This is a genomic window from Bartonella sp. HY761, from assembly GCF_026743145.1.
In the GTDB taxonomy this organism is placed as follows: domain Bacteria; phylum Pseudomonadota; class Alphaproteobacteria; order Rhizobiales; family Rhizobiaceae; genus HY038.
The window spans coordinates 1672472-1730142 of sequence record NZ_CP104887.1 but is presented as its reverse complement, the minus strand read 5'-3'; the positions used below and the strand labels follow the sequence as shown (position 1 = coordinate 1730142).

The 57671-nt window shown below is 40.9% G+C and carries 62 protein-coding genes and 1 tRNA gene (2 of these 63 running past the window's edge); 44 read left to right on the top strand and 19 right to left on the bottom strand.

The window, feature by feature from the left end:
- From N6A79_RS07445 to N6A79_RS07410, 8 genes are all read left to right on the top strand, one after another.
- Window positions 1-871: the 3' portion of a glutamate synthase subunit beta gene (locus N6A79_RS07445; protein ID WP_268545447.1), read on the top strand. Its footprint begins 584 nt before the window's first position; 871 of the gene's 1455 nt are visible here — the last part of the coding sequence; its start codon lies beyond the left edge, outside the window; it ends in the stop codon at window positions 869-871.
- Between the two features lie 239 nt (window positions 872-1110).
- Window positions 1111-1254, top strand: a complete 144-nt coding sequence (locus N6A79_RS07440) for a DUF1127 domain-containing protein (protein ID WP_268545446.1) — start codon at window positions 1111-1113, stop codon at window positions 1252-1254.
- Window positions 1255-2201: 947 nt separating this feature from the next.
- Window positions 2202-3020, top strand: coding sequence for a TrmH family RNA methyltransferase (locus N6A79_RS07435; protein WP_442784223.1), 819 nt, complete (start codon window positions 2202-2204; stop codon window positions 3018-3020).
- A gap of 174 nt (window positions 3021-3194) precedes the next feature.
- Window positions 3195-3269, top strand: a tRNA-Glu gene (locus tag N6A79_RS07430).
- A 227-nt stretch (window positions 3270-3496) separates the two neighbouring features.
- Window positions 3497-4003: a DUF721 domain-containing protein gene (locus N6A79_RS07425; RefSeq protein ID WP_262078077.1), complete on the top strand. Its 507-nt coding sequence runs from the start codon at window positions 3497-3499 to the stop codon at window positions 4001-4003.
- A 263-nt stretch (window positions 4004-4266) separates the two neighbouring features.
- Window positions 4267-4986 carry a DsbA family protein gene (locus tag N6A79_RS07420; RefSeq protein WP_262078076.1) on the top strand — a complete coding sequence of 240 codons (720 nt, stop codon included), beginning with the start codon at window positions 4267-4269 and terminating at the stop codon, window positions 4984-4986.
- Between the two features lie 154 nt (window positions 4987-5140).
- Window positions 5141-6001 (top strand): VOC family protein, encoded by an 861-nt coding sequence (locus N6A79_RS07415; RefSeq protein WP_262078075.1) that lies wholly within the window; start codon window positions 5141-5143, stop codon window positions 5999-6001.
- Between the two features lie 143 nt (window positions 6002-6144).
- A complete protein-coding gene (locus tag N6A79_RS07410; RefSeq protein ID WP_268545445.1) occupies window positions 6145-9600 on the top strand; it encodes a chromosome segregation SMC family protein in 3456 nt (1151 codons plus the stop codon).
- A 14-nt stretch (window positions 9601-9614) separates the two neighbouring features.
- Here N6A79_RS07410 and N6A79_RS07405 read toward each other — a convergent pair whose 3' ends face one another.
- The 4 genes from N6A79_RS07405 to N6A79_RS07390 all read right to left on the bottom strand — a co-directional run bounded on the left by N6A79_RS07405 (window position 9615) and on the right by N6A79_RS07390 (window position 15007).
- Entirely contained in the window at window positions 9615-9893 is a 279-nt protein-coding gene (locus tag N6A79_RS07405; protein ID WP_268545444.1) for an HrgA protein, read from the bottom strand.
- An 18-nt stretch (window positions 9894-9911) separates the two neighbouring features.
- Window positions 9912-10565, bottom strand: coding sequence for a hypothetical protein (locus tag N6A79_RS07400; protein WP_268545443.1), 654 nt, complete (start codon window positions 10563-10565; stop codon window positions 9912-9914).
- A 125-nt stretch (window positions 10566-10690) separates the two neighbouring features.
- Window positions 10691-13177 (bottom strand): heavy metal translocating P-type ATPase, encoded by a 2487-nt coding sequence (locus tag N6A79_RS07395; protein ID WP_268545442.1) that lies wholly within the window; start codon window positions 13175-13177, stop codon window positions 10691-10693.
- Window positions 13178-13351: 174 nt separating this feature from the next.
- Window positions 13352-15007 (bottom strand): DUF882 domain-containing protein, encoded by a 1656-nt coding sequence (locus N6A79_RS07390; RefSeq protein WP_442784278.1) that lies wholly within the window; start codon window positions 15005-15007, stop codon window positions 13352-13354.
- A gap of 756 nt (window positions 15008-15763) precedes the next feature.
- Here N6A79_RS07390 and exaC point away from each other — a divergent pair.
- The 4 genes from exaC to N6A79_RS07370 all read left to right on the top strand — a co-directional run bounded on the left by exaC (window position 15764) and on the right by N6A79_RS07370 (window position 20232).
- On the top strand, window positions 15764-17272 hold the full coding sequence (exaC, locus tag N6A79_RS07385) for an acetaldehyde dehydrogenase ExaC (RefSeq protein ID WP_262078069.1): 1509 nt from the start codon (window positions 15764-15766) through the stop codon (window positions 17270-17272).
- A gap of 324 nt (window positions 17273-17596) precedes the next feature.
- Window positions 17597-18295, top strand: a complete 699-nt coding sequence (locus N6A79_RS07380) for a PadR family transcriptional regulator (protein WP_268545440.1) — start codon at window positions 17597-17599, stop codon at window positions 18293-18295.
- A gap of 109 nt (window positions 18296-18404) precedes the next feature.
- On the top strand, window positions 18405-18980 hold the full coding sequence (locus N6A79_RS07375) for an O-methyltransferase (RefSeq protein ID WP_210276157.1): 576 nt from the start codon (window positions 18405-18407) through the stop codon (window positions 18978-18980).
- Window positions 18981-19209: 229 nt separating this feature from the next.
- Complete coding sequence (locus N6A79_RS07370; protein ID WP_268545439.1) at window positions 19210-20232, top strand: LLM class flavin-dependent oxidoreductase; 1023 nt, start codon at window positions 19210-19212, stop codon at window positions 20230-20232.
- A 531-nt stretch (window positions 20233-20763) separates the two neighbouring features.
- On the opposite strand, the gene N6A79_RS07365 is transcribed toward N6A79_RS07370, so the two are convergent.
- The 8 genes from N6A79_RS07365 to xth all read right to left on the bottom strand — a co-directional run bounded on the left by N6A79_RS07365 (window position 20764) and on the right by xth (window position 28683).
- The gene (locus tag N6A79_RS07365) at window positions 20764-21420 is read right to left on the bottom strand and encodes a hypothetical protein (protein ID WP_268545438.1); all 657 of its coding nucleotides are present in this window, start codon (window positions 21418-21420) and stop codon (window positions 20764-20766) included.
- Between the two features lie 96 nt (window positions 21421-21516).
- Window positions 21517-22065: a hypothetical protein gene (locus N6A79_RS07360; RefSeq protein ID WP_268545437.1), complete on the bottom strand. Its 549-nt coding sequence runs from the start codon at window positions 22063-22065 to the stop codon at window positions 21517-21519.
- Between the two features lie 465 nt (window positions 22066-22530).
- Window positions 22531-23265, bottom strand: coding sequence for an amino acid ABC transporter ATP-binding protein (locus tag N6A79_RS07355; RefSeq protein WP_182419698.1), 735 nt, complete (start codon window positions 23263-23265; stop codon window positions 22531-22533).
- 36 nt (window positions 23266-23301) lie between these two features.
- Window positions 23302-24006 carry an amino acid ABC transporter permease gene (locus tag N6A79_RS07350; protein WP_210276147.1) on the bottom strand — a complete coding sequence of 235 codons (705 nt, stop codon included), beginning with the start codon at window positions 24004-24006 and terminating at the stop codon, window positions 23302-23304.
- Between the two features lie 4 nt (window positions 24007-24010).
- Entirely contained in the window at window positions 24011-24802 is a 792-nt protein-coding gene (locus tag N6A79_RS07345; protein ID WP_182419539.1) for an amino acid ABC transporter permease, read from the bottom strand.
- A gap of 930 nt (window positions 24803-25732) precedes the next feature.
- Entirely contained in the window at window positions 25733-26638 is a 906-nt protein-coding gene (locus tag N6A79_RS07340; protein WP_262078063.1) for a transporter substrate-binding domain-containing protein, read from the bottom strand.
- Window positions 26639-27120: 482 nt separating this feature from the next.
- Complete coding sequence (locus N6A79_RS07335) at window positions 27121-27843, bottom strand: DUF4279 domain-containing protein (RefSeq protein WP_268545436.1); 723 nt, start codon at window positions 27841-27843, stop codon at window positions 27121-27123.
- Window positions 27844-27903: 60 nt separating this feature from the next.
- Window positions 27904-28683, bottom strand: a complete 780-nt coding sequence (gene xth / locus N6A79_RS07330) for an exodeoxyribonuclease III (RefSeq protein WP_268545435.1) — start codon at window positions 28681-28683, stop codon at window positions 27904-27906.
- Window positions 28684-29269: 586 nt separating this feature from the next.
- On the opposite strand from xth, the gene rpsL reads away from it, so the two are divergent.
- The 27 genes from rpsL (at window position 29270) to N6A79_RS15895 (ending at window position 45619) form a co-directional block, all read left to right on the top strand.
- Window positions 29270-29641 carry a 30S ribosomal protein S12 gene (gene rpsL, locus N6A79_RS07325; RefSeq protein ID WP_182419535.1) on the top strand — a complete coding sequence of 124 codons (372 nt, stop codon included), beginning with the start codon at window positions 29270-29272 and terminating at the stop codon, window positions 29639-29641.
- Between the two features lie 18 nt (window positions 29642-29659).
- Window positions 29660-30130, top strand: a complete 471-nt coding sequence (gene rpsG / locus N6A79_RS07320) for a 30S ribosomal protein S7 (RefSeq protein ID WP_182419534.1) — start codon at window positions 29660-29662, stop codon at window positions 30128-30130.
- A gap of 29 nt (window positions 30131-30159) precedes the next feature.
- The gene (gene fusA, locus N6A79_RS07315) at window positions 30160-32247 is read left to right on the top strand and encodes an elongation factor G (RefSeq protein WP_182419533.1); all 2088 of its coding nucleotides are present in this window, start codon (window positions 30160-30162) and stop codon (window positions 32245-32247) included.
- Window positions 32248-32304: 57 nt separating this feature from the next.
- Window positions 32305-33480, top strand: a complete 1176-nt coding sequence (gene tuf / locus N6A79_RS07310) for an elongation factor Tu (RefSeq protein ID WP_182419000.1) — start codon at window positions 32305-32307, stop codon at window positions 33478-33480.
- A 64-nt stretch (window positions 33481-33544) separates the two neighbouring features.
- A complete protein-coding gene (rpsJ, locus tag N6A79_RS07305; RefSeq protein ID WP_002964363.1) occupies window positions 33545-33853 on the top strand; it encodes a 30S ribosomal protein S10 in 309 nt (102 codons plus the stop codon).
- A 25-nt stretch (window positions 33854-33878) separates the two neighbouring features.
- Window positions 33879-34604 carry a 50S ribosomal protein L3 gene (rplC, locus tag N6A79_RS07300; protein ID WP_182419532.1) on the top strand — a complete coding sequence of 242 codons (726 nt, stop codon included), beginning with the start codon at window positions 33879-33881 and terminating at the stop codon, window positions 34602-34604.
- Window positions 34604-35224: a 50S ribosomal protein L4 gene (gene rplD / locus N6A79_RS07295; RefSeq protein ID WP_182419531.1), complete on the top strand. Its 621-nt coding sequence runs from the start codon at window positions 34604-34606 to the stop codon at window positions 35222-35224. Before rplC ends, rplD begins: the two co-directional genes overlap by 1 nt.
- Window positions 35221-35514, top strand: coding sequence for a 50S ribosomal protein L23 (locus tag N6A79_RS07290; RefSeq protein ID WP_182419530.1), 294 nt, complete (start codon window positions 35221-35223; stop codon window positions 35512-35514). The genes rplD and N6A79_RS07290 overlap by 4 nt, the downstream gene beginning before the upstream one ends.
- Before the next feature lie 20 nt (window positions 35515-35534).
- Window positions 35535-36368, top strand: coding sequence for a 50S ribosomal protein L2 (gene rplB, locus N6A79_RS07285; protein ID WP_182419529.1), 834 nt, complete (start codon window positions 35535-35537; stop codon window positions 36366-36368).
- A gap of 15 nt (window positions 36369-36383) precedes the next feature.
- Entirely contained in the window at window positions 36384-36662 is a 279-nt protein-coding gene (gene rpsS / locus N6A79_RS07280) for a 30S ribosomal protein S19 (RefSeq protein WP_182419528.1), read from the top strand.
- 2 nt (window positions 36663-36664) lie between these two features.
- Complete coding sequence (gene rplV / locus N6A79_RS07275) at window positions 36665-37054, top strand: 50S ribosomal protein L22 (protein ID WP_182419527.1); 390 nt, start codon at window positions 36665-36667, stop codon at window positions 37052-37054.
- A complete protein-coding gene (rpsC, locus tag N6A79_RS07270) occupies window positions 37054-37764 on the top strand; it encodes a 30S ribosomal protein S3 (RefSeq protein WP_182419526.1) in 711 nt (236 codons plus the stop codon). Before rplV ends, rpsC begins: the two co-directional genes overlap by 1 nt.
- A 36-nt stretch (window positions 37765-37800) precedes the next feature.
- A complete protein-coding gene (rplP, locus tag N6A79_RS07265) occupies window positions 37801-38214 on the top strand; it encodes a 50S ribosomal protein L16 (RefSeq protein ID WP_182419525.1) in 414 nt (137 codons plus the stop codon).
- Window positions 38215-38225: 11 nt separating this feature from the next.
- On the top strand, window positions 38226-38426 hold the full coding sequence (gene rpmC, locus N6A79_RS07260; protein ID WP_182419524.1) for a 50S ribosomal protein L29: 201 nt from the start codon (window positions 38226-38228) through the stop codon (window positions 38424-38426).
- Window positions 38427-38436: 10 nt separating this feature from the next.
- Window positions 38437-38679: a 30S ribosomal protein S17 gene (gene rpsQ, locus N6A79_RS07255; RefSeq protein ID WP_262097374.1), complete on the top strand. Its 243-nt coding sequence runs from the start codon at window positions 38437-38439 to the stop codon at window positions 38677-38679.
- 150 nt (window positions 38680-38829) lie between these two features.
- Complete coding sequence (rplN, locus tag N6A79_RS07250) at window positions 38830-39198, top strand: 50S ribosomal protein L14 (protein ID WP_182419522.1); 369 nt, start codon at window positions 38830-38832, stop codon at window positions 39196-39198.
- Window positions 39199-39210: 12 nt separating this feature from the next.
- Window positions 39211-39525 (top strand): 50S ribosomal protein L24, encoded by a 315-nt coding sequence (gene rplX, locus N6A79_RS07245; RefSeq protein ID WP_182419521.1) that lies wholly within the window; start codon window positions 39211-39213, stop codon window positions 39523-39525.
- On the top strand, window positions 39518-40075 hold the full coding sequence (rplE, locus tag N6A79_RS07240; protein ID WP_262078059.1) for a 50S ribosomal protein L5: 558 nt from the start codon (window positions 39518-39520) through the stop codon (window positions 40073-40075). The genes rplX and rplE overlap by 8 nt, the downstream gene beginning before the upstream one ends.
- 24 nt (window positions 40076-40099) lie before the next feature.
- Entirely contained in the window at window positions 40100-40405 is a 306-nt protein-coding gene (rpsN, locus tag N6A79_RS07235; RefSeq protein ID WP_182419519.1) for a 30S ribosomal protein S14, read from the top strand.
- A gap of 14 nt (window positions 40406-40419) precedes the next feature.
- Window positions 40420-40818: a 30S ribosomal protein S8 gene (rpsH, locus tag N6A79_RS07230; RefSeq protein WP_182419518.1), complete on the top strand. Its 399-nt coding sequence runs from the start codon at window positions 40420-40422 to the stop codon at window positions 40816-40818.
- Between the two features lie 39 nt (window positions 40819-40857).
- Entirely contained in the window at window positions 40858-41391 is a 534-nt protein-coding gene (gene rplF / locus N6A79_RS07225) for a 50S ribosomal protein L6 (protein WP_182419517.1), read from the top strand.
- A 12-nt stretch (window positions 41392-41403) separates the two neighbouring features.
- The gene (rplR, locus tag N6A79_RS07220) at window positions 41404-41766 is read left to right on the top strand and encodes a 50S ribosomal protein L18 (RefSeq protein WP_182419516.1); all 363 of its coding nucleotides are present in this window, start codon (window positions 41404-41406) and stop codon (window positions 41764-41766) included.
- A 157-nt stretch (window positions 41767-41923) separates the two neighbouring features.
- Window positions 41924-42469, top strand: a complete 546-nt coding sequence (rpsE, locus tag N6A79_RS07215; protein ID WP_182419515.1) for a 30S ribosomal protein S5 — start codon at window positions 41924-41926, stop codon at window positions 42467-42469.
- Between the two features lie 33 nt (window positions 42470-42502).
- Entirely contained in the window at window positions 42503-42709 is a 207-nt protein-coding gene (gene rpmD / locus N6A79_RS07210) for a 50S ribosomal protein L30 (protein ID WP_182419514.1), read from the top strand.
- A 21-nt stretch (window positions 42710-42730) separates the two neighbouring features.
- Window positions 42731-43201, top strand: coding sequence for a 50S ribosomal protein L15 (gene rplO / locus N6A79_RS07205; RefSeq protein WP_182419513.1), 471 nt, complete (start codon window positions 42731-42733; stop codon window positions 43199-43201).
- A 699-nt stretch (window positions 43202-43900) separates the two neighbouring features.
- Window positions 43901-44671, top strand: coding sequence for a DUF4424 family protein (locus N6A79_RS07200; protein WP_268547520.1), 771 nt, complete (start codon window positions 43901-43903; stop codon window positions 44669-44671).
- Window positions 44672-45310: 639 nt separating this feature from the next.
- Entirely contained in the window at window positions 45311-45619 is a 309-nt protein-coding gene (locus N6A79_RS15895) for a DUF2645 family protein (RefSeq protein WP_442784262.1), read from the top strand.
- Between the two features lie 154 nt (window positions 45620-45773).
- Here N6A79_RS15895 and N6A79_RS07195 read toward each other — a convergent pair whose 3' ends face one another.
- Window positions 45774-46799 carry a YeiH family protein gene (locus N6A79_RS07195; protein ID WP_268547519.1) on the bottom strand — a complete coding sequence of 342 codons (1026 nt, stop codon included), beginning with the start codon at window positions 46797-46799 and terminating at the stop codon, window positions 45774-45776.
- 111 nt (window positions 46800-46910) lie between these two features.
- Here N6A79_RS07195 and N6A79_RS07190 point away from each other — a divergent pair, with 111 nt between their 5' ends.
- Both N6A79_RS07190 and N6A79_RS07185 read left to right on the top strand, forming a co-directional pair.
- Window positions 46911-47822, top strand: a complete 912-nt coding sequence (locus tag N6A79_RS07190) for a LysR substrate-binding domain-containing protein (protein ID WP_268547518.1) — start codon at window positions 46911-46913, stop codon at window positions 47820-47822.
- Between the two features lie 295 nt (window positions 47823-48117).
- Window positions 48118-48600, top strand: a complete 483-nt coding sequence (locus N6A79_RS07185) for a hypothetical protein (RefSeq protein WP_268547517.1) — start codon at window positions 48118-48120, stop codon at window positions 48598-48600.
- Between the two features lie 87 nt (window positions 48601-48687).
- Here N6A79_RS07185 and N6A79_RS07180 read toward each other — a convergent pair whose 3' ends face one another.
- The 6 genes from N6A79_RS07180 to N6A79_RS07155 all read right to left on the bottom strand — a co-directional run bounded on the left by N6A79_RS07180 (window position 48688) and on the right by N6A79_RS07155 (window position 55959).
- On the bottom strand, window positions 48688-49242 hold the full coding sequence (locus tag N6A79_RS07180) for an NADPH-dependent FMN reductase (RefSeq protein ID WP_268547516.1): 555 nt from the start codon (window positions 49240-49242) through the stop codon (window positions 48688-48690).
- A gap of 109 nt (window positions 49243-49351) precedes the next feature.
- Window positions 49352-51301: an excinuclease ABC subunit UvrC gene (gene uvrC, locus N6A79_RS07175; protein ID WP_268547563.1), complete on the bottom strand. Its 1950-nt coding sequence runs from the start codon at window positions 51299-51301 to the stop codon at window positions 49352-49354.
- 122 nt (window positions 51302-51423) lie between these two features.
- Entirely contained in the window at window positions 51424-52185 is a 762-nt protein-coding gene (locus N6A79_RS07170; RefSeq protein ID WP_268547515.1) for an SDR family oxidoreductase, read from the bottom strand.
- Between the two features lie 296 nt (window positions 52186-52481).
- Window positions 52482-53021, bottom strand: coding sequence for a DUF1254 domain-containing protein (locus tag N6A79_RS07165; RefSeq protein ID WP_268547514.1), 540 nt, complete (start codon window positions 53019-53021; stop codon window positions 52482-52484).
- Window positions 53014-53604, bottom strand: a complete 591-nt coding sequence (locus tag N6A79_RS07160; RefSeq protein ID WP_268547513.1) for a DUF1214 domain-containing protein — start codon at window positions 53602-53604, stop codon at window positions 53014-53016. The genes N6A79_RS07165 and N6A79_RS07160 overlap by 8 nt, the downstream gene beginning before the upstream one ends.
- A gap of 171 nt (window positions 53605-53775) precedes the next feature.
- Entirely contained in the window at window positions 53776-55959 is a 2184-nt protein-coding gene (locus tag N6A79_RS07155) for a transglycosylase domain-containing protein (protein ID WP_442784261.1), read from the bottom strand.
- A gap of 471 nt (window positions 55960-56430) precedes the next feature.
- Between N6A79_RS07155 and N6A79_RS07150 the strand changes: the two genes are divergently transcribed.
- The 3 genes from N6A79_RS07150 to N6A79_RS07140 all read left to right on the top strand — a co-directional run.
- The gene (locus N6A79_RS07150; protein WP_326848771.1) at window positions 56431-56670 is read left to right on the top strand and encodes a hypothetical protein; all 240 of its coding nucleotides are present in this window, start codon (window positions 56431-56433) and stop codon (window positions 56668-56670) included.
- A gap of 65 nt (window positions 56671-56735) precedes the next feature.
- Window positions 56736-57404 (top strand): response regulator transcription factor, encoded by a 669-nt coding sequence (locus N6A79_RS07145; protein WP_182419502.1) that lies wholly within the window; start codon window positions 56736-56738, stop codon window positions 57402-57404.
- 131 nt (window positions 57405-57535) lie between these two features.
- Window positions 57536-57671, top strand: partial view of an ATP-binding protein gene (locus tag N6A79_RS07140; RefSeq protein ID WP_268547562.1) — the beginning only. The gene runs 1187 nt beyond the window's last position; 136 of the gene's 1323 nt are visible here — the first part of the coding sequence; the start codon lies at window positions 57536-57538; the stop codon falls past the right edge of the window.

Below are 57671 nucleotides of genomic sequence, written 5' to 3'. Positions count from 1 at the left end.
ATTGTTAATTGATCGCCGTTTGGATCAATTAAAGGGCGAGGGGGTAACCTTTCATTGCGGTATCAATATTGGTGTCAATAAGCCCGCTAAGGAGTTGCTCGATGAATATGATGCGGTGCTTTATTGCGGTGGCTCAGAAACGCCGCGCCCTGCAGGTATTCCAGGTTCAGAATTTTATGGCGTTCATGATGCTATGAATTATCTAGTCCAACAAAATCGCCGTGTTGGTCGCGAAAATATCGATTCTGTTGGCTGGCCATCGCCTGCTATTGTCGCTGACGGTATGCATGTGGTTGTTGTTGGTGGTGGTGATACCGCATCAGATTGCGTTGGGACTGCATTTCGCCAAGGTGCAGTTAAGGTAACGCAGTTGGATATTCGTCCGCAACCACCTGAAAAAGAGGATAAGCTAGCTGTGTGGCCTTATTGGGCAACCAAAATGCGCACCTCAACTAGCCAGTCTGAAGGAGCTATTCGCGAGTTTCAGGTGGCAACGCTTGAATTTATTGGTGAAGAGGGAAATTTAACCCATGTTAAATGCTGCCATGTAGATGAAAAGCGCAAACCCATTGCTGGAACCGAGTTTTTTATCCGCGCTGACCTTGCTTTCATTGCTATTGGCTTTTCTGGTCCTTATCAAAAAGGCGTGCTTAACGAATTTGGTGATGCATTAAATATTAATGTTGACCGCCGTGGCAGTAGTTCGGTTAATGCGAATGACCGCGATTATCAAACCAGTATTGATAAGCTTTTTGCTGCAGGTGATGTACGCCGTGGTCAATCCTTGGTGGTTTGGGCTATTCGTGAAGGGCGCCAAGCTGCCCACGCAATTGATAAATACCTTATGGGGTCAACTTTATTGCCTCGTTAGGTGTCTAAAAAAGCGCATCTAACCATCTTTTTAGGTGCGCTTTGGAAAATGATAGATCGTTTTATGCGTTAAACCTCCACTTGTATTAAGGTGCTTGAGGTTTTTCTTGTTTGCTGCGTTATCTTTGCCAAATCGGTGGGGCAGCCATGCAAATTTAGCTCTACTCAAAATTGAACGATAGGCCTATATATTACCTAACAAAGCAATAAAGCATAATAAACAATATCTAGGTGATAAAAATGAATTTGGTACGCTCTTTCAATAACTGGCGTAGTTACCGTACAACGGTTAACGAGTTAAGCCGTCTTTCTAATCGTGAGCTTAATGATCTTGGCATTAATCGCGCTGAGATTCCATTAATTGCTCGTCGCGCAACACGTTAATTAAAGTTTAATTAAAGCGCTCGCTTATGAGTTGAGAGCTTGTTAAATGCAATACAAACATTAAATTGATGTTTTAGAGTTTTTTCAGGGCTTATCTCCTCCTCCCAAGCCCTGAAAATTTTGGAAGATCGACATCTCCTCCTCCTCCCAGTCGGTTTTCAATTCAAACACCTGCTGCACCTCCTCCCGCAGCAGGTGTTTTTTTATGCGCAAAATTTATTTTGACAGGAATCATAATAGCGGCAGATTTAAATTTTTGGCTTTTACCTCTGCATGGTGATGCTACATGCTTGTTTAATATACAAGTTGGTCTTAGTTTTTATCTAAATATGACCAAACTTAAAGTTTTTAGATTTTGTTATAAGAGGAAGCAATATGCAAATACCAAAATCACTTTTTGATCGTGATTTTGCCGCAATTCAAAATAGTTATCTATTGGGTATATACAGAGTGACGCGCATATAGATTAAGCTTCGTCTTATATAAATTTGAAGAGCAAAAAATTATACCAAATATCTTGCGATAATATAGATAAATAAGGATTTTTCGCTCTTACTATCCACCTCTATAATATTTCAATGCGGTCTTAACGATAAGAGCGATAAGGATGTAGGTCGTGTTTATCGACGTATTTTCACTAAGAGCATAATTAAATGCTTTTCAATTGCACAAAAGTTATTTGGTGCAAAATTCATAATATTGCTATACCAAAAGTAAATCGCCTGTTTTGGAAGAAGCTGGATTCCTACAACACAAAAATATGTTAAATATTTAATAAATGCAATTTTATCTATAGCTCATATATGGTTTATTTTTGTTAGCATTGATGTTTTACGTAGTGCTTCCTATTTCCAAGGACTCGCAATTTGCAGCAAAAAGGTGATAGATTTGCCGTAAAGATATCGTTACTTTCTTAGCTTTTAATTCGCAAAATAAAAGATTTAAATATGGCGCAAATAAATTATATCGCAATCGAAAGCTCTAGTGATGCTCGTATCGCCTCCTATACAAATATCAAAGAAAGGGATCTTGTTGGTCGCAATGATCTTTTTATTGCTGAGGGGCGTGTTGTCTTAAATGTTTTATTAAACTCACCGATTTTTGAGGCACAATCGATTCTTATTGCGCAAAATCGTTTAAACGGGCTTATATCTTTATTAGAAAGCAACACAGTTCAATGTCCAATTTATGTGGCAAGCCAAGATGTTATTGATGCAATTGCAGGCTTTCACCTTCATCGCGGTATTTTAGCTATAGGACAGAGAAAACGCCCCGCAATACTTGATGAATTTATGGAAAATTTACCAGAACAATCGTTGCTGGTGCTTTTATGTGGTATTTCTAACCATGATAATATTGGTGGTATTTTTAGAAATAGCGCGGCCTTTGGAGCTGATGGTGTTGTTTTAGATGAAACTTGTTGTGATCCGCTTTATCGCAAGGCCATCCGAGTGTCGGTTGGAGCTGCGCTTAAAGTGCCACATATTAAAAGCGGTAATATTTTTAATATCATTGATCGGGTGCAAAATGCTGGCTTTGAGGTTTTTGCTTTTAGCCCATCATCTCATCAAAAATTATTAAATAGTCAGCCGGCAAAGCGGACTGCTTTGCTATTTGGTACCGAGGGCGAGGGGCTTCCTAACCAAATATTGCAACGATTTAACACGTTAAGAATACCAATGGCCGCTGATTTCGATAGCCTAAATGTTGCAACGGCAGCAGCTATTGCCCTATCGCATTTTGCAATAGCTGAGCGCATTTTCTAGTAAAGTTATTTTAAATGCTGCTTATGGCAGATGCTGACTTGAAATCTGGCGCTTTAGCACAAAATTTTTGCAAATTTAAAAAAGATATCCACATTTTGTAAAAAAATTGAATTTTTTCTAAAATACGACTTGCGGTTTTTAAAATCTGTGTTTATAAGCGCAATCACTGCTTGGGCGCCCATCGTCTAGCGGTTAGGACGCCGCCCTTTCACGGCGGAAACAGGGGTTCGATTCCCCTTGGGCGTACCACTTAATTCTTTGTTTTACATTGGCTTATGTTATTTGCTTTTTTAAAAGCACAGCATTTGTTAACCGGCAATTGCTACTCTCCATAAAGAGTAATTTTAAATATCATTTGCACTAAAATTCGATGCTTATTTTTTTACTTATGATATGAAATATTGGCTTTAACAGATGTAAGTCGTGTTATGTCATTTGTTTTTAATTTATTATAATGCAGTAAGGTGGTTTTTAAAGTGCAGCCTGACAAACATAAAAAGTTTGGTTTTACACCTCTTGCTGATACTGCATCGCCTTTGATTGACCCATTATTACGTAAAAGGGCAGGAATTGGTATAGAACTGATTGAGGCCTGGTCGCAAATTGTTGGCGATGATATAGCAAATAACTGCTTGCCATTAAAAATTAATTGGCGGCGGCGTGTTTCCCAATATGATTCTTATGAGCCTGCAACGCTATTGGTAGCTTGTGAAGGCTTTTCTGCAATGTCCATTCAACACCAAAGCATGGAAATTATCCAAAAGGTCAATGCTTTCTTTGGCTTTCATGCGATAGATCGTTTGAAAATTGAACAAAAGCCGGTTTCGTCTTTTAAAAAGAGACAGCTTCCTCCTAAAATTATTGACAAGGCGTGTATTGCGAAAGTGGAAAAAAATACTGCGGATATTGGTTCGGACCGATTGCGCAAATGCCTCACAGAGCTTGGCTGCCACATATTATCAAAGAGTGCTAACGCAAAATAGTCACAATAAGCGCTTAATCGTACTTCAGTTTCTTTTTGCTAAATTTTTTTTAATAAAATAGCATGTGACACAATGAATAAAACTGCTAAGGTGGGTAATAGTTAGGGACACATATTAGGTTGATGGCTTTCTATTGTCCTGTTCTATTTGACAGTTAGTTTATCAACTAGTGCTTGACGCTATAGGCAAGCAAGTTAAATTGCGTTTTACAAGGCTTAGATTATTATTGGTACAAGCTTTGAATATATTTAAAGGGAAGTCATATGGCCATTATTAACACAAAAAAACATCTCCTTTCACTTGCTGCTGCAACAGCTATCTTTTTAGGTGGTGTAAGTGGTTTTGCTTTTGCACAAAGTGCAACAGAGCAGCAACATGCGCAAAAGCCATTAATCCATGTCGCTGCTGAAGAATTGCTAAAGCCAGGTGCGATGAAGGATATGGTTGAGGGTGATGAAAATGCGCCAATCACTATCGTTGAATATGCATCGTTGACTTGCAGCCATTGCGCGGATTTTGTTGTAAATACTTTGCCACAAATTCGCGAAAAATATATCAATACTGGTAAAGCACGTATCGTTTTTCGCGAATTTGCTTTTGACGAACGTGCTGCAGCAGGTTTCTTGTTAGCACGCTGCGTGCCTGAAGATCGTTATTTCCCATTCATTCAATTATTGTTTGAAAAGCAAGCCGAATGGGCATTTGTTAAAGACGCTGAAACACCACTTAAGCAGCTTGCTAAGCTTGCTGGTATTGATGATGAAAAATTCAAAGCCTGTTTAAGCGATCAGAAAGTGCTTGATGGTTTGCAGGCGAATTTAAAACGTGGCAATCAAGAATTTGGTGTCAAGGCAACGCCTACATTTTTTATCAATGGTGATCCAATTGAAGGAAGTTTGAGCTTTGACAAAATGTCAGCTATTTTAGATTCCAAACTTCAAGAACTCGGTGTGAATGACGCACCAAAGGGTGAAGCACAATAATATCTACGTAAAAAGTTAGCAGAAGCATAATTCTGCATAATATTTAAAATCCCGCTATAACACTGCTTATGGCGGGATTTTTATTTTACTAAAAATATCTATACGCTATATAATGGCGTTAGCTATTACAATCTTGTTTAAAGGGTTTTTGAGTATGACACATCCGGTTAAAGGTATTGATCATTGTTATCTTCTTGTAAATGATCTCGAAAAGGCTGCGCAAGATTACAAAAAACTTGGCTTTACGTTAAGCCCGCGTGGTTTACACTCTAGCCATATGGGAACTGCCAATTATACAATTATGCTAAGCCATGATTATTTTGAGCTGCTAGGTGTGGTGAGTGAAACACCATTAAGTGATTTGCAGCGCAGAAAGCTTTCTAGCCAAGGCGAAGGCTTACACGCTGTTGTTGGGCGTATTGACAATGCGCAACGCGCACATGACGCTTTAATAGCGCTTGGTATTGATGTTGGCGATGTACAAAGTTTTTCAAGACCAGTTGTTATGGCGAATGGCGAGAAAGATATTGCTGCCTTTGAAACCGTAACGGTCGATCCAAAACATGTCCCCAATGGTATTTTCTTTTTATGTGAGCAAAAAACTAAAAATACAGTTTGGCAACCTCATTTGATGCAGCATGAAAATGGCGCAAAGGCGCTAGGAAAAATTTATATTGCATCTAAAGATGCCTATCATACCGCACAGGCTTATGCTTCATTATTTGCAAATAGTAGTATTGTGCAAGAAGGTGATCTGTTTAAGCTTGCAACGGGGGAAAATTCAGCGCAGTTGGTTTTCTTCCCCCCTCATGAGCTAAGCCGTATTTTTGGCCATATTAATTTTGATGATTTACCGCAACAGGCCTATGCAGGTTTTGCTATTGTAGTTGATAATCTTGGCAAGGTAAAGCAGCTATTGGAAGCGCAAAATATTGTTTGGCATGAAACGCCATATCAAACAATATATATAGATCCACAATATGCCAATGGTGCAATTTTAGAATTTGTTGAGTAATATTTGTTTATAGCTGCTTGTTTAACGGTTAACAGCCAATAACCCACACTATTTAAGTTACATTTTACTATTAAATAGTGTAGCAGCTATAAAATAAACAAACAAGAAATATGTAAGCAGGATAAGCATGGTGGGTGCGCTATATGCAGTTTAGCAAGCTGCGACTGGTTGGATTTAAATCATTTGTCGAACCGATGGAGTTTTTCATCGAGGGCGGGCTAACAGGTGTCGTTGGCCCGAATGGCTGTGGCAAATCTAATCTTGTCGAGGCGCTGCGCTGGGTTATGGGTGAAAATTCCTATAAGAACATGCGTGCCTCAGGCATGGATGATGTTATTTTTTCTGGTAATAACACACGCCCACCAAGAAATTTTGCTGAAGTCACGTTATATCTTGATAATCGCGATCATAGCGCACCAAGCGGTTTTAATGATGCCGATGAGTTGCAGGTTTCGCGCCGTATTGAACGCGGTGCAGGCTCTACCTATCGGGTTAATGGCAAAGAAGTGCGTGCTAAAGATGTGCAATTGCTATTTGCGGACCAATCTACCGGTGCGCGTTCACCGTCCATGGTGGGACAAGGGCGCGTTGGCGAGCTTATCCAAGCAAAGCCACAAGCACGTCGTGCTTTGTTGGAAGAGGCTGCTGGCATTTCTGGGCTTCATAGCCGCCGCCATGAGGCTGAATTGCGTCTGCGTGCCGCAGAAACCAATCTTGAGCGGCTTGATGATGTGGTTGCGGATGTAAGCAGCCGCATTGAAAGCCTAAAGCGTCAAGCGCGGCAAGCCAATCGTTTTAAAACTTTGTCGGCTGAGATAAGGCAGTTAGAAGCCGGCCTATTCTATTTGCGCTGGTCGCAAGCCAAAAGCCAAGAAGCTGAAATGGAAGCGGCTTTAACTAAAGCCACTTTGAAAGTTGGCTCAGAAGCGGAAGCGCAAATGCGCTTTGCACGCGAGCAGGCGGAAAATAAAACTCTTCTAGCGCCATTGCGTGATAATATGGCCAAGGCGAGGGCAGGCCACCAACGCATTACTTTGGAAGTGCAAGCACTGGAAGATGAAAAATCAAGAAGCCTCCATCGACAATCGGAGTTAATGCGGCGTATAGAGCAATTACAACGCGATGTTATACGCGAAGAAGGGTTAATTGCTGAATATAAGCAGTTTATCAACCGCCTTGATAATGAAGAGCAAAAGCTAAAAGATATTCAAAGTGATGGCGGTGCAGAGGAAGAAGAACTGCGCATCCAATATGAAGATTTACAATCAGTTACCCAAAACAAAGAGGCGGATCTTGCCAAGCTTAATACGGAACGTGCCGAGTTAAATGCAGGCGAGCAGCAATTGCAACGTCTATTATCTGATCTTGGTCGTCGTCGTGATAAATTAAACCAAGACTTGCAAGCATTGGCAAGTTCGATTGCGGCTTTGGAAAAAGAGACTGAAAGTCAACAGCAAGCTGATGAGTTAAACGAGGCGTTAGAATCGATAGTTGAGCAATTAGATAGCCTTGAAGAGCAGTTGCCGCAAATTGAAGATGAAATAGGGGTAAAGAGAAATAATTATGATCAGTGCCGCAAAAATCATGATGAATTAAAGCGGCAATTAAGCGGGTTTGAAGCAGAAGCACGAACGCTTGAAAAAGTTATAGCCGCATCTTCATTAAATGGCGGAGATACTGTTGTTGAGCATTTAAGCGTTGAAAAAGGCTATGAATCAGCATTGGGCGCAGCGCTTGGTGATGATTTGCAAGCCGCCCTTGATGAAGATGCTTTGCTATTTTGGCGCGATTTAAAGTTTAGTGGTGCAGATCCACAATTGCCAATTGGCTGTGAACCCCTTGCAGATTATATTAAAGCACCAGATAATATGATGCGCCGCTTAAAGCAAATCGGCTTGGTGAAAGCAGATGATGGTGATAGCTTGCAAAAAGATTTGCAATTAGGGCAAGTTTTAGTAAGCCGTGAAGGAGCATGTTGGCGCTGGGATGGTTTGGTTGCTAAGGCAGATGCACCAACGGCTAGCGCGCAACGTTTGGCACAAAAAAATCGGCTTGCTGAAGTACAGGAATTTATTTTAAAGAGCCAACAGCAAGGAGAGCGTGCAAAAAGCGATGAAGCAATTGCTTATCAGCAATTGCAAGAATTATTAAGCCAAGAAAAAGAATGCCGTGCAGCTTTGCGCCAAATACGTGATAGCCATAGCCAAAAGCAGACAGCGCTAAAGGAACTTGAAATTAGCCTTAATGCGCGTCTTAGCCGCTTAAATCATTTACAGGAAAATTACCAACGCCTTGAACTGGAACTGGAAGAAAACGCTGTTTTAAATGAAGAGGTGGCAATTAAGCTAGAAGAACTAGCACCACTTGATGAATTAGATGCTAAAATTGCTGCACTTCATGTGCTGTTGCAAAACGAGCGCGCAATGCTTGCACAGTTGCGTTCTAGCCTTGAAACTTGGCAAAGGGATAATTTACAAAGACAACGGCGCTTGGAGGCTATTGCGCCAGAGCGTAAAACTTGGCAAGCGCGTTTAAGCGCTAGCAATCAGCAATTTGCAGATTTGCAAGAGCGGGTAAGTGAAGCCATGATGGAAATGGAGGATCTTGCCAGTGCACCAGATGATTTTGACGAGCGGCGCGATAGATTATTCCAACTTATCGCTAAGGCAGAAGATGAGGTCAAGTCGGTTAGTGATGCTTTAGCACTTGCTGAAAATACCCAAAATCGATTGGATCTTCAGGCAACCAATGCCATTCAAGCCCTTTCTCATGCGCGGGAGGAACGCGCCCGTAATGAAGAGCGTTTTAATGCCGCGATTGATAAGCGTAAAGATATTGAAACACGTATTTGGGAAACGCTAAATGTTGAGCCGATAGAAACGCTAAAAATGGCTGGTTTTAACCTGTCTGATACCATGCCAGATATTATTGATTTAGAGCGTGATCTTGATCGTGCCCGTATTGAGCGCGAGCGCTTGGGTGCTGTTAATCTACGGGCAGAAGAAGAAAGTAGCGAATTGCAAGAACGCTATGCTTCAATGACGGTAGAACGCGATGACGTGATTGAAGCGGTTAAAAAACTACGCCAAGCCATTCATGCTCTAAACCGCGAGGGGAGAGAACGCCTGCTTGCAGCTTTCACTAAGGTAAATAGCGAGTTTCAACGATTATTTACCCATTTGTTTGGCGGTGGTACAGCGGAATTGCAATTAATTGAGTCTGATGATCCATTGGATGCAGGGCTTGAGATTTTAGCACGTCCCCCTGGTAAAAAGCCGCAAACTATGACGCTGTTATCTGGCGGTGAACAGGCATTGACGGCAATGGCACTGATTTTTGCAGTGTTTTTAACCAATCCTGCGCCAATTTGTGTGCTTGATGAAATTGATGCGCCATTAGACGACCATAATGTCGAGCGTTACTGCAACCTCATGGATGAAATGACCAAATTAACCGATACACGCTTTGTTATCATTACCCATAACCCAATCACCATGGCGCGCATGGATCGGCTATTTGGTGTGACGATGGGCGAGCAGGGCGTATCGCAATTGGTATCGGTTGATTTGCGCACAGCTGAAGCATTGCGCGATGTTTAAGCGTTTATCAAGCGCTAGTCGTCTTCATAGACTGTTGGTTTAATCCAGTCGTTTTTATTAATATTGCCAGTTTGATAAAAATGCCTGACTTGCTTAACAAATTGACGGAAATCTTTATTTTCAATAACAAGCCTATTAACGCTATTCCAATCAACTTCGCTTTTTTCGCGCGCTGGTATTGAAATTTGGCTTTCGCTGATATTATCCTTATTCAAAATAATAAGTCCAATGCCGTGTAGGCTTGATAAAATTCTTATTTCATCAAGTGCATCAGGATTTATTCGTCCGGTCACAAGATAGGCAACGTTTGCCTAAGATGAATTGCTAACCGTTTGAAAAAACACTTCGCGAACGTTAGAGCTATTTATCAAAATTTTAACTTCAAAAGACCAAAGTCGTGTTTTCTTGTCAAAGTATTCTTTAACGCAATTTTTGATTTCTTGATTCCAGTCTTTGCTGAGATTTTCCATGGCAACCAAGTCGGGATAAAGCCATTTGTTACCATTGGGACTGCGTTTGTTAGAAGAACGCTTTTCATTTATGCGTTTGCTATAGATGCCAAATTCTTGGGTCAAATAATCAGCTAATAAAGGGTAAAGTGCATGTTCGCTTAAAATCGTTGCTAATTCATTTTCCAGATTAGGTGCTTTAATGGTTTCCGCCTTTATAACTTCCGTATGATCACTTTCATTGGTAAAATAAAATTTACGCGGGCGACCTTCGGTTAGCTTAATATTCTTTTTCTCAATTCGAGTGCGACTAGCATTAATCTCTCTTATGAGCTGCTGGATTAACGCTTCTGGTGAATCAAGCGGCATTTTGATTGCTTTAGAATTTTTCTGTTTTACCTTACATTCATCAGGATAAGTTTGGTAAATCCAATTGGCAATATCTGGCGCGGTAAATTTTTGATTTGGATTATTTGTTAAAAATTCTGCGATTTTATCAACTAAATGCAATGCCATGATATATCCCCTTAATATTGTTAATTTCGAATAATCTTGAGGCAATTGTCAATTACAGTGAGTTGGTTATAAACACATATAGTAAAATAGAGGCATTATGCCTCTATTTTAAAGATAAATAATGATTAAATGACTGGTTTGAAGTTTTTAAGCCGCAATGCATTGGTTAAAACAAATATGCTTGATAATGCCATCGCGCCTGCGGCTAGCATTGGCGATAATAAAATGCCCCATAATGGGTATAAAATACCAGCTGCAATTGGAATAAGGGCAATATTATAGATAAAGGCCCAAAATAGATTTTCCTTAATATTTTTAATTGTTGCGCGTGATAAAGCAATGGCATTAATGACGCCTGCTGGATCACCAGACATCAAAACTACATCCGCACTTTCAATTGCAACATCGGTGCCCGTGCCAATAGCAATACCCGTATCGGCTGTAGCAAGGGCAGGTGCATCATTAATGCCATCACCAACAAAAGCGACTTTTTTCGCTTTTTCTTGCAGGTGTTTGACGGCATCCAATTTGCCTTCAGGCAAAACTTCGGCTTCAATATGCTTAATACTAAGTTTTTGGCCAATTGCTTCTGCCGTGAGGCGGTTATCACCGGTTATCATTGCAACATCAATATCCATGTGGCTCAAGGCATTGATTGTTTCAACTGCGCGTGGTTTGATTGGGTCTGCTACACCAAATATAGCGGCAACCTTGCCCTCTATTGCGGCATAAAATGGGGTCATGCCTTCCTTGCCATAGCTTTGTGCAAGCTCTGTAAGTGGTATTATATCCATGGCCAATGTTTCCATATAGCGAGCATTACCAATAGTAATATTTTTAGCCTCAACCGTGCCACTTAATCCATAACCCGATTTGGAAGCAAATTCATCAACGTTTAAAAGTGACAATTGTTTTTGTTTTGCAGCTTCAATAACCGCTTTACCAAGTGGATGCTCGGATTTTGCTTCGATTGAGGCAACCATCGCAAGCACTTCGTCCTTATTAAATGGCTCTGCCGTTTCAAAGTGAATGAGTTCTGGCTTACCAAGGGTTAGTGTTCCAGTTTTATCAAAAGCTACCAATTTGGTTTCACTTAAAGACTGTAGCGCGTCGCCCTTGCGAAATAAAACACCAAGGCGTGCGCCGCGCCCTGTACCAACCATGATTGAGGTTGGTGTGGCCAAGCCCATAGCACAAGGGCAGGCAATAATAAGAACCGATACTGCCGCAACAATAGCTTGTCCTAAATGGCTGGTGCCGCCAACAAATAGCCAGATTAAAAAGGTACAAAAAGCCGCCGCAAAAACGGCTGGCACGAATATGGCTGTCACCTTATCAACCATGGCTTGAATAGGAAGCTTTGAGCTTTGCGCATCTTCAACCATTTTTTGAATTTGCGAAATAAGCATATCTGCGCCAACTTTTTCAGCGCGATAGGTAAAGGCACCTTGACCATTTACCGTGCCACCAAATACTTGGTCGCCAATATTTTTAGCAACGGCAATCGGCTCCCCAGTCATCATTGATTCATCAATATGCGTTGCGCCATCAACAATAACGCCATCAACGGCTAGCTTTTCACCAGGACGGATGATGACGAGATCGCCGATGGCCACATCCTCAAGTGCAATGTCTTTAGGTGTGCCGTTGACATCAATCCGTGCGGTTTTAGGTTTTAGTCCAGCTAAAGCGCGAATGGCTTGGCTAGTGCGTCCCCGTGCCCCTGCCTCAAGCCAACGGCCAAGAAGAATAAGGGTAACAATAACCGCTGCGGCTTCAAAATAAACGTGGTTTGCGCCTTCAGGCAAAATTTGTCCAGCAAAAGTTGCAAGGGTTGAATAGCCCCATGCGGTAAACGAGCCAACTGCAACCAATGAATTCATATTGGGGGCACCGCGTAAAAGCGCAGGAATACCAGCTTTAAAGAAACGTAAACCCGGACCAAAAACCACAAGGGTTGTTAATAGGAATTGAAATAGCCGAATTGGCATTTCGCCAAAAGTCATTAACAGCCAATGATGAAATGGCGGAACCATATGGCCACCCATCTCAACAATAAAAACTGGCAAGGTTAGAGCAATGGCAGTAATAAATGAGCGCCAAAGGCTTTTTGATTCAACTTCTTGTCTGTCTATTTGCGGTGTTTTGTCTGATATTGGGGTTGCCTTATAGCCTGCTTTTTCTACCGCCTTTTCCATAGATGCGATCGTATTGTCGTCACCAATATAGACAATATGGGCGCGGTTTGTTGCAAGGTTAACGCTCGCATCGCTCACGCCAGCGGTATTTTTAAAGGCTTTTTCAACATGGCGCACACAGCTTGCGCAGGTCATACCTTCAATATCAAAGTCCAGTGTTTTTTCATCTATGTTATAACCAGCCTTTTCGACGGCGTTCTTGATTGCAGCTATATCTGGCTTTTGGCGCGATTTGACTGTCGCCATATTAGTGGAAAGGTTTACACTCACTTCATCAATATCTGGCAATTTGCCAATTGCTTTTTCAACGTGGCGCACGCAACTTGCACAGGTCATGCCATCAATTGGCAAATTGGTGGTAAATTGATCTGATCTATTTTGCGGTTGTAAAGAGCCTGATTTTGTTTCGGACATGTTATATCCCTTTCATCTTAGTGATAAGATAGGGCTTACCATCATGGGAAGGTCAAGAAGAGTTTTAACAAATATCGCATTTTATCAGTAAATTGGGTCTTGCAAAAATAAAAACGGACCAGATAAAAATCTGATCCGCTAAGAATATTATTCTCTATACGTTATATATTCGTTTTAGTTGTTAATACGAGCTATAGCTTGAAAGTTGATAGCGCGTCCGGTTAATTTTGCATTTTGTGGCTGAGCTTTTTCTTTCTTTAGACCCGATGCAAAAACTAATGCAGGAATTTTGTGAAGCTCTTGCGTTGCGCCCTTGTCTTCATTGTTGTTGATTAATTGCTCGACACTTTGGGGCTGACTTGTAACCCTATTTGTTTTAGTGTTTTGTCGTGAAGGAACCGATGCTACAAACAGGCTATTATCAATCTCTGGGCTTTTTGTTGTGTTGCTGGCTTGTGATGTAGCGCCATTATTATCAATTAAATCTTCATCAGGTAGCGGGATTAGCTCACTGGTATTATTAATAATATTATGCACTTCATCAGCACGAATAGGGGCTTTATTTGGTGTAGATTCAGCCTTTGGCGGATTTACGCTCGTTCGTGCAATTGCTGCAGCAATTTCATCGCCTTTTTGGGCAATTTCAGGTTTTTGATGACGTAGTGTTGGAATAGGAATATTGTATGCTGTCGCCATATCAGTAGAAGGCGTTAAAGTTCCTGGTTGGTTTGTTTGGGCATTTATGGTGTCACCAATTACGTCATTTACCGCATTGATAGCATCATTGCTACCAGTTGCAGCAGGTTGCGCAGCTACTGCCAATACAGGAACATCGCCGGGCTTAAAGCCTGGTACTGGAATAGAATCTGCACTGGCAATTAAATTGCTTACGTTGTCTTGTGACACAGGATTATTATCCATCGGTGCATTTGGTGTTGGTAATTCAGGCGTGCGAGCAGGGGAGGCTAATGGAATTGGTGCTTCGCCACCATCTGGCAAATCAAACATATCATCAATTGCTTCTTGCTCAACTTCTTGCGGTAAAACTTGTGGTGTCTGTGGGCGTATATTTTGCGGACGAGAAGCTATAACTGTTTGTCTTTGTGGAACTGGTTCTTTCTTTTTGCCACCAAAAAGTCGTGCAAATAGACTGCCACCTGAGTTGCCTTCATCCTTTACTATAACAGTTTGGGCAGGGCGCCCCTTGCGCGCATTATATTCCGCCATGGCTTGCTGATAACGTGCAAGTGGCTTACCATCGCTTGGAACATGAATGGTCTTACCATCTGGAAATAGTGCCATCAGCTCACTGCGGCTCATACGTGGCCAGTGCCGCACATTGCCAACATCCATATGAACAAATGGCGAGCCTGATCTTGGGTAATATCCAACGCCGCCAACTTCTTGTTTTAAGCCGATCTGACGCAATTTTGATAAATTTGCATCAGGGATGTAAAAATCCATTGCGCGCCCTAAAGTATGTTGGCTATTTTTCGCAACGCCGCTAGAAGCAGAGCGTGAGCGTAGCATATTGTTAGTGGTAGGCGAACGATAGGCAGAAACAACATGGATGTAATCACGAGAACCGCTAAGCTTATAAACTTGCCAAATAAGGTCAAAAAGGCGTGGATCCATTTTGGTCGGCTCATTGCGGCGCCAATCGCGCAGAAATACGTTAAGTTGCTTTAAGCCGCTATCTACGTATTTACCGTTTTTCTTAAAAACAATTTCGGCTTTTTCACGAGTATGGATGTAATAAAGCTTCAGCGATCTGGTTTCACTGCTTGCAGCTTGAACTGATAATAAAAATCCACAAGAAGCAATAATCATTGCGAGGATATTTTTAAACATAAAAATCGCCTTATTATGTGTTTTTTTATGCGCTTTGTTAAACATTTATAACAGCCTTGTTGTCGTGTAGCATTAAATGCCAAACGTTGCCTTGCCCTAATTGCTAACCTATTATTGCAGTGAATGGTTAATAGGTACTTTCACTACAGGCAATAATTACTATAACATGATAAAAATAACACAGTGTTCAATATTTGTTACTTTTTATTAAATAGCGCTAGACTGTGGGAAAAATACACTAAAATTAGAATTTTTCAATGTTTTTTGATTCTTTGCATGGATATGGTTGGTTTTCGCTGTGTGCATAAGTCATTAATAAACTGATTTTAATGGCTAAAATTGAATGGTTTAGATGTGTCGGCTAAACTATTATTATCGCCAGTACTGGACTAAATAGATAAGTTATTATGCGCTAAAGCGGCATTTAGTCGCGTTTGCTTTTTACCAAAAGGCTCTGAGATTTAAGTCGAGTTGCTAACTTTAGTTGTTTTTTCAGGTATTATAAAAGTTGCGTTTTTAAAAGTCTTGACCGCTTCCACCGGCAGACCTATCATAAATTTTCGCATGACAAGATGGTTTTAATAGCAGTGAAATGCTTAGCCAATAAATGCCTTTCATGCGCGGGAGATGAGATTTTTGATATAACCGCCATAGTTTGATTGGACACTATCATATCACGAGTTAATTTGAACTATGGATGCTTATGTATTTTTTAGTCCTTTGGGAGGAGTTAATATGAATACTACCACACATCCTATGTCACCTTTTAAAAAGCGTTATGAAAATTTCATCGGTGGGCAATGGGTTGCGCCAAAAGATGGCCGATATTTTGATAATCATTCACCGGTAGATGGTAAATTATTATGTGAAGTGCCACGCTCACAGGCCGTAGATGTTGAGGCGGCGCTTGATGCGGCGCATTCAGCAAAAGAAAAATGGGGGACGACAAGCCCTACTGAACGCAGCATGGTGCTATTGCGCATAGCTGATCGCATTGAGCAAAATTTAGAAAAAATAGCAATTGCTGAAACTTTCGATAATGGCAAGCCCATACGCGAAACTATGGCTGCTGACATTCCGTTATCCGTTGACCATTTCCGCTATTTCGCTGGTCTATTGCGCGCCCAAGAAGGTGGCATATCGCAAATTGACGATGATACTGTTGCCTATCATTTTCATGAGCCGCTTGGTGTTGTGGGGCAAATTATTCCATGGAATTTCCCTATTCTTATGGCGGCATGGAAGCTAGCGCCAGCCTTGGCGGCAGGTAATTGCATTGTTTTAAAACCTGCAGAACAAACACCAGCGTCTATTTTATATGTGATGGAATTAATTGCTGACCTATTGCCTGCCGGGGTGATTAATATTGTCAACGGGTTTGGTGAAGAGGCCGGCGCGGCACTTTCAACCAGTCCACGTATTGCTAAAATTGCCTTTACGGGTGAAACAGGCACAGGGCGGAAGATTATGGAAGCTGCGGCTGCAAATATCATACCGGTAACTTTGGAGCTTGGTGGTAAATCGCCCAATATTTTCTTTGGCGATATCATGGATTTTGAAGATTCCTTTATCGATAAGGCGATCGAAGGATTGGTGATGTTTGCCTTAAACCAAGGTGAAGTTTGTACCTGTCCAAGCCGTGCCCTTATCCACGAAAGCATTTATGATCGCTTTATGGAACGGGCATTAAAACGGGTTGCTGATATAAAACGTGGTAATCCGCTTGATCCGCAAACTATGATTGGTGCCCAAGCCTCGCAAGAGCAAATGGATAAGATTTTGCGCTATATCGACATCGGCAAGCAAGAAGGTGCGCAATTGTTGATTGGTGGGCAAAAATCATCATTGGACGGCGATCTTGCCAATGGCTGCTATATTGAGCCAACGGTGTTTAAGGGCACCAATACGATGCGCATTTTCCAAGAGGAAATCTTTGGCCCTGTATTAGCGGTTGCAACTTTTAAAACCGATGAAGAAGCATTAGCGATAGCCAATGACTCTATGTATGGCTTGGGGTCGGGTATTTGGACACGTGATGTCAATAAAGCTTACCGTTTTGGTCGTAAAATACAAGCTGGTCGTGTATGGACAAATTGTTATCACGTCTATCCGGCCCATTCCGCCTTTGGCGGCTATAAAAAATCTGGTATTGGCCGTGAAATGTATAAGACGACCCTCGAAGCCTATCAGCAAACAAAAAATATTTTGGTAAGCTATTCGGTTAATCCGCAGGGTTTCTTTTAATGCTAGATAAGGTAGGATATTACATTGGTTTTATGAACCAATTTCAAATCTAGATATATCTCATATGCTAAAAATTTAATTTTTAATAAAGCGCGGCTTATTTTTATAGGTCGCGTTTTTTATTTTAAAACAATAGGTTGCGGTCGAGTTTTTATGTTTTTTTTAGGTTTTTATTAGCTTAATTATTTGTAATGAAATATTACGATATATATCTTGATTTTAGATATGTATCGTAATATATCTGCTTTGTGGAAAATAAAATCTGAACGAAAAACATAAGTCGTTCTATCCATAAAATAACAATCAAATAAAATCGAGGTAGTAATGAATAACGATCAATCTAATTTAGAATATGAACATAAATCTATTGAACAAGAGTTGAATGAGGAGAGTTATGGTCGCCGCGAGAGACGTGGCGGGCGAGGCGCGGAGCGCCGTGGGGAACGCGGACATCATAGAAGTGGTCATCATCCAGGTGATCACCATAAAGGTGGTCATCGGGGTGGCAGGCATCGTGGTGAAGGTCATCGTCGTAACCGTCTTTTTGATTATGGTGAATTGCGTATATTATTATTGGCGATGATAGGTGAAAAGCCGGCTCATGGTTATGAATTAATGCGCCAGATTGAGGAGCGTTTTGCTGGACAATATGTTCCAAGCCCGGGCGTTATGTATCCGACTTTAGCATGGACGGAAGACATGGGATATACTGAAATTGCTGTGGCGGAAAATGGTAAAAAGCAATATAGCTTAACCGGTGAAGGTAACGCATTTTTGCAAGCAAATCGCCAATTGGCTGATGAACTGCTCATTCGAACCTTTAACGAAGATGAAAGACCAAAGACAAGGCGCGGTAACCCGCAATTGCGCGAGGCTTTTGATCATTTGCGGCATGTGATTAAATCCAAAATTCGTCACCAAGGCGATGAAGACGTATCAGAAAAAATTTTGCAGATTGTCAACGAAACCATTACCCGTATTGAAATAGAATTTCCAATCACCGCAGGAGAGCAGGATGAATAATGAAAATTTAGCATCTGGCAAAGGCAATAAAGAGCAACCATTACAGGATTTTTCTGTGGTCAATCCTGATTTGCAATTATCTGCAGTGTTAGACCAATATCATGATCGCATGCGGCACGAGCGGCAGGAAATGAGACGCGAAATTGTTGGTGGCCGAGATGGTGGGCAAGATCAAAGAATGCGGGCAATTGGCCCACAAACTGGTCAATTACTTAATATTATGATCCGTAGTTTGCGCAACCCCAATATTTTAGAAATTGGTACATCTTTTGGCTATTCAACCCTTTGGCTTGCCGATGCGGCAAGGGCAACTGGGGGCAAGGTTACCACATTGGAATATCATGACTATAAATCGCAATATGCAAAAGAAATGGCTGTGAAGGCAGGACTTGATGCCTATGTCGATTATAGGGTGACTGATGCGCTTGATTTTTTAGAAAAGACAGATGGTAAATTTGATTTTGTTTTTTTAGACCTTTGGAAAGATCTGTACACACCGTGCCTTGATCTTTTTTATCCAAAATTAAACGACAGTGCCATCATTGTCGCTGATAATATGATTAAGCCGGGTGGGGAAGAAATTGCCCGTTATAGTGCCGCATTAAAACAGAAAGCTGATCTTACAAGCCTATTATTGCCCGTTGGTACTGGCATTGAGGTGAGTGTGTATAAATCGCTTTTGTAATTGATAGCTCGTCTTTAGTGCTTATAGTTAATGTTGATCCAGTAATAAACGGCGTAAATGCGGTTATTGCTGGATTTTTTATTTAGAGCTATGTTTTATAGTTTTAGTAATTGTTGCCGTTTTGTGAACAATCTGTCGGGAGTTTTCCGATGTTAACGCTCTTGTTTCTAAGTGTTAGCGCCATTATTCTATAGTCAATAAGAGCCTATGCTCTTTAGGAGTATATAATATGAAAAAGATCGGTTTTTTATCCTTTGGCCATTGGCGCGATGATCCACATTCGGGTACACGCAATGCTTCTGACGTTTTGTTACAAACCATAGACCTTGCCGTTGCGGCTGAGGAAATTGGGGCGGACGGTGCTTATTCACGCGTTCACCATTTTGCGCATCAATTAGGATCACCATTTCCACTCTTAAGTGCAATTGCTGCTAAAACATCACGTATCGAGATAGGTACAGCGGTTATTGATATGCGCTATGAAAATCCCCATTATATGGTGGAAGATGCCAGTGCAGCTGATCTTATTTCTGGTGGTCGTTTACAGCTTGGTCTTAGCCGTGGTTCACCAGAGCAAGTCATTGATGGTTGGCGTTATTTTGGCTATCAACCACGTGAAGGTGAAAGCGATGCCGATATGGGGCGCCGTCATGGTGTGGAGTTTTTCAATTTGCTTGATGGGGTTGGTTTTGCCAAGCCCAATCCGCAGCCAATGTTTCCAAATCCGCCAGGATTATTGCGGTTGGAGCCTCATTCAGAAGGGTTGAAACGCCGTATTTGGTGGGGAGCAGGTTCCAATTCAACCGCGGTTTGGGCGGCGAAAATGGGCTTTAATTTACAAAGTTCTACCTTGAAAGATGATGAAAATGGTAAGCCATTTCATGTTCAGCAGGCGGAGCAAATACGCACCTATAAGGCTGCATGGGCTGAGGCTGGGCATGGTTTTACACCGCGCGTGTCGGTAAGCCGCAGTATTTTCCCATTGGTAAGTGATGAAGATCGGCTTTATTTTGGTCGTACACGCGATGATAGTGATAGATTTGGCTATCTTGGTGAAAGCACGCGCGCTGTCTTTGGTAGAAGTTATGCTGATGAGCCAGAAGCACTTATTAAGCAATTGGCACAAGATGAAGCAATTAAGGAAGCCGATACCTTGTTGCTTACCATTCCTAACCAGTTGGGGGTTGCGTATAATACCCATGTGATTGAATCTATCTTGCGTTATATTGCACCAGAGCTTGGCTGGCGGTAATTTGTCAAAAAAACAGAGAGTGCTATTTTTTGTCATATCAACAAATAGCACTCTTGCTAAACTGTGTTTATAACAATGGCGCTTTCGTTAAGTTTGGTCTATGGCGTAGCTTGATATGAAATTAGACGTATTATTAAATATGCAGCGCAAAGCAACGAAAAATCAGTTGAATAAATTAGCGTAGTAAGACAAGAAAACCTATTGGCAATGTTTTAGAACTTGCTTGCAATTGCATTATAATATCGCTAGCAACGCTGATCTTTTTTGTAATAGGGTGTGCAATAGCTACAATTTTTCAAAAAAATTATCGTATTCCATCCGCGACTTTCTTTAAATTACTTAGATATGCCAATTATACTCATCGGCGATTTTTATGAGTGGCGAATAGGTAAGGGACATTTTTTAAAAATATTTCACCGCTTTTTGACCTTGCAATAGGTACCTTGGCAAGCTTTCTGCAGCCGCAGATTAAAACTTGGTCTTGGATATTAAAACATAATCGAAGTCAAAGTATTAATGGATCAATCGATTTTAATTTTTAGGTAAATTTTCGTTCATTTTTTTTTGCATTTCTAGCCTATATGCTTTTCGTGCTTCAAAAGTTTGTCGCATTGTTTCTGTTATAACTTGTGCTTTAAAAACAAGGCTATATTTTTTAGGGTCACTTAAACTATCACTTTCAAAAATTTGTAATTTATACCGGCATTCATCTTGCTTGCCAGCAATTTGCCATTGGGCATAGGTAAGCATAGCCAATGGTCGATCTTCTACAAAGCTTTCTTCAGTCATTTCTATTTGACTATATTTAAGATAGTAACCAGCTTGCTGAAATGAATTATAAATAGGTTCGACCATTGCTTTCACCTCGTCTAAAGGTAATTGAAAGCACATTTGTGATATAATTTCTGTAATGCACCCATCTTCTATGGTAAAAACTACGTGCTGGACTGTGGGCAAAGATATACAACCCAAATCTAGCAATTCAATTATATAATTAGGGCGCGGTTTTTCTCCCCAACCAAAATTATTATAGATAATAGAGCAGGGTCCATTATTAAAATCATTCTCGTTGCCCCTTAATAACAGATATCGATCGATTAAAAATCTATCAGGTAAATTGCTCGCCTTCAGGAATTCTTCAATCGGTTGCATCAAAGCAATTTTAAATGTAATAGTATTCTCTTCCATACTTATTCTTTCAACGTCCTAAAATGAATCATAAAAAGCCAGATCATTAATAATATACAATAGTTTCAACTTTATCGTTTCGTATTGCTTTTTATATTATTGATTTTGGCTTGCAGGTTGAGCTTCCATTCGTTCTGTGAGTTTGTGGCTCAATTGGATCAACGGATTTATTTTATTCTTTTTGTCATAATAGTATGAAAAGCATATTTGGTCTAAATCAATATAGATATCAGGGTCAAGCTCCTCAAAATATTCCAGATGTTCAGCATATCTATATGTGTCAGCATCTCTAGTTTGCATATATTCTTCTAATGTCCATAAATATAAATATATGAGCCAACCGCGTATATAGATATCTCGCGGGCAGTTTTTGGAATCTATAATTTTTTTTAATTCATTACGTTTTTCAGCTCTGATATCATCACTTACTTCTCCTAAACGATTTTTAATCGCTACATCGAGATATTCTAATAAGTTATTGGGAAACAAAGATGATAAATCTATAATCATAGCTACGAATATTATCTGAATATCTGTAAATGAATAGCTTGCTTCTTCATCAAACTTTCTAAGGTCATTTGCAACAGCATTTCTAAATACTGTTTCATCAAAATCATCGTCAATATTTGCTAATTTAAATTTCATGTTATATCCTTTATGGTTTATATCTTTGCCATAAATACTATTTTAAAATGACATTTTTTGATGTATTCAAAAGTTTGAAAATGAATAATTTTTGCGGCGGTTTAATATGGTCATGATTATAGTAATATTATGAAGACGTTGTGGTGATAGGCAAGCAATAATTAAAAGATTATTTGGAATAATAGCTATTTAATATGACGTTATCGGACAAACTTCAAATTGACTTTATGATATTATGTAACGTCAAAAATTAGTATTATAACTATTTGTTTAATAAGAGCGTATTGAATTGGATAATAATTAACGGCTCTAATATTTGCCTAAGTTATGATGGTGTTTCAATTGTTTTTTCGACGATTTGCAGCAAGTAAAAAAAGCTATTACGATTTCTATAGATAGAAAACGCCGTTTATGAAGTAAATCATAAACGGCGTTTTGTAGAAAATTGAACTATTGTTGTGGATGTTAATGATTAAGTATTTTTGATAAAAAGTCTTGGGCGCGCGGTGTTCTTGCGCTTGCATCATCAAAAAACTCTTGACTGCTGCAATCTTCTAAGATTTGACCCTTATCCATAAAAACGACGCGGTTTGATACTTTGCGGGCAAAACCCATTTCGTGGGTAACGCAAATCATGGTCATACCTTCTTTGGCAAGGCTAATCATAACATCAAGCACTTCACCAACCATTTCAGGGTCCAATGCAGATGTTGGTTCATCAAACAGCATAACAATTGGGTCCATGGTCAAAGCACGAGCGATAGCAACGCGCTGTTGTTGTCCACCTGAAAGTTGACCAGGAAACTTGTTTTTATGTTCGATTAAGCCAACACGATCAAGATAAATTAATGCTTTTTTTTCGGCCTCGGCCTTATTGCGCTTTAAAACCTTAATCTGCGCGATGGTAAGGTTATCTAAAACTGACAAATGCGGAAACAGCTCAAAATGCTGGAAGACCATGCCAACGCGGCTACGCAATTTGGGTAAGTCTGTTTGCTTACTGTGAACAGCAGTGCCGTTAATCCAAATTTCACCTTTTTGGAAGGGCTCAAGAGCGTTGATAGTCTTAATCAATGTTGATTTACCAGAGCCTGATGGACCGCAAACAACCACAACCTCGCCTTTGTCAATATTCATTGAGCAGTCTTTTAAGACGTTGAATGGCCCGTACCATTTAGAGACATTTTTCATCTCAATCATATGGGAATGAGTAGAGGACATTAGTTTTTCCTTCAATTAGCGAATAATTGCAATTCTTCTTTGTAGTTGCTTGACACAAAGTGAAAGTGTGAAGCAAATAACGAAATAGGTGAGGGCGGCTAAAATATAAGTTTCTGTTTGCCGATTATAGATTTGGCCAGCAATGGTAAAGCCTTTTAATAAATCATAGCCGCCTATGGCAAAAACAAGAGAAGTGTCTTGGAAAAGAATGATAACTTGCGTTAACAATACTGGCAGCATGTTACGGAATGCTTGAGGTAGGATAACAATTTTCATTCTTTGCCAATAGGTCATGCCAAGTGCTTCGCCAGCCTGAAACTGTCCCCGCGAAATGGATTGAATACCAGCTCTCATAATTTCAGCAAAATATGCAGCTTCAAACGCGGAAAAGGTTATGAGTGCCGACCAGTAGACATCGATACTCGTACCTATAATGGCCGGAATAATTAAGAAAAACCATAAAATAACCAAAACCAGCGGAATTGATCGCATTACAGTGATATAAAAGGTTGCTAACATAGATAATGGTGCAAAACGAGATAGGCGGGCTAGGGCAAGTAATGTGCCAAAAATTACGCCAAATAGTGTTGCAACAATTGTCATTGTAACACTAAATTGTAAGCCTCTTAAAAGATAATTGCTAAAAAAGTCCCAACTTACGAAAGAAAAATTAAAGCGTAAATTGATACCGTGATCATAAAGAAAATCGAGGAAAGTCATAATATTAAGCCTCCTCCGCTTTGGCAGAACTGTTATTGTCGGGAATACGGAGTGAGCGTTGTATTAAGGTCATAACAAAAAAGATAATGAGGGCTAACAACACGTAAAGGATTGTTACGATAATAAATACTTCATAGCTACGATTGGTTTGTTCTACGGTATTATTTAAAAAAGCCATTAACTCTGCGATTGAGACACCGATTGCCGCCGCCGAATTTTTGACGATACCCATAGATTCAGACGTAAGAGGTGGCATAATGGTACGTAGAGTGCGTGGCAGTAATATGTAGCGATATGTTTGAAATGTCGTAAAGCCCAAAGCTTGAGCTGCATAGCGTTGACCGGTGGAAATGGACATAATACCAGCCCTTACCTGCTCGGCAATACGTGCCGAGGTAAATAATCCAAGGGCGATCACTACCAAAAATAGGCCGAAATTATCGTGGGACTTGGCAAAATCTTTTAATGGCAAGATAATATCAGGCAAAACAAAATAACAAAGAAAAACCATGACAAGGATAGGAATATTTCTAAATATTTCTACCCAGCAAGTAGCTAAAAACTTCAATACGGGATTATTGGGAAGCGTTCGCATCGTGCCTATAACAAAGCCCAATGCGATAGCAACCAAGAGGGCGCTAACAGATAGAATGGCCGTATTAATAAAGCCAGTTACAAGCAGATCCATATAGGTCTGTGTGAAGTCATTAGGATTACCAAAGCATCCTGGTATGGTTGATGCAGAAGATATCGGATCGGCTGTATCCTTGCACAAAAAACTAAAATCAAGCGCCATTGAGCTGCTCCACTATGTTAAAAACGAAACTTCATTTTTAACTTTGATATTTCATAATGTTTTAAAGGAAAAAAACATTATATTTCTTTGATTTTATGGGGTTGATCAATTTTAGTTTAACTAAAATTGGAGTGACCACTGTCATAAAAGCAATTTCTAACTGCTTTAAAAGGTGAAATCAGCTACACAAAGCCATAAAATTCAACGACATATTTAAGCTAAAAAGTGCCAATAGGTTGCCAGTGGAGAATAAAATTCACCTATGGCTAGCACTTATAAATTCATTGTAGTATGGTCTATCAATATCCCTTATGCTATTTATCTGTTTCAACATTTAATGGTTGGCAGGATTAAAAAGTACAATTCAAAACATACTAATTACAATGTTAAAATGCTTTGATGCAGGGACTATTAATTGAAATAAAACTACACAATAAATTGCGGTACTACCTTAAGAGAACCAACAATGTAGGAAAACTTTTGCCCTGTTCAATTAGAAATAACTTAATAGCTTTGGAAATCATTATAAAATTATAGTGATGACCCTACAAAGACCAATTAAGTCAGATATTCTGAGCATCATTCTTGATGCAGCATCAGCTTTCACCGCGTTATTTTTATATCATTTCATTTGAAAGAACAGTTCCTTATCCTCATTAGAACATTGAACCTTATATAATATGAGTGCTAAATTTTCAAGTTTAATATTTCTAAGGTTAAGTTGGCTGATTAAGTCTATGTTATTAATTGATTTTATTAATTTTAATCATACAATAGTTAACTAATATAGCCCCTTTTAGCTTCGTATCAGCTTTAATAATTACTGGTAAGCTTTAGGTTAATATTGTTATATAATATCAGTTAGATATGGCTGTTTCTTAGTGTTTTGCTAAAAGGCAGCGTAAACTGCCTTTTAGCAAGGAATTAATTTTACTTATTTTCTGGATAATCTTCCATAGGCTTATCGTTAGGATGCTCCCACGCATTACGCGTGCTTGCAGAAAGTGGGAGATTCACAATAACATTTGCTGGTGGAATTGGCTCAAGAAACCACTTGTTGTAAAGCTTTTCAAGTGAACCATCTGTAATTTGGCGCACAATACTTTCATCAATTTCCTTTTTAAGATTATCGTCACCCTTGCGCAGCATACACGCTATTGGCTCAACTGACAAAACTTCATCTAGAATTTTAAAGTCGGCAGGATTTTTAGCTTTGGAGATATTGGCAGCTAGAATGGAGCCATCCATAACAAAGGCATCAGCTCTGTCGCTTTCTAACAAAAGGAAACTGTTGGCGTGATCTTTACCCTGCATTTCTTTGAAGCGAATATTTTCAGCTCGCTGGTTACGGCGCAAGGTTTGCACTGAGGTCGTTCCAGTAGTGGTAGCAACGGTTTTACCGTTAAGGTCGTTAATCGAGTTAATTCCAGAATCCTTCTTAACTGCAATTCTTACTTCTTCTACATAGGTGGTATAGGCAAATGAAGCTTCGTCTGCACGTGAACGATTATTGGTGGTTGAGCCACATTCAAAATCATAAGTACCATTTTGTACAAGCGGAATTCGATTGGCTGAAGTAATTGGTAAATAATTAATTTTCAAAGGCTTGCCAATTTTTTTTGAGATGTCGTCAATGATACGTTCTGCCATTTCGGTATGAAAGCCGACATATTTACCATTGCCTAATGTATAGGCAAGACCAGAAGATTCGCGCACACCTAAAGTGACTTCACCTGTTTGCTTAAGCTTTTCAAGAGTGTCAGCAGTTTGTGCCTGTGCCGCAGTGCTAAGACCTAACAGGGTTGTAGCAGCGAAGGCGATAAGTGCCTTTTTCATGAATTTCCTCCTAAATATGACGATCAAAGTGTTCATTTTGTTTAAAGACGTATAGCCTTTGAAAAATAGTGGCACATTTGTGAAAGAAAAATAAGCCCTTTAAAAAAAATAAATATGCCCTAGCGCTAAATATCAGGGATTAAATAAGATTAAATACATTATAACTTGTTGATATAAGTGCGGTGGATAGCCGCAATATAGCTATCTTTCTAATTATCAAATTTTTATGATTTAAACTGGTTATAACCAATAGGGGGATAAACAGTGAGCTGTAAGAGTGGTTGCTTTTTTGTTGTACTGTGTAAATTTTATCTAGCAAAGGTAATTGTCAGAAACGGGATTCGTAATAAACCTTTGTGGAAGTGGCAATAGGGCGCTTTTTTCTGTAAGGCTTCTTCCCGTGTCTTGCATTGGGTGTTTGGCTTGGCATTTGAATTTTATTATCGATATTGCTGCTAATCTTATAAATTTATGCAAAAGTTTTATTCATATAGATCAACATATTTTACCTCAATATCTAGATTTAAGTTAGCTAATTCATTGACAATTTCAATGGTGATGTAACCCGATGGTAATCTAAGTTTCTTATTTACATTTATTATAAGTTTGTTCTTATATGTGCTGGAGTTTAATCGTTCTAATTTTAATTTGTCCCACGCTTCGCCTATATCTTCAAGCCAACCCGAAGATATGGCTGAATTGAGATTTAATTGGGACGATTTTTGAATATCAATAAAATCCAGTTTTACTTTTGAAACTTCATCATCATTGATATCGTCATAAAATGCTATATCTATGCATGACCTAAATTCACTGGCTATTTGTATTAATGCTTTTGGTATTATTATGCTGGGATATTCATCCAATATATTTACAATTATCGATATCTCAACATTGCCACCTTCATTTGTAATTTCTTTCAATATCTGCCATTTACTTTTAAATATTGAAATAAATTCGATATACTCATCTTCAAGTGTGGGAAGGGCGCTTGTTTGATAAATCCATAAATTTGTTCTTGGAACAACATTTTTCGGATTTTTCGCGCCCTTTTCCATTTCTGTGTAAGGTTTTATGTCAAGAAGTTTCGATATGTCTTTGGGTGGTATTGGGTTATCAAGTAAGCCAAACGATAAAACTATCTTTGATCGGTGTACTGTAATTCCTTTGTGTTTTTTCGTATTTACGTTGCTACGGTAGTGCAATTTTTATGGAAGCCAGTTATTAAACCATGTTGTCGTCAAGTAAGGCATTGTCTGCTTTTATCAGTCTTTGATATCAACCCACACGGGAACGTGATCGGACGGCTTATCCCAGCCGCGAAGGCTTTTGCTTATTCCGCAGGCCGTTATTTTATCAATCGCTTCGGGTGATGCTAGGAAATGATCAATGCGGATACCTTCATTTTTTGGCCATGCACCAGCTTGGTAGTCCCAAAAACTATAAACCTTATCATTAGTTGCCATTCTAATAACGTCTTGCATGCCTAAATTGATAATTTTACGAAAGGCGGCCTTTGTTTGTGGTAGGTACAAGGCATCATCAGTCCATTTTTCAGGTGATTTTGCATCAATAGGGTTAGTTATAACATTGTAGTCACCAGCAAGGATGAAAGGTTCTTCAAACGTAAGCCGGTCTTTTGTAAAGTCGACAAGACGTTCCATCCAAGCTAATTTATAAGGATATTTCTCTGTATCAACAGGATTGCCATTGGGTAAATATAGGCTAGCAATACGAATAGAACCTGTAGAGGTCGAAAATACCCCCTCAATAAATCGTGCCTGCTCGTCGCTTTCATCGCCCGGTAGTCCGCGTAGCACTTCATCAGGAGATTTTTTAGATAATAAAGCCACGCCATTAAAGCTTTTTTGCCCATGAGTTTCGACATGGTAGCCAAGAGCCTCAATCTGGGAACGTGGAAAAGCCTCGTCAATGCTCTTTATTTCTTGTAAGCACACGATATCAGGTGCATCTTGCTTAAGCCAAACAAGTAAGTTTTCAATTCGTGCTTTTACGCCATTAATATTCCAAGTTGCGATTTTCATAGCGTCCTTACCATTTTGTGGGGCTGTACATTATTGTGCCTGCATTTTAAAGCGTATATTCAGAAAAGAGCAAGGCAAATCTATCACTTCAAGCCATTTATCGTTGACAATGTAAATCGTGTTTTGCCGTATATAGTCACGCCTATTGTCTTAATTATGCTGCTTACTTGTTTACCTGTTTTTGTAAAAATCGACTCGCTATTATGATATTCTATTCAAACAACATAAATAACCTTAACTCCCTGTTAACCATATTTCAGTTTTGTGATAAAAGCTGAAAAAAAACGAGAAAAACCGCAAAAAAAGCCGAGTTTTACACATATTGCACTTGACGCGATGCGATAATCCATGTATCAGAAGCCCATCTAAACCAATGTGAAGCGGCATTTTTCTAGGCGTCTCGCTAAGAAGTTAGCTTCAAACAGGGTTGGTTTTACATAATTTGTATATGTGCATGCATTGCATGAAGCTTTGGCTTCCTCTGTTTTTGTCGGGCAAGCTACTTTTGTGGTTCTGTCCGGTTTTTTTGCATGTGTGAAGCAGCCCTTTTGGGTTATTTGAAGAGTTTTTAGTAGAGGAAGGTTCAATGCCTACCGTAAACCAGTTGATCCGCAAGCCGCGTGTAGCGTCGGTGAAGCGTAATAAGGTTCCTGCTTTGCAGGCCAATCCGCAAAAGCGTGGCGTTTGTACACGTGTTTATACAACGACCCCAAAGAAGCCTAACTCGGCTCTTCGTAAGGTTGCTAAGGTGCGTCTAACGAATGGATTTGAGGTTATCGGTTATATCCCTGGTGAGGGGCATAATCTTCAGGAGCACTCTGTTGTGATGATTCGTGGGGGTCGTGTTAAGGATCTTCCGGGTGTGCGTTATCACATCATTCGTGGTGTTCTTGATACGCAGGGTGTTAAGAATCGTAAGCAGCGCCGTTCCAAGTATGGCGCGAAGCGTCCGAAGTAAGATTGAGAGACCGATAATATGTCCCGTCGTCATAAAGCTGAAAAGCGCGAAATTAATCCAGATCCAAAGTTTGGTGATTTGGTTATTACAAAATTCATGAATGCCGTTATGTTTGACGGTAAGAAATCTGTGGCAGAGCGTATCGTTTATGGCGCTTTGGATGCTATTGAAGCTAAGGCAAAATCAGAGCCTGTTGCTTTGTTTCATCAGGCGCTTGAAAATGTTTCTCCTCATGTTGAGGTTCGTTCACGCCGTGTTGGTGGTGCAACATATCAGGTTCCTGTTGATGTTCGTCCAGATCGTCGTCAGGCTTTGGCAATTCGTTGGCTTATCAATGCGGCACGCTCGCGTAATGAGACAACAATGATTGATCGTCTTTCGGGTGAATTGTTGGATGCTTCCAATAATCGTGGTTCGGCTGTTAAGAAGCGTGAAGATACGCATCGTATGGCTGAAGCTAACCGTGCATTCTCCCATTATCGCTGGTAATTCGGCATTTCTAATCAAAGGCAGAGAAAATGGCCCGCGAATTTAAAATTGAAGACTATCGTAATTTTGGTATTATGGCGCATATTGATGCTGGTAAGACAACTACCACTGAGCGCATTTTGTACTATACCGGTAAGTCGCACAAAATTGGTGAAGTGCACGATGGTGCCGCGACCATGGATTGGATGGAGCAGGAGCAAGAGCGTGGTATTACCATTACTTCTGCTGCTACAACTACTTTCTGGGAAGGTCGTGATGGTAAGAAGCGTCGCTTTAATATCATTGATACGCCAGGTCACGTTGACTTTACCATTGAAGTTGAGCGCTCATTGCGTGTTCTAGATGGTGCTATTGCTCTTCTTGATGCAAATGCTGGTGTTGAGCCGCAGACTGAAACTGTTTGGCGTCAGGCTGAAAAGTACAATGTTCCTCGCATGATCTTTGTTAATAAGATGGATAAGATCGGTGCAGATTTCTATCGTTCGGTAGATATGGTAAAGACTCGTCTTGGTGCAAAGGCTGTTGTTATGCAATTGCCTGTTGGTGCTGAGAGTGAATTTGCTGGTGTTGTTGATCTTATTGAAATGAAGGCTCTTATTTGGCAGAACGAACAGCTTGGTGCTGCTTGGGATGTGGTTGAGATTCCTGATGATCTTAAAGATCGTGCTGTTGAATATCGTGAAGCATTGATTGAAGCTGCTGTTGAAGTTGATGAAGCTGCAATGGAAGCCTATCTTGAAGGCAAGATGCCTACAAATGACGAGCTTCGTTCGCTCATTCGTCGTGGTACCTGTGCTGTTGAATTCCATCCTGTTTTCTGTGGTTCCGCCTTTAAAAATAAGGGTGTGCAACCACTTCTTGATGGTGTTGTTGATTTTCTTCCTTCACCGCTTGATGTTCCTGCGATTAAGGGTATTGATCCTAAGACTGAAACTGAAACAACTCGTGAATCTTCAGATGAAGCTCCGCTTTCTATGCTTGCTTTCAAAATCATGAATGATCCATTCGTTGGCTCTTTGACTTTCTGCCGCATTTATTCCGGTAAGTTGACTAAGGGTGTTTCTCTTGAGAATACCGTTAAAGGTAAGCGTGAGCGTATTGGCCGTATGTTGCAAATGCACTCCAATTCTCGTGAAGATATTGAAGAAGCCTATGCTGGTGATATCGTGTCTTTGGCTGGTCTTAAGGAAACAACAACTGGTGACACTCTTTGTGATCCATTGAAGCCTGTTATTCTTGAGCGTATGGAATTCCCAGAGCCAGTTATTGAAATTGCAATTGAGCCTAAAACTAAGGCTGACCAAGAAAAGATGGGTCTTGCACTTAATCGTCTTGCAGCTGAAGATCCATCATTCCGCGTTAAGTCGGATGAAGAATCGGGTCAAACAATCATCGCTGGTATGGGTGAACTTCATCTTGATATTCTTGTTGACCGTATGCGTCGCGAGTTTAAAGTTGAAGCAAATATTGGTCAACCGCAGGTTGCATATCGTGAAACAATCACTCGTGCAGCTGAAATTGATTATACTCATAAAAAGCAGTCTGGTGGTTCTGGTCAGTTTGCTCGCGTTAAGATTATTTTTGAACCTCATGATGGTGACGACTTCATCTTCGAATCAAAGATCGTTGGTGGTGCTGTTCCTAAGGAATATATTCCTGGTGTTCAAAAAGGTATTGATAGCGTCATGGGTGCAGGTCCGCTTGCTGGCTTCCCTATGCTTGGTGTTAAAGCAACACTCATTGATGGTGCTTATCACGATGTTGACTCTTCTGTTCTTGCCTTCGAAATTGCTGCTCGTGCAGCATTCCGTGAGGGTGCACAGAAGACAGGTGCTCAGCTTCTTGAACCAATCATGAAGGTTGAAGTTGTAACTCCTGAGGATTACGTTGGTGATGTTATCGGCGATCTGAATTCCCGTCGTGGTCAGATTTCAGGTACTGAAGCTCGTGGTATTGCAACAGTTGTTAATGCAAATGTACCATTGGCAAATATGTTCGGTTATGTTAATTCACTCCGTTCAATGAGTCAGGGTCGTGCACAATATACTATGCAGTTCGATCATTACGAGCCTGTTCCTGCAGCTGTCGCTCAGGAAATTCAAAAGAAATATGCGTAATCGCTGATTGCGTTACAGTTTTAAACATTGCCTCAGGGCATTATACGGAGAGCTCAAATGGCTAAGAGCAAATTTGAACGTAATAAGCCGCATGTTAATATCGGCACAATTGGTCACGTTGACCATGGTAAAACCAGTTTGACAGCTGCGATCACCAAGTATTTTGGTGAGTTTCGCGCTTATGACCAGATTGATGCTGCACCTGAAGAAAAGGCGCGCGGTATCACCATTTCAACTGCACACGTAGAGTATGAGACAGAAAACCGTCACTATGCTCACGTTGACTGCCCAGGCCACGCTGACTATGTTAAGAACATGATCACCGGTGCGGCTCAGATGGATGGTGCTATTCTTGTTGTTTCTGCAGCAGATGGTCCAATGCCACAGACCCGCGAGCACATTCTTCTTGCTCGTCAGGTTGGTGTTCCTGCAATCGTGGTTTTCCTTAATAAGGTTGATCAGGTTGATGATGAAGAGCTTCTTGAGCTTGTTGAATTGGAAGTTCGTGAGCTTCTTTCAAAATATGATTTCCCAGGCGATGAAATTCCTATCGTTAAGGGTTCAGCTCTTGCAGCACTTGAAGACAGCAACAAGACGATTGGTGAAGACGCAATCCGTCTTCTCATGAGCGAAGTTGATGCTTATATTCCAACTCCAGAGCGTCCAATTGATCAGCCTTTCTTGATGCCAATTGAAGACGTGTTCTCAATTTCAGGTCGTGGTACTGTTGTAACTGGCCGTGTTGAGCGTGGTATTGTTAAGGTTGGTGAAGAAGTTGAAATCATTGGTATTCGTCCAACTTCAAAAACCACTGTTACTGGCGTTGAAATGTTCCGCAAGCTTCTTGATCAAGGTTTGGCTGGCGATAACATTGGTGCGTTGCTTCGCGGTGTTGATCGTGAAGGTATCGAGCGTGGTCAGATCTTGGCAAAGCCAGGTTCAGTAACACCTCATACAAAATTCCAAGCTGAGGCTTACATCTTGACCAAGGAAGAAGGCGGTCGCCATACTCCATTCTTCACAAATTATCGTCCTCAGTTCTATTTCCGTACAACAGACGTGACAGGTATTGTTACGCTTCCTGAAGGTACAGAAATGGTTATGCCTGGTGATAATATTTCTGTGAATGTAGCTTTGATCGTTCCAATCGCAATGGAAGAGAAGCTCCGCTTCGCTATTCGTGAAGGTGGTCGTACCGTTGGTGCGGGCGTTGTAGCGAAAATCATTGAATAATTGGCAAAATTTCGTTGAGGAACACTTCCTTGTGAAGTGTTCCGCATAACAAGGAACTATAATAATGAACGGTCAGAACATCCGCATTCGCCTTAAGGCGTTTGATCATCGGATCCTTGACGCGTCGACACGAGAGATCGTCTCGACAGCCAAGCGTACCGGCGCCAATGTACGTGGACCTATTCCTCTTCCAACTCGGATCGAGAAATTCACGGTTAACCGGTCGCCACACATCGATAAGAAGAGCCGTGAGCAGTTTGAAATGCGCACCCATAAGCGTCTTCTTGATATTGTTGACCCAACTCCACAGACAGTTGATGCTCTTATGAAGCTCGATCTTTCTGCTGGTGTTGATGTCGAGATCAAGCTTTAAGCTTGGGACGGAAGGATTAAATCCAATGCGTTCAGGTGTAATTGCACAAAAGCTGGGCATGACCCGCATTTATAATGATGCAGGTGAGCATGTACCTGTTACTGTTCTTCGTATGGAGAATTGTCAGGTTATCGCACAGCGTACAGTCGATAAAAACGGCTATACCGCTGTCCAATTAGGTGTAGGCCTTGCTAAGGTTAAAAATACAACGCAGCCATTGCGTGGTCATTTTGCCAAAGCTTCGGTTGAACCTAAAGCAAAATTGGCAGAGTTCCGCGTAACTCCAGAAAACCTTCTGGATGTTGGTGCGGAAATTACTGCAGAACATTTCGTTCCGGGTCAAAAAGTTGACGTAACCGGTACCTCGATCGGTAAGGGTTTTGCTGGTGTTATGAAGCGCCACAATTTTGGTGGTCATCGTGCATCGCATGGTAACTCCATCACCCACCGTGCACATGGTTCTACTGGTCAGCGTCAAGATCCGGGTAAAGTTTTTAAGGGTAAGAAAATGGCTGGTCATATGGGCCAGACACGTATCACCACTCAGAATATTGAAGTTGTGTCTACAGATCTTGCTCGCGGACTTATTCTTGTTCGTGGTGCAGTTCCTGGTTCAAAGGGCGCATGGATTCTTGTTCGTGATGCCGTAAAGCATGCTCTTCCTGCTAATGCACCAAAGCCTGCAGCTCTACGCCAGTCAGGTAACGCAGCAGCTGAAGTTGCCGCACCCGCAGCTGAGGGAGCCGAATAATGGATCTCAATATTACTACACTTGAGGGCAGCGAAGCCGGCAAGCTCAATGTATCGGATTTAGTATTCGGTCTTGAGCCACGCGAAGATCTTCTTCAGCGTGTTGTTCGTTGGCAGCTTGCTCGTCGTCAACAAGGAACTCATCAAGCGCAAACCCGTGCTGATGTTTCCCGTACCGGCGCGAAAATGTACAAACAAAAAGGTACAGGTCGCGCTCGTCACCATTCCGCTCGTGCTCCACAGTTTCGTGGCGGTGGTAAAGCGCATGGCCCAGTTATGCGTTCTCATGCTCATGATCTTCCTAAAAAGGTTCGTGCGCTTGGTTTGAAACATGCTCTTTCGGCTAAGGCAAAAAATAATGATCTTATCATTATTGACGAGCTTGCAGTTAAAGATGCAAAGACTAAAGTTTTGACCGGCTTATTTGCAAATTTAGGTCTTCAAAACGCTTTGCTCATCGGTGGATCTGAAATCGATGTTAATTTCAGCCGCGCTGCATCTAACATTCCTAATGTTGATGTATTGCCGGTTCAGGGCATTAATGTTTATGACATTCTGCGTCGTGGTAAGCTTGTTCTTTCCAAGGCTGCAGTTGAAGCCCTTGAGGAGCGGTTTAAATGACGGATCTTAGACACTATGACGTGATCGTCAGTCCGGTTATTACCGAGAAGTCCAACCTGATTTCAGAAAATAATCAGGTTGTATTCAACGTTGCCCCTAAGGCTACGAAACCAGAAATTAAGGCTGCAATTGAAGCGCTATTTGGCGTTAAAGTAGTAGCTGTTAATACTCTTGTCCGTAAGGGTAAGGTTAAGCGGTTCCGTGGCATTGTCGGGCGCCAGAGCGATGTCAAAAAAGCGATTGTCACATTGGCTGAAGGTCAGACAATTGACGTATCGACCGGTCTATAAGAGGCCGTGGAGTAGGAATAATGGCACTTAAGCATTTCAATCCGACCACGCCAGGCCAGCGTCAGCTTGTTATTGTTGACCGGTCAGGTCTTTATAAGGGAAAGCCTGTGAAGGCTTTGACCCAAGGTCTTTCCTCTAAAGGCGGTCGTAATAATACTGGACGGGTAACCGTTCGTTTCCAAGGTGGTGGTCATAAGCGTACATATCGTTTTGTGGACTTTAAGCGTTTAAAGCGCGAAGTTCCAGCGACAGTTGAGCGTTTAGAATATGATCCTAATCGTACAGCCTTTATCGCACTTATCCGTTATCAGGACGGTGAGTTAAGCTACATCATTGCACCACAGCGTTTAGCTGTTGGAGATCAGGTTATTGCCGGCGCTAGCGTTGACGTAAAGCCTGGTAATGCAATGCCACTTAGCGCGATGCCAGTTGGTACGATTATCCACAATGTGGAAATGAAGCCAGGTAAGGGCGGTCAAATTGCCCGTTCTGCTGGTACTTACGCCCAGCTCGTTGGTCGCGATCAAGGCATGGCTATTTTGCGTTTGAATTCAGGTGAACAACGCTTGGTTTCAGGTAGCTGTTTTGCAACAGTTGGCGCAGTATCTAATGCCGATCATGGTAATATCAATGATGGTAAGGCCGGTCGTTCACGTTGGCGTGGTAAGCGCCCTCATGTACGCGGTGTTGCTATGAACCCTGTTGACCATCCACACGGTGGTGGTGAAGGTCGTACTTCTGGTGGCCGTCATCCTGTTTCACCTTGGGGTAAGCCAACAAAAGGTAAACGTACGCGTTCGAATAAAGCGACTGATAAGTTCATCATGCGCTCACGTCATCAGCGTAAGAAATAAGAGAGGTAGTCTAAAGTGGCTCGTTCAGTTTGGAAAGGACCGTTTGTCGATGGCTATCTTCTCAAGAAAGCTGAGAAGGTACGCGCGAGTGGTCGTAATGAAGTTATCAAAATGTGGAGCCGTCGCTCCACTATTTTGCCGCAATTTGTGGGCTTGACCTTTGGTGTATATAACGGTAACAAGCACGTTCCTGTTTCCGTATCCGAGGAAATGGTCGGACAAAAATTCGGCGAATTCGCTCCGACCCGGACCTATTATGGTCATGGTGCGGACAAAAAAGCGAAGAGGAAATAAGAATGGGCAAAGCCAAGGCTCCGCGCCAGCTCAAAGATAACGAGGCTAAAGCAGTTACTCGTACAATCCGTGTCAGTCCCCAAAAGTTAAATTTGGTTGCTGCCATGATCCGCGGAAAAAACGTCAATACGGCACTGGCGGATTTGACCTTCTCGCGTAAGCGTATCGCTGCAACTGTAAAAAAGACTCTTGAGTCTGCTATTGCAAATGCAGAAAACAATCATGATCTTGATGTAGATTCGTTGATTGTCGCTGAAGCACATGTGGGTAAGTCAATCGTAATGAAGCGCTTTCACGTTCGCGGTCGCGGTCGTGCAAGCCGTGTAGAAAAGCCATACTCGCATCTTACCATTGTGGTGCGTGAAGTCGCTGCAACAGGGGAGGCCGCATAATGGGTCAGAAGATTAACCCCATCGGGCTTCGTCTCGGTATCAATCGCACATGGAATTCACGTTGGTTTGCAAATACTGGTGAGTATGGTAAACTATTGCATGAAGATCTAGCCATCCGTAAGTATTTGATGAATGAGCTCAAAACAGCTGGTATTGCCAAGATTGTTATTGAACGTCCTCATAAAAAATGCCGCGTAACCATTCATGCTGCACGTCCTGGTTTAATTATCGGTAAAAAAGGCGCAGATATTGAGCGTTTTCGCCGCAAGTTAAGCGATATGACTAACGCTGATGCGTCATTGAATATCGTTGAAGTTCGTAAGCCAGAAGTTGATGCGACTTTGATCGCTCAATCAATTGCTCAGCAGTTAGAACGCCGCGTTGCATTTCGTCGTGCTATGAAACGTGCTGTTCAGTCAGCTATGCGTTTGGGTGCAGAAGGTATTCGTATCAACTGTTCCGGTCGTTTAGGTGGTGCTGAAATCGCTCGTATGGAATGGTATCGTGAAGGTCGTGTGCCTTTGCATACATTGCGTGCAGATATCGATTATGGTACAGCTGAAGCCGAAACCGCTTATGGTATTTGTGGTGTTAAAGTTTGGGTATTCAAGGGCGAAATTCTTGAACATGACCCAATGGCTTCTGAACGCCGCGCTCTTGAAAGCGATAGTCAAGGTGCTCCGTCGAACCGTCGTCGCGACAACGCTTGATTGACGGTAAAACAGAGATTTTTGGAGTAAAGAACAATGTTGCAGCCCAAGCGCACAAAGTTCCGTAAGCAGTTTAAAGGTCGTATTCACGGCAATTCAAAAGGCGGAACGGAATTGAATTTTGGTGCTTTCGGTCTGAAGGCAGTTGAGCCTGAGCGCGTAACTGCGCGTCAGATTGAAGCCGCCCGTCGTGCCATCACGCGTCATATGAAGCGTGCTGGTCGCGTATGGATCCGTATTTTCCCAGATCTTCCGGTTACTTCTAAGCCAACCGAAGTTCGTATGGGTAAAGGTAAAGGTAGTGTAGACTATTGGGCAGCTCGCGTTGCCCCTGGTCGTATCATGTTTGAGCTTGATGGCGTATCTGAAGAAATCGCACGTGAAGCTCTTCGTTTGGGAGCTGCAAAGCTTCCAATTAAGACACGTTTCATCCAGCGTATTGCTGAGTAAAGGGTTTTGCGATGACAGCCGCTGATTTTCGGGCCAAGACGCTCGACCAGCTTAATCAAGAATTGGCTTCGCTTAAGAAAGAGCAGTTTAACCTGCGCTTTCAAAAAGCAGTAGGCCAGTTAGAAAAGACCGCGCGCGTGAAAGAGGTTCGCCGTGACATCGCGCGTATTAAAACAATTGCCCGCCAGAAGGCGGCCGATAGCAAGGCATAAGGAATAGATCATGCCGAAACGCATTCTGCAGGGCGTTGTCGTTAGCGACAAGAGCGACAAGACTATTGTAGTCAAGGTCGAACGCCGTTATTCTCATCCGCTTCTTCAAAAGACTATTCGTCAGTCTAAGAAGTATAAAGCGCATGATGAAAACAATCAGTACAAAATTGGTGATTTTGTTTCAATTCAAGAATCAGCGCCAATTTCAAAAGATAAATGTTGGGTCGTTGTTAACAACAGCGCAACAAAATAATTAGCGCATTTATTGTGAGAAGTGTAAAAAGGGTGCGTTATACGCAACCTTTTTTCGCTTATTCATGAAAATGTTTAAATCGTGGTTTGACAGGCTAGTCAGGATGCTGTATGGCGTCCGGGACTACAACATAAAAGAAGGCGGCCAGTCATGATTCAGATGCAAACAAACCTCGACGTTGCGGACAATTCCGGTGCCCGTCGTGTCATGTGCATCAAGGTGCTGGGCGGTTCGAAGCGGAGATATGCTTCTGTGGGCGACATTATTGTCGTTTCTATTAAGGAAGCTATTCCGCGCGGCCGCGTTAAAAAAGGTGACGTGATGAAGGCAGTAGTGGTTCGTACCGCTAAGGATATTCGTCGCGCCGATGGCAGCGTTATTCGTTTTGATAAAAATGCTGCTGTTATCATTGATAACAAAAAAGAGCCAATCGGTACGCGTATTTTCGGACCGGTTCCACGCGAACTTCGCGCGAAGAACCATATGAAAATCATTTCGCTTGCTCCCGAAGTGCTTTAAGGAGCGGTACAAATGCAGAAAATTCGTAAAGGGGATAAAGTCGTAGTTTTGACCGGAAAAGATAAAGGTCAAAGTGGCGAAGTTATCAAAGTAAGCCCTAAGGAAAATACGGCGCTTGTTCGCGGTATTAATATGGTGAAGCGTCATCAGCGTCAGACGCAGACTCAGGAAGCCGGTATTGTTTCTAAGGAAGCGCCGATTAATTTGTCGAATATCGCTATTGCTGATCCAAGTGACGGTAAGCCTACTCGTGTTGGTTTCCGTGTGGAAGCTGATGGTCGTAAAGTCCGTGTTGCTAAGCGTTCTGGAGATCTGATCGATGGCTGATACTAAAATTGAACCGCGCTTGAAAAAGCAATATCGTGAAGAGATCCGTAAGGAGCTTCTCGAAAAATTCAAATATGCAAATGAAATGCAGATTCCACGCATAGACAAGGTTGTCTTGAATATGGGTGTCGGTGAGGCGACTGGCGATTCTAAAAAGCCTGGTATTGCTGCTGAAGATCTAACTCTCATTGCTGGTCAGCGCGCTGTTGTTACACGTGCTCGCAATTCTATTGCGACCTTTAAGGTTCGTGAAGATATGCCTTTAGGTACAAAGGTTACTTTGCGTAAAGATCGCATGTTTGAATTCCTAGATCGTCTTGTGACTATTGCATTGCCGCGTGTTCGCGACTTTCGTGGTCTCAATCCGAAAAGCTTTGATGGTCGTGGCAACTTCGCTATGGGTATCAAGGAGCACATTGTGTTCCCAGAGATCAACTACGATAAAGTAGATCAAATTTGGGGCATGGATATTATCGTTTGTACGACGGCTAATACGGATGATGAAGCACGTGAGTTGTTACGCGCATTCAACTTCCCGTTCCGGTCGTAACGGCAAGCGTAGCGAGGTATAGAAATGGCCAAAGTTAGTGCCGTAGAGAAAAATAAGCGTCGTCAGAAGATGGCTAAGCAATATGCTGATCGTCGTGCAAAGCTTAAAGCTGTTGTTATGGATCAGTCTGTTTCGCTTGATGAGCGTTTTAAAGCGACTATTCAGCTTGCAGAGCTTCCACGCAATTCAGCGAAAGTTCGTGTTCGCAATCGTTGTGAAGTGACAGGTCGTCCACGCGCTTATTATCGTAAATTGCAAATGTCACGTATCGCATTGCGTGAACTTGGCTCACTTGGTTTAGTGCCAGGTATTGTCAAGTCTAGCTGGTAAGAAGGAGATAAGATATGTCTGTATCAGATCCTCTCGGTGATATGTTGACACGCATTCGCAATGCGATCGGCCGCCGTAAAACGAAAGTTGTAACTCCTGCTTCAAGGCTTCGCGCTCGCGTTCTTGATGTTCTTCAGTCAGAAGGTTACATTCGTGGTTATACCCAAAGCGATTTTGATAACGGTAAATCTGAAATCGAAATCGAATTGAAGTATTACGAAGGTATGCCTGTGATTCGTGAGATTTCACGCGTATCAAGACCAGGTCGCCGCGTTTATGTTTCGGTTAAGTCTATTCCTCATGTGGCTAATGGATTGGGTATTAATATCCTTTCAACGCCAAAAGGTGTGATGGCCGATCATGAAGCCCGTGAACAGAATGTAGGTGGAGAGCTTCTTTGCCGCATCTTCTGATGTGGTATTAGCTTTAACCCAGGAAAGACAGGTTGAACAATGTCTCGTATTGGAAAAAAACCCGTTCAGGTTCCTGCTGGTGTAACCGCGACGGTCGATGGACAAGTTGTTAAGGCAAAAGGCGCTAAAGGCGAATTATCATTTGTTGTTAACGACGAAGTTCTAGTTAAGCTTGAAGATAATGCTTTAACTGTAACACCGCGTGATGCGTCCAAGGATGCCCGATCAAAATGGGGTATGTCCCGCACAATGCTTGTAAATATCTTGCAGGGTGTTAAGGACGGCTTCGAAAAGAAGCTAGAAATAAATGGTGTTGGTTATCGTGCTGCTATGCAGGGCAAAAACCTTCAGCTTTCTCTCGGCTTCAGCCATGAAGTTGTTTATGAAGTGCCCGCCGATATTACGGTGAGCGTTCCTAAGCCAACGGAAATTGTTGTTGTTGGTATAGATAAACAAAAGGTTGGACAAGTTGCTGCTGAGATCCGTGAATATCGCGGTCCAGAACCTTATAAAGGTAAAGGCATCAAATATGCTGGTGAGCGTATCGTCCGTAAAGAAGGCAAGAAGAAATAAGGAATCTGCGTTATGGCTTCGCGTAAAGAAGTTCTACAGCGTCGTGCTTATCGCATTCGCCGTCAGATTAAATTGGTCGCTAATGGCCGCTTACGGTTGAGTGTGCATCGCTCGAATCAGAATATTTATGCGCAGATCATTGATGATGTGCGCGGACATACAGTTGCTGCGGCATCTACACTTGATGGTGATTTAAAAGGCACTATCAAAGGTGGTGCAGATTGCAGCGCAGCGAGTGCAGTAGGCAAATTGATTGCTGAACGTGCTGCAAAAGCTGGTGTTAAGGAAGTTGTCTTTGATCGTGGTGCTTATATTTATCATGGTCGTATTAAGGCTCTTGCTGAAGCTGCCCGTGAAGGCGGTTTAAGCTTCTAATAATTCGAGGCGCCTTGCTTTTTGCTGGGCGCCTTAGATTTGTTCATATTGTTAGCTTATTGGGATTTCCCACTTATAAAGCTTACAGTGTGATTTTAGTTCCTTGTTAAATTACAAGGTTTGTATAGTGCTTCCGGAAAAGAAAAAGGAATTAGGAATGGCACAGAAAGAACGTAATCGCGAAGAACGTGATAGCGAGTTTGTTGATAAGCTCGTTCACATTAATCGTGTTGCTAAAGTTGTTAAAGGTGGTCGTCGTTTTGGTTTTGCCGCGCTTGTTGTTGTTGGCGATCAAAAGGGCCGCGTAGGCTTTGGCCATGGTAAAGCTCGCGAAGTACCTGAAGCAATTCGCAAAGCAACAGAAGCTGCAAAGCGTGAAATGATTTTTGTTCCACTTCGCTCAGGTCGTACCCTTCATCACGATGTTGAAGGTCGTCATGGCGCAGGTAAAGTATTGTTGCGCAGTGCATCAGCTGGTACTGGTATCATTGCAGGTGGTCCAATGCGTGCAGTGTTTGAAACACTTGGCATGCAAGACGTTGTTGCTAAGTCGCTTGGTTCTTCAAATCCATACAACATGGTTCGTGCGACATTTGATGCTTTGAAGCGCCAGATGCATCCTAAGGATGTAGCTGCGCAGCGCGGCGTTAAGTATTCGACTTTGCAAGCACGTCGCCAAAGTCTTGTTGGTACAGAAGAATAATAGCCTTACGGCTTGATAAAAAGGAATAGTACAATGGCTGAGAAAAAATCTCAGAACGGCAAGACGGTAACGGTTGAACAAACTGGTAGCCCAATCCGCCGTCCGGCTGAACAACGTGCAACGTTGATTGGTCTTGGTCTTAATAAAATGCACCGTCGTCGTACATTGCAGGATACCCCTGCAGTACGTGGTATGATTGCCAAGGTTCAACATCTCGTCCGCGTAGTGGATGAGGCTTGATAACAAGGGCAGGAGATAGTTATGAAACTTAATGAATTACGCGACGTAGATGGCGCGACTAAAGCCCGTAAGCGCCTTGGCCGTGGTATCGGTTCTGGTTCTGGTAAAACAGCTGGACGCGGTGTTAAAGGTCAAAAGTCGCGCTCAGGTGTAGCGATCAATGGTTTTGAAGGCGGTCAGATGCCTATTTACCGTCGTTTACCAAAGCGCGGTTTTAATAATATTTTTGCTAAAGACTTCAATGTTGTTTCACTTGGTCGCGTTCAAACTGCGATTGATGCAGGCAAACTTGATGGCAAGCAAGCTGTAACTGTAGAAGCTTTAAAAGCTGCCGGTGTTCTTCGCCGCGTTAAAGACGGTGTTCGTCTTGTTGCTGATGGTGAATTGACTGGCAAAGTTGCTTTTGAAATTGCTGGCGCTTCTAAATCCGCTATTGAAAAAGTTGAAAAGGCTGGCGGCTCCGTTAAGCTATTATCAGCAGTTGCTGAGTAAACTTTATAAATGTAATTTTTGAAAGCCGGGTGTTTTTCACCCGGCTTTTTTCGTTATCGTTAGCGCTATAATGTCGTTCTTTTGGATTACTAAGTTTAGGCGGTGATTAATAGAATTTATTAGAATAACGCTTAAACTATTTATAGTCATTAAATCCGTACTTTTTCTAGTTTGGATAGGCGTGTTCTTTTATTTATGTTGTTGCTGAGCGGTTTACCGCCGGTAATAATAGATAATATTTTAAATCAAAGAAATTTTACACAACCTAAATTATTTAAACTCGGTCTCTGAAACTTTTCTGCCGTATATCTGGTGGGTGCTTGGAAAATAATTTTTACTTTGTTTTTCAGTAAAACCCATTGTCATTGATTTTATCTAACGTATAAGATTGTTGATCTATCTTCGCCGAAAATATTATAAATTCACTTAAATGAAATTAGGGGTGTAGAATTTTACTTTGGTGGATTTGCAACAAAAAGGTATCATCGCAGTTTGATCAAACTTACAAGATTTTTTGCTTTTTAACTATGTGAAAAAGGCTTATACTTTTTGAACGATTAGTTTTGCTGTTGGCAATTGGTTTGCTACTGTTTAAAAATGATCTATGTTGGCTTTTTTAGCAATTAGCGGCGAATTGTTTTTTTTATGATTAGATACGTATTTTAATTTTAATTATTAAGTAAAATTGGAGTGGGGGATTTGAAGTCGTTAATTTTTGGCATTTTATTGCTTTTAATTCAGCCTTCTATTGTTTTGGCGTGGGGTGGTTATGCTGTCGGAGGCTTAACAATAACCGACAAAAAAAATATAGAGGTTGTATCGCAAGATCTTTATTTGTCTTTAGGATTGGTAAAGAGCGACTATATATTTAAGAACACGGGAAATAATGATATTTTGACTGATGTTAAATTTATCTTACCATCTGTAGATCAATATCCTGATCTTGATGAAAGTCACCCCGGTAATTTTCGTTTTTTTCATAATAATACTGAAATTTTTCCGTCTTTTACAACTATCAACGTTGATGAGGCTGAAGGGGCTTGTGTGGATGGCAATGATGATTGCTTAGAGCAGACCACCTATTTTTGGTCTCATCGTTTTAGACCAGGTAAAGAGGTGAAAATCACTTTACAATATGAACCTGCAGTTGCAGGCGATTTCGGCGGATTTAATGATACTGAAAATGAGTATTGCGTAAAAGACGATTATCTACCGGCAATTAAAAAGAGACATCAAAATGGGTTTACGTTTTGGATGGATCATTTTTTAACTTTTTCACCTGCAAACAATTTAGGTAAAGTGAAAAATTTTCGCTTGGTTGTAGATAAGGGAGATGCAAACTCTTTGATTAGTTTTTGTGGTGAAAATGTAAAAAAGATTTCGCCTACAAAATTTGAAATGCTAAAAACAGATTACCTACCCCCCGAAAGCTTTGAAATACTTTGGTCAACGGGATTTACTAAGCAATAAGTTGCCGATTGGTCTATCTGAAGTTTAGGGTACAAATAATTGATTAATTGTGAGTTTTCGCAAGTCTGTTAGGCTAGATATCACAAGCCAGTCTGATTACCTTATGTTACAATGCTTTTATCCTAACATAAGTTTCACGTTGCAAAATTCATTATAAAAGTTCGTTTTAGCGAATTAGCTCATTGTTCGAAAGATTTTTGCATAAGAATTATCGTTATCGTCAATGTTCGTAATGAGCAAAATTTGGTTTAAGGTAGTCTTTGGGCAATATATTGCTCCAACATATAGTTGGTATAGATATGAGCCTTATAAGCCTTGCGGGATTAGTGATATGTTTGAAAGAGCGTCACATAAAAAATTACCCTATTTCGGAAATTTCTTGTGAACGTTCTTTGCGGGGAAACAGTAATCGCGGCTGTCAATGCAGCATTTGCAATCTCTGCATATCTTTTTATCTGTGGTGTTACATAACTAAACTTTGTTGACGAGGGGATGATTTGCCTGCCGCTGCTATTTTAATATTTTTAGCTTTAATTGATGATTAAAGAAAAAAATTTAATGATGAGATTTTCATTGGAGCCTTAGAAATGAGACCGGTAGTAATTTTATATTTTAAAAATAAATTGTATTGCGGAGGTTTTGTTGCGTAATATATTTAGCCCTGTTTATATTATTTATTATTTATTATCTATCGTTGTTTTTTTATTCGTTTATTTTTCATCCGTTCATGATTATGAGTGGATGTTAGCCCAAGGGGACATTGAATCGTTTCGAGGTTTACCTTTAACTGATAATATTTCTAAAGAAATGATGATCCTTTTCTGCCCGTTGTTTTTGCTGTTAATAGTAATTTTTAGGAAAAAAATTAAAATTTATCATTTTACTGTTTTAGTCTTCATTTTTATATTCATGATTTATAGATTTTATTCGCGGATTTATTTTGAATAAAGGTAATGTAATTTTTGCTAAAAGAGCGCTAAAGCGCGTATTCTGAATGTTAAAGCCGTGACGTACTCTAAATTTTTTATTTTTTGCATTGTCCAGATGAAATGGTTGATCTAACCTTTGCTAGAAAAGCTCTAACTTAATTATAAAGTGCGTTTCATAAAACATAAAATATAAAGATCATTGCCAAGGTGCAAAGAGCGATAAGCGATAAAAATGCTGCTAAAATAACACGCGCACCAGAACGGGCGAGGGCACGAATATCCACACCAAGGCCCAAGGCTGCCATTGAAATATTAGTCAAGATGACGGTTGTCATATTGATAGGTGTAAGGGCAGCATTTGGTATGAATCCTAATGAGCGAAAAATGGCGAGCGCTACAAAGCCAATAATGAACCACGGCACCATGCGGGATAAGGGAGTTTTCTCAGCTTGGCTGCTGCCCTTAATAAGGCTGATTATAAAAATAACAGGTCCAAGCATAAGCACACGAATAAGCTTTACAATAGTACCGGTTTGTACGGAAACAGCAGAAATCGGTGCTGTTGCTGCGAGGACCTGTGGTACAGCATAAACAGTCATGCCAGCAAAAATACCATATTGATAGTTATTAAAGCCAAAAATTGGTACGAGTAAAGGTAGGCATAAGACAGCTATAACACCAAGCACTGCGGTAAATGCAATAGAAGGGGCAACATCATCACTTTTGGCCCCAATTACTGGTGCAACAGCCGCAATTGCAGAATTACCGCAGATGGAGTTACCGCAAGCGAGTAGAAGTGATATGGTTGATGACAGTTTTAGTGCACGGGCAATACAATATGAAATACAAATGGACAAGAAAACAATAATGGCAACGCTAGCAAGAACCGGTAATCCGCTTTGCATGATAATGGTGGTCGAAATAGAAGCCCCTAATAGCATCACCGCAAGTTCAAGCAAAAAATGAGCCGAAAAACCGATGCCTTCATCAAAGCGCCTAAAGGCAGGAAACTGCACCGAACCAAATATGCTACGGCAAATAACGCCTAAAATAATTGCCAATACCAGTGCTTCTGGAAAGTAATGGCCAAAAAATAATTGTCCAACAGCTTGAAGGCCAAAGCTTGCAGCAGAAATAACGCCGCATAATGCAATGCCGGGGAAAAAACGGAATAATAAGTCTGTAGGTGAATTTTTCATGATAGATACTGCTTTTAAAAATTTTTTATTTATCCCTATCAATATAGAAAATAATCATTTCGTCCATTTTAAAATATAGTATAGATTGTTAAATTTAATTGAACGGTTGTCATGATAACATTAGAGCAATTACGCATTTTTGTAGCTGTTGCCGAACGAGAGCATTTAACCCAAGCTGCAACTTCATTGCGGTTAACGCCGTCGGCCTTATCAACCTCTATCCACAATTTGGAAGACAATTTTAATTTGGCGTTGTTTTATCGTGTAGGTAGGCAAATTAAACTATCTGAAGCTGGTAAGGTTTTTCTGGAGGAGGCGCGCGCAACTTTGCAGCGTGCCGCTATGACTGAACGAATATTAGAAGAGCTATCTGGTTTGAGCCGTGGTAGTTTGACGCTTTATGCCAGTCATACAATTGCTAATTATTGGTTGCCATCAATATTATCTTCTTTCAATGATGAATATCCTGCTGTTACGATTGATCTTACTATTGTTAATAGCGATAAGGTTGCTCGTGCTGTGCAAGAAGGCATTTGTGATATTGGGTTTATTGAAACCGATCTACAATTTAGTGGCCTACAACGTAAACAGATCATGGATGATCAATTATTAGTTGTAACATCTCCGCGCCTTGCCAGTGTATTTAATTTTAAATTTGATAATAGAAGTAAGGATATCAACTATAAACTTTATGAGTTAAACTGGATTATGCGCGAGGAGGGCTCTGGTACAAGAAGTAGTTTTTATCAAGCTATTGAGGCGGCCGGCTTAGATGCTAGTAGAATTAGGGTGAAATTCACCTTGCCATCAAATGAGGCGGTGCTTAGTGCTGTCTTGTCGGGTAATTATGCAGCCCCTTTATCACAATTGGTAGTTCAACATTATATTAAAACTAATAGTTTGGAAGTTCTTCCGTTTAAATTGCAGAAGCGACCTTTTTCAATTTTGTGCAATAAGGCTCGTTATCAAAGTCCTGCTATGCTACGTTTTTTAGAAAATATTACACCTTTGAAACACTGCTGACTGAGATTGTGTAACTGCATTTAAAGGTTCAAAATATATAGTCTTTTATAAGTGACTGCCCAAAATTTGTTGCTGAGATATATTATGATCATGTAATTTGGTGAGCTACTCACCTTGCCGATATTGGCTAAAATATTGGTACACCTTTAAATATTGAGTATGATTATAATCTATATTTTATATTCAGTAATAAAAAGGCTTGAAATTGAATATAACATTTATTAAGTTGTGAAATAATAATATATATATTGAAAAAATATAATATGTGTAAAGCGTTTTAGCGTATAGGGGTGTTATGCCGTTATTATTATTTGTTCTTTTATTAGGAATTTTGTTCGGTGCTTATCATTATAACAAAAATAAAAATAAGCCTTCTCTTCCTCGCCAACCAATTGAAGATAAGCTATCTTCGCTTTTATCGGTCCAAGATGAACCTACTGTTTTAGCTGCACTGCTATGTTTAGCAAGCTTGTCTTATAAAGGTGGCGATAATGAATTGGGTAATATGATTGAAAGCGATATATTATTGCAGTTAACCGATAAAGTAAACGCCCGTTCTTCCTTGGTTGTAGCCGAAAATATCTATCTTAAACTTAATGACCGCTTATTTGTCATTGATGAAGTGTCAATGCTAGTTAATAAGCAAATATCTGCTAAGGATCGCCATCATCTATTTGTCCTTATTAATAACGTGCATAAAAAGATAGAGAGTGAGAACGGCGTTTCTTTCTATGTTAAACGATTAGAAAAGAAGTTAATTCCAAATGGTTCAGATTAGGACTAAAGTAAGTGCTTTATTAATAATTACCTAACGCCACGACTGAAACCTAATTTAATAGATCTATATAGAAATAAATGGCTAGAGCTATGCTTTGCTATAGATTTTGTTTATTTCGTTCATTGCTGCTGCAAGTTTTTCTCTATAATTAGCTAGATCTTGCGGGTAAGCATTGTTGCCAAGTTCTTTGCTAAAGTCAATTTCTGATAATTTAATTTCAATATTATCCATTGCAACGTGCATATGCACGCCTTGCAATACTTGTCTTAATTGGTTTGCTGCCTTGCCGCCGCCTTTATTGGCATAACTAATTATAAGCGCAGGCTTATTACCCCATTCATGGTAAAGGTGGTCTATCGCATTTTTCAATGCTGCTGGATAGCCCCAATTATATTGCGGAAATACAAATATATAAGCATCACCACTTGATATTTTTTCACTCCATAAACGTGTGTGGCAATTGAGATATATGCCCTCAGCGGGCAAATTAGGTTCGTCATCCATTGGCAAATTCCAATCTTTCAAATCAATAACCTCAGCTGAAAAATTGGCACTTATTTCATCTTTTACCCAGCTTGCAATTTGGGGGCCGATACGCCCTTTTCTCACACTGCCAATAATAATCTGTATCTGCATTTCCATGATTAATATTACCTTTAAGAATAAGTACTTCACTTTAAAAACATAAGTATTTTATTAAGAGTGAGATAGCCTGTAGGTGATAGAAAAAATTTTTACAAAACAATAAATATTATTTTTCATTAAAATGATCATTGATCAGTTTTGCCATAGATTGAGATATTCCTTCAACCCGCATAAGATCTTCAATCGCGGCACGTGATACTGCTTTTGCGGTGCCAAAATGGCTGAGTAGTGCGCGTTTGCGGGCAGGCCCAATACCTTCAATCTCATCAAGAGGATTTTTAATCATTTCCTTTTTACGTTTGGCGCGATGGCTACCAATAGCAAAACGGTGGGCTTCGTCTCGTAGTCTTTGTACAAAATATAAAACCGGATCACGCGGTGGTAGTGTAAATGATGGCTTGCCTTCCACAAAAAAACGTTCACGGCCAGCTTCTCGATCCATACCTTTAGCAACGCCGATAGCAATCACCACGTCATTTATTTCTAGTTCGCGCAATACTTCATGCACAACTTTCATTTGACCTTGTCCACCATCAATCAAAATAACATCTGGCCATGGCGGAAAACTATCATCATCCTGTGTGGTATTCTCGATGGGTAGTCCCTTTTCCTTCAATAGTCGAGAAAACCGGCGTTCCATCACTTCACGCATCATTCCGTAATCATCGCCTGGCGTGATGTCTTGCGATTTGATATTGAATTTACGATATTGATTTTTAACGAAACCTTCAGGGCCGGCAACAATCATGCCGCCAACGGCGTTGGTGCCCATAATATGTGAATTATCATATACCTCGATGCGTTTTGGCACATGGTCTAGTTTAAATGTCTCAGCAAATCCTTGTAACAATCGCGCTTGCGTTGATGTTTCTGCTAATCGCCGCCCTAGTGCTTCACGGGCATTGGTTAACGCATGATCTACCAGATCTTTTTTTTCGCCGCGCTGTGGTTGGGCTATCGTGATTTTTCGATTTGCTTTAAGGCTTAGGGCTTGGGAGAGAAGATCTTCCTCTTCAATCACTTCACTGGTTAAAATAAGGGATGGAATAGGCTTGTCGTCATAAAATTGTGCGATAAAAGCTGATAATATTTCACTTGTAGAAATGGATGGATCGGCTTTTGGAAAATAGGCGCGGTTACCCCAATTTTGGCCGGTTCGGAAGAAAAATACTTGAATACAGCTTTGCCCACCTTCAAAGTGTAAGGCAAATACATCAGCTTCATCAACCCCTTGCGGATTAATACCTTGATGGCCTTGAATATGGGCAAGGGCAGCAAGGCGGTCGCGATAAACAGCAGCATGCTCAAAATCCAACATTTGTGAGGCTTGCTGCATGGATTTCAGCATATCTTCTTTGACGGCATGGCTTTTACCTGAGAGAAAATCCTTAGCCTCTTTGACTAAAAGCGCATAATCACTTTCAGATATTTCATGGGTACATGGGCCTGAACAGCGTTTGATTTGATATAACAGACAAGGGCGGGTGCGCGTCTCTAATACTGAATCAGTGCAAGTGCGCAGTAAAAAAGCTCGCTGTAAACTGTTTATCGTATGGTTTACCGCCCCTGCTGAGGCAAAAGGTCCAAAATAATCGCCCTTTTGGCTGCGTGCACCACGATGCTTAAATAAGCCAGGGGCTCGATGATTTTTAGTGAGAACAATATAAGGAAAGGACTTATCATCTCGAAGTAAAACATTATATCTTGGACGTAACCTTTTGATAAGGTTAGCTTCTAATAAAAGTGCCTCCGTCTCTGTATTCGTGACCACGAATTCCATATTGCAGGTCGCGCGGATCATGCGGCTAATACGATTAGAATGACCTGTCGGGCGTGTATAATTGGAGACGCGTTTTTTTAAATTGCGGGCTTTACCAACGTAAAGTACCTCATCATTTTTATCAAACATACGATAAACACCTGCCTTGTTGGGTAAGCGTTTAACGAAAGCAGCAATAAGCTCCGCGCCTGTTAGACCATCGCTATCGCGTTCCTCGCCAGAATTTTCCCATTCTATAGCTTGGATTGATCCGTCTTGTTCTTCAAGCAATTGCATATCGGTTGTGTTTGCATCATTGTTGTTAACTTGTGCATAATCTTGCCCTGCAAGATCATTATCAGCAGGGTCCTGAAGTCTTAACGACTCTATATCGCCATGAGGTTGCTTTTTTAGCTCGTTCATTCAATTTGGCCAATTATATCAGGAGTTTGCCAAGCAAGATGCTGGCCGCCGTCAAGAGCAATCATTTGCCCTGTAATCGAATGATTTTGCCACAAATAACGTATGGTTGCACCAAATTCAGATATTTTCGGTCCATGCTCTAACAAAAGGGAATGGCATTGCTTGTCAAAGTCTTCTTCGCTTTGACGTGGACTTTTGAGGCTGGGTCCAGGGCCAATGGCATTGACTCTAATACGCGGTGCAAGTGCTTGCGCTAGGGTTTGGGTTGCCGTCCATAATGCTGCTTTAGATAGGGTATAGGAAATAAAATTGGGGTTGAGTTTTAATACCCTTTGATCGATCATGTTGATAATTAGTCCCTTTTGCTCATCCGCGAGCAAATTATGCATTGCATTGGCTAGCATAACAGGCACCTTGACATGTAGATTAAAATGATCGTTCCAGATTTTTTCGTTAAAATTACCAATACCGTCTTCTAAAAAAATTGAAGAGTTATTAACCAATAAGGTGACAGGCCCCATTTGATCATTAATTGCCTGCATGAATATATCTAAATTGGCGGTTAAAAGATCGCACTGAAATGATTTGGCTTGAAACCCTTCATGACGTAACTTGTTGACGAAACTTGCAGCTTGTTCTTGAGATCCATTGCAGTGTATTGCAACTTGAAAACCATGACGCGCAAGATCTTCTGCTATTGCAGCCCCAAGGCGTTTAGCGCCACCGGTAATGAGTGCCACGGGTTGGCTATTATTCATCAAGTGTCAATCTCTTTCACTTATAAGTTTATAAATATTTTTTAATCATATGTTTTCATTGTTTTTTATGAAAATAAAAAATCTCCAATATAGCGTGATAACATCATAAAACAGCTAATTGACCATCGATAAATTGGTTCTGGCCATGGCTCCAATTATTTTCAATACTAATATTGCTATATAGAGCGCATCGCACTTTTGTTCAACATCATTGCTTATCAATAAGGAACACATAGTCAAAATATAATGGCGTTTTTTACATCTCTACGTGTAGCCCAAAGCAGTTAGAGTGACGGCTAATTTATTATTTCATTACAGCTAGACGAGCCTAAAAATATGTCGATATTTTTTTGCCAATCTTCACTTGGCTGTAAAACACGCAGAATTGCAAATCCATGATCTAAATTTTGTTGAGTAAGGACTGGCTTTTTTGGCTTGTCAGCTATTGTTTGCCTATAGTCCATAATTTGAATTGGATCACCAAGAACAAGATCCAATATTTGGTCGGGAGAGGTCCGATCATTGATGCTGTAAAGATTATCACCTTTGTCATTATAGATAGAAAGTGACCAAAAGGCCACAACACCTTTTGCTTGAAAGTGAACGGGATTATTCGTTAAATCAAAATGACATAGGCGTAGCTTTGCAATTGGATCTGCACCTTGTACGATAGAGTTTTGGTTAGATAATGCAATAAACTGGTTGGCTGGTGCCAATTGTTTTATTTCATTCCAAAAAGCATCCTGCTCCAATGCCGGATATAAAAATAAAAGAGTAATATGGACAATAATTGTACCCAATATTGCCATAAGCGCAATATAAAAAACTCTAACCACAGCGCCCGTCCTGTATGCGTTCAATTTTTGGCAATATTGGATTGACTAACCCTGTTTCGGAAGCCACCGGAGTATCGTAAAGTGTCATCACAAGGCCATAGCGCTTATTTCGTGCCACATATAGCCAATTACCGGCCTTTGCCGTTGACGAGATTGCAATATCTATATCGCCATTACTTTCAAAAATAAGCGCATCGGAATTTAATTCGGCCAAATAAGGCGGTGACGCATTGAGTGGCTGTGCATTTTCATCAATCGCATAAAGGGTAAAGAACCGCAAGGAAGGCAATTGACCAATAATCCTATAATGACAATTAGAATTAAGTGGTTGGTCATTTTCGTCGCGCCAAGCATGAAAGGTCAACCCTTCAGCTCTTCCAAGTGTAAGGTTGTTTAGCGCTAAGCGATGTGCTTTGGCATAAGCGTCCGCTTCAATGGTTCCTGCAAGTGGTGCCGCATGCCAGCTACCAATTGAAAATTGTGAAAATCCACCAAAGTTTTTGAATATATATTCGCTGCCATAAAAGCCGCTTGGAATGGCGATTATAAGGGCAATGAAAACCGAAATAATATAGCGTAACATGAATACCAATGGTTTGAATAAAAGGCTTGCAAAATAGTCGAAATTAAAAAAATACTGCTATAAGTTTTTAATAAGTTTAACAGATCATACTATAATTCCTTGCATCATAAAAAACGCAAATACCATAATTTAAGATTAACTATCAAAAATAAAATTATTTTATAAAGTATTTTATCGTATTTGCTTGATGTCTGATGAAACAAGACGCGTACGGTCAATACTATTAAACGATGGAGGCGATGATAAAAGGCCATTAATTTCTTTTAATACTGCAATAGAAGCAGGCGCCAAAACCTGTGGTAGGTTAGCTGATGGCGATGGTTGTTCAATATTCGTCGCGATATTTTGATTGGACGAAATATTGGTTTCAACACCATAAAGAGGCTTTAATTCAATATTGTGATGGGCATATAACATCATGCGCTGCCAAATCATAGCCGGTACCACGCCGCCAGTTAATCTGCTCATCGGAGTAAAATTATCATTCCCCACCCATACCGCAGCCGAATAATTTCCCGTATAGCCGACAAACCATGCATCGCGATAATTTTGTGATGTACCGGTTTTGCCCGCAACCCGCGTCATCGGTAGGGCGGCACGGCGACCGGTTCCCCGTTCTGGTACTTGTACGAGCATCGAATTTATTGCTTGGGTGGCTTTTTCACTCATAACGCGGTGAGGTTTTTCGCCATCGCGTTGCCAATCCCATAAAATGCGGCCGTCTTCAGTCATGATTTGGGTAAAGCCATGACGGTTGCCTGCCATGCCGCCATTGGCAAAAACATTAAAGCCAGTGGCTTGATCAAGCGGTGTCATGCCAGAAGTGCCAAGAACCATAGTTTTATGCGAGCTAATGGGGGATTCAATTCCCATCGCTTCAACAAGATCAACAATTTCCTTAGTGGAACGATTAAGGTATTGATAGGTAATGCGCACCGGTACAGTGTTTAAAGACTTGACTAGCGCTGTTGCAAGATCTACGCGCCCAGCATAACCGCGGCCATAATTGCGTGGCTGCCATCCTGCCCAATTTATTGGCGCGTCTGAAATAACTGTTTGTGGCGTAAGACCATGCTCCATAGCTATTGCATAAACATAAGGCTTGAAGGATGAACCAGCTTGGCGCTGCGCATGGGCAGCACGGTTAAACTGGCTTTTGGCATAGTCAATGCCGCCAACCATTGCTCGCACAGAGCCATCATTTTCAATAATCACGGTTGATGCTTGTGTCGCGCGATACTGTTTACCATATTGAGCAATGTGATATTCAACTGATTCTTCTGCAGCTTTTTGTAAACCAAGATCAAGGGTCGTGCGCACAACAAGCATACGGCTTGATAATTTATCACCTATTTTTTGCACTTCGTCATAGATCCAATCAAGGAAATAGTCCGGTGAATCATTGTTAAGGCTAGCAACTACTGTTGCAGGGTGAAGACGCGCCGCTGCTACCTCACCATCACCCATAAAGCCAGCATCTACTAAATTGGATAAAACGACATTGGCACGGGCACGGGCGGCTGGCAAATTAATATGCGGGGCGTATTTTCCTGGCGCCTTGAAAAGCCCAGCAAGCATTGCAGCTTCTGAAAGGGTTACATCTCTTATATCTTTACCAAAATAATATTTTGCTGCTGATGCAATACCAAAATTGCCACCGCCCATATAGGCGCGATCAAGATAAAGCTGTAATATTTCGTTCTTGCTCAAATTAGCTTCTAGCCAAAGTGCTAAATATGCTTCTTTAACCTTGCGTTTGAAGGTCCGCTCATTGGATAGAAATACATTTTTGGCCAATTGTTGGGTGAGGGTGGAGCCGCCCTGAACTACACCATTTGCTCGCATATTTTGGCTAAGTGCACGCGAAAGCCCATAAAAATCTATGCCCCAATGCTCGAAAAAACGGCGATCTTCTGTGGCGAGAACTGCCTTTATAACGAAATCTGGCATGTCACCAATCGCAACATTTTCTGCATGCATTGCGCCACGTTGCCCAATTATATTATTATGGCGATCAAGCATTGTCATGGCAAATTCATCTGGTGCGCGCCAGTCGCCATCGGTGGCTTTATAGACTGAAAGCCCTAAAACAACAAATAATGTCAAACCAATGAGACCAAGTGTCATTGCTTCGTCAGCAAGTTCAACGAAAAACCGTTTTGTACCACGAACTCTGAATTTATTTGAAAATATTGAAAGTCGATCCCAAATTCGACCGAAAGAATAAGCAAATTTATATAATGCATTATCAACCCAAGCGTCTAAACCGATGAATAAAGGACTGCGAAAGCCTTTACCGGTTTTTGTACCCTTCGACTTTTCTTTCCGACCGAACATTATGCTGTGCCTGCCCATGGGTTAGATAGAGTAATTATATTGATTAAAATCCGCTATATTCTTATATTCTTTAACTAAACTTTCTGTAAAAGTTTGTAACCTTTCACCGTGTCCATTACAATCATTATCGTTAAAAATTGCTGATTGAGACTTAAAAAAATCGCAATTTGGTTAATGCTAATTATAGGAGAAGCTAATATAATTCGTGCAATTTTATAATGTTTTTTTGTGGTTGGCGTTGCTTAACCAAGACGGAGCAATCAAAATAAATGGATTTTAAGCTTTAGCCAGTCAGGTCTTGCACAAAAAGTGTAAATGGTTAAATCAATTGATTAATGTCATTTTCAAAAAAGTGATTCTACTTGCGAAAATATTATTAGTAGTTTCAATGTCTGAAGGCTAAGCGTTTTTCTATGCTGAATATTTACAAAGGGCAGTTGGTCGTTGTTCATGCAATATTCAGGTAAACTATATTAAAAGAGGGTCATGATGAAAAAACTTACATATTCAATTATCGCACTTGGTTTAACTAGCATTGGCATTTCTCCTGCTTTGGCAGCAGATTGTAATGCAGTGGGTCAAAAAATTGCCGATGAACAAGGTGGTCAGCTTTCTAAGGCGACACCAACCGTTCAAAATGGTAAAGATGTTTGCGTCGTGGTGGTTATCATTCGAGGTAAGGATGGAGAGCAGCCACGCCGTGTAGAAGTTGCAGTACCAGCTAATTAAAATTTATTTATTAAGCCATTTGAATTTTAGTTTGGTTGCTATTTTCTCTGAAATCGGATTTTTTAATGCGTATTTTAATTGTTGAAGATGATCGGGAATTGAACCGCCAGCTTGTGGAGGCAGTGACTGAAGCTGGCTATGTTGCTGATTGTGCTTTCGACGGTGAGGAAGGGCACTTCCTTGGTGATACAGAGCCCTATGATGCCGTTATTCTTGATATTGGCTTACCAATCAAGGACGGCATCAAGGTTTTGGAAGAGTGGCGAAAAGACGGGCATCGCATGCCGGTTTTATTATTGACGGCCCGTGATAGATGGTCTGATAAAGTTGCTGGTATTGATGCTGGCGCTGATGATTACGTTGCCAAGCCATTTCATATGGAAGAGGTTTTAGCTAGGTTGCGCGCTTTAATCAGGCGCTCTAGCGGTCACGCATCGAGCGAGTTTCATTGTGGTCCAGTTTTATTGGATACTAAGACTTCCAAAGTGACAGTTGACAACCAAATTATAAAACTTACCTCACATGAATATCGCTTGCTTGCTTATCTTATGCATCATGAAGGTGAGGTGATCTCGCGTACTGAATTGGTTGAGCATTTATATGATCAAGATTTTGATCGCGATTCCAATACTATTGAGGTTTTTGTTGGGCGTTTGCGTAAAAAGCTCGGTGTTGATGTTATTGAGACTATTCGTGGTATGGGCTATCGGTTAAAGAAGCCATCTGCTGTATAGTAAGTAGCTTATAGTTAATCTTTCCATTTGCTTTTTTATCGAGGAAAAAAATCACAAAAGGCGCTGTTTTGAATTTTTTCTCCAGAAGATCTTTTACCTTACGCTTGGGGTTGTTCTCAACCCTTTGGGTGATGGTGGCTTTGATAATTGTCGCCTTTACTGCATCAGCCCTTTATCGTGAAGCAAATGAACAAAGCTTTGAAGATTTGTTGTCTGCCCATTTATATTCACTTATCGGTTTTGTAGATGTTTCGCCGCAAGGTGTTT

Bases quoted from the DNA above. Each gene is read 5' to 3' on its own strand.
- N6A79_RS07440 (WP_268545446.1), top strand. From the start codon at position 1,111: ATGAATTTGGTACGCTCTTTCAATAACTGGCGTAGTTACCGTACAACG.
- N6A79_RS07435 (WP_442784223.1), top strand. From the start codon at position 2,202: ATGGCGCAAATAAATTATATCGCAATCGAAAGCTCTAGTGATGCTCGT.
- N6A79_RS07420 (WP_262078076.1), top strand. From the start codon at position 4,267: ATGGCCATTATTAACACAAAAAAACATCTCCTTTCACTTGCTGCTGCA.
- N6A79_RS07415 (WP_262078075.1), top strand. From the start codon at position 5,141: ATGACACATCCGGTTAAAGGTATTGATCATTGTTATCTTCTTGTAAAT.
- N6A79_RS07410 (WP_268545445.1), top strand. From the start codon at position 6,145: ATGCAGTTTAGCAAGCTGCGACTGGTTGGATTTAAATCATTTGTCGAA.
- N6A79_RS07400 (WP_268545443.1), bottom strand. From the start codon at position 10,565: ATGGCATTGCATTTAGTTGATAAAATCGCAGAATTTTTAACAAATAAT.
- N6A79_RS07395 (WP_268545442.1), bottom strand. From the start codon at position 13,177: ATGTCCGAAACAAAATCAGGCTCTTTACAACCGCAAAATAGATCAGAT.
- N6A79_RS07390 (WP_442784278.1), bottom strand. From the start codon at position 15,007: ATGATTATTGCTTCTTGTGGATTTTTATTATCAGTTCAAGCTGCAAGC.
- exaC (WP_262078069.1), top strand. From the start codon at position 15,764: ATGAATACTACCACACATCCTATGTCACCTTTTAAAAAGCGTTATGAA.
- N6A79_RS07380 (WP_268545440.1), top strand. From the start codon at position 17,597: ATGAATAACGATCAATCTAATTTAGAATATGAACATAAATCTATTGAA.
- N6A79_RS07375 (WP_210276157.1), top strand. From the start codon at position 18,405: ATGCGGCACGAGCGGCAGGAAATGAGACGCGAAATTGTTGGTGGCCGA.
- N6A79_RS07370 (WP_268545439.1), top strand. From the start codon at position 19,210: ATGAAAAAGATCGGTTTTTTATCCTTTGGCCATTGGCGCGATGATCCA.
- N6A79_RS07365 (WP_268545438.1), bottom strand. From the start codon at position 21,420: ATGGAAGAGAATACTATTACATTTAAAATTGCTTTGATGCAACCGATT.
- N6A79_RS07360 (WP_268545437.1), bottom strand. From the start codon at position 22,065: ATGAAATTTAAATTAGCAAATATTGACGATGATTTTGATGAAACAGTA.
- N6A79_RS07355 (WP_182419698.1), bottom strand. From the start codon at position 23,265: ATGATTGAGATGAAAAATGTCTCTAAATGGTACGGGCCATTCAACGTC.
- N6A79_RS07350 (WP_210276147.1), bottom strand. From the start codon at position 24,006: ATGACTTTCCTCGATTTTCTTTATGATCACGGTATCAATTTACGCTTT.
- N6A79_RS07345 (WP_182419539.1), bottom strand. From the start codon at position 24,802: ATGGCGCTTGATTTTAGTTTTTTGTGCAAGGATACAGCCGATCCGATA.
- N6A79_RS07340 (WP_262078063.1), bottom strand. From the start codon at position 26,638: ATGAAAAAGGCACTTATCGCCTTCGCTGCTACAACCCTGTTAGGTCTT.
- xth (WP_268545435.1), bottom strand. From the start codon at position 28,683: ATGAAAATCGCAACTTGGAATATTAATGGCGTAAAAGCACGAATTGAA.
- rpsL (WP_182419535.1), top strand. From the start codon at position 29,270: ATGCCTACCGTAAACCAGTTGATCCGCAAGCCGCGTGTAGCGTCGGTG.
- rpsG (WP_182419534.1), top strand. From the start codon at position 29,660: ATGTCCCGTCGTCATAAAGCTGAAAAGCGCGAAATTAATCCAGATCCA.
- fusA (WP_182419533.1), top strand. From the start codon at position 30,160: ATGGCCCGCGAATTTAAAATTGAAGACTATCGTAATTTTGGTATTATG.
- tuf (WP_182419000.1), top strand. From the start codon at position 32,305: ATGGCTAAGAGCAAATTTGAACGTAATAAGCCGCATGTTAATATCGGC.
- rpsJ (WP_002964363.1), top strand. From the start codon at position 33,545: ATGAACGGTCAGAACATCCGCATTCGCCTTAAGGCGTTTGATCATCGG.
- rplC (WP_182419532.1), top strand. From the start codon at position 33,879: ATGCGTTCAGGTGTAATTGCACAAAAGCTGGGCATGACCCGCATTTAT.
- rplD (WP_182419531.1), top strand. From the start codon at position 34,604: ATGGATCTCAATATTACTACACTTGAGGGCAGCGAAGCCGGCAAGCTC.
- N6A79_RS07290 (WP_182419530.1), top strand. From the start codon at position 35,221: ATGACGGATCTTAGACACTATGACGTGATCGTCAGTCCGGTTATTACC.
- rplB (WP_182419529.1), top strand. From the start codon at position 35,535: ATGGCACTTAAGCATTTCAATCCGACCACGCCAGGCCAGCGTCAGCTT.
- rplV (WP_182419527.1), top strand. From the start codon at position 36,665: ATGGGCAAAGCCAAGGCTCCGCGCCAGCTCAAAGATAACGAGGCTAAA.
- rpsC (WP_182419526.1), top strand. From the start codon at position 37,054: ATGGGTCAGAAGATTAACCCCATCGGGCTTCGTCTCGGTATCAATCGC.
- rplP (WP_182419525.1), top strand. From the start codon at position 37,801: ATGTTGCAGCCCAAGCGCACAAAGTTCCGTAAGCAGTTTAAAGGTCGT.
- rpmC (WP_182419524.1), top strand. From the start codon at position 38,226: ATGACAGCCGCTGATTTTCGGGCCAAGACGCTCGACCAGCTTAATCAA.
- rpsQ (WP_262097374.1), top strand. From the start codon at position 38,437: ATGCCGAAACGCATTCTGCAGGGCGTTGTCGTTAGCGACAAGAGCGAC.
- rplN (WP_182419522.1), top strand. From the start codon at position 38,830: ATGATTCAGATGCAAACAAACCTCGACGTTGCGGACAATTCCGGTGCC.
- rplX (WP_182419521.1), top strand. From the start codon at position 39,211: ATGCAGAAAATTCGTAAAGGGGATAAAGTCGTAGTTTTGACCGGAAAA.
- rplE (WP_262078059.1), top strand. From the start codon at position 39,518: ATGGCTGATACTAAAATTGAACCGCGCTTGAAAAAGCAATATCGTGAA.
- rpsN (WP_182419519.1), top strand. From the start codon at position 40,100: ATGGCCAAAGTTAGTGCCGTAGAGAAAAATAAGCGTCGTCAGAAGATG.
- rpsH (WP_182419518.1), top strand. From the start codon at position 40,420: ATGTCTGTATCAGATCCTCTCGGTGATATGTTGACACGCATTCGCAAT.
- rplF (WP_182419517.1), top strand. From the start codon at position 40,858: ATGTCTCGTATTGGAAAAAAACCCGTTCAGGTTCCTGCTGGTGTAACC.
- rplR (WP_182419516.1), top strand. From the start codon at position 41,404: ATGGCTTCGCGTAAAGAAGTTCTACAGCGTCGTGCTTATCGCATTCGC.
- rpsE (WP_182419515.1), top strand. From the start codon at position 41,924: ATGGCACAGAAAGAACGTAATCGCGAAGAACGTGATAGCGAGTTTGTT.
- rpmD (WP_182419514.1), top strand. From the start codon at position 42,503: ATGGCTGAGAAAAAATCTCAGAACGGCAAGACGGTAACGGTTGAACAA.
- rplO (WP_182419513.1), top strand. From the start codon at position 42,731: ATGAAACTTAATGAATTACGCGACGTAGATGGCGCGACTAAAGCCCGT.
- N6A79_RS07195 (WP_268547519.1), bottom strand. From the start codon at position 46,799: ATGAAAAATTCACCTACAGACTTATTATTCCGTTTTTTCCCCGGCATT.
- N6A79_RS07190 (WP_268547518.1), top strand. From the start codon at position 46,911: ATGATAACATTAGAGCAATTACGCATTTTTGTAGCTGTTGCCGAACGA.
- N6A79_RS07185 (WP_268547517.1), top strand. From the start codon at position 48,118: ATGCCGTTATTATTATTTGTTCTTTTATTAGGAATTTTGTTCGGTGCT.
- N6A79_RS07180 (WP_268547516.1), bottom strand. From the start codon at position 49,242: ATGGAAATGCAGATACAGATTATTATTGGCAGTGTGAGAAAAGGGCGT.
- uvrC (WP_268547563.1), bottom strand. From the start codon at position 51,301: ATGCAATTGCTTGAAGAACAAGACGGATCAATCCAAGCTATAGAATGG.
- N6A79_RS07170 (WP_268547515.1), bottom strand. From the start codon at position 52,185: ATGAATAATAGCCAACCCGTGGCACTCATTACCGGTGGCGCTAAACGC.
- N6A79_RS07160 (WP_268547513.1), bottom strand. From the start codon at position 53,604: ATGTTACGCTATATTATTTCGGTTTTCATTGCCCTTATAATCGCCATT.
- N6A79_RS07155 (WP_442784261.1), bottom strand. From the start codon at position 55,959: ATGGGCAGGCACAGCATAATGTTCGGTCGGAAAGAAAAGTCGAAGGGT.
- N6A79_RS07150 (WP_326848771.1), top strand. From the start codon at position 56,431: ATGAAAAAACTTACATATTCAATTATCGCACTTGGTTTAACTAGCATT.
- N6A79_RS07145 (WP_182419502.1), top strand. From the start codon at position 56,736: ATGCGTATTTTAATTGTTGAAGATGATCGGGAATTGAACCGCCAGCTT.